Source organism: Streptomyces sp. NPDC088730, from assembly GCF_044751215.1.
In the GTDB taxonomy this organism is placed as follows: domain Bacteria; phylum Actinomycetota; class Actinomycetes; order Streptomycetales; family Streptomycetaceae; genus Streptomyces.
The window spans coordinates 111,686-169,228 of sequence record NZ_JBIVLK010000014.1; the positions used below are offsets into that span (position 1 = coordinate 111,686).

At 72.5% G+C, this 57,543-nt stretch carries 48 protein-coding genes and 1 pseudogene (2 of these 49 only partly in view); 20 read left to right on the forward strand and 29 right to left on the reverse strand.

The window, feature by feature from the left end; all coding sequences use genetic code 11:
- Positions 1-265, reverse strand: the 5' portion of a protein-coding gene (locus ACIP89_RS30895) for a hydantoinase/oxoprolinase family protein (protein WP_402117774.1). It extends 1,745 nt beyond the left edge of the window; 265 of the gene's 2,010 nt are visible here — the first part of the coding sequence; the start codon lies at positions 263-265; its stop codon lies beyond the left edge, outside the window.
- 172 nt (positions 266-437) lie between these two features.
- On the opposite strand from ACIP89_RS30895, the gene ACIP89_RS30900 reads away from it, so the two are divergent.
- On the forward strand, positions 438-2,264 hold the full coding sequence (locus ACIP89_RS30900) for an ABC transporter substrate-binding protein (protein ID WP_401930901.1): 1,827 nt from the start codon (positions 438-440) through the stop codon (positions 2,262-2,264).
- Between the two features lie 8 nt (positions 2,265-2,272).
- On the opposite strand, the gene ACIP89_RS30905 is transcribed toward ACIP89_RS30900, so the two are convergent.
- Positions 2,273-3,943, reverse strand: a complete 1,671-nt coding sequence (locus ACIP89_RS30905; RefSeq protein WP_402117776.1) for a sigma-70 family RNA polymerase sigma factor — start codon at positions 3,941-3,943, stop codon at positions 2,273-2,275.
- Positions 3,944-4,071: 128 nt separating this feature from the next.
- The gene (locus ACIP89_RS30910) at positions 4,072-4,767 is read right to left on the reverse strand and encodes a type 1 glutamine amidotransferase domain-containing protein (protein ID WP_401930897.1); all 696 of its coding nucleotides are present in this window, start codon (positions 4,765-4,767) and stop codon (positions 4,072-4,074) included.
- A gap of 142 nt (positions 4,768-4,909) precedes the next feature.
- On the opposite strand from ACIP89_RS30910, the gene ACIP89_RS30915 reads away from it, so the two are divergent.
- From ACIP89_RS30915 to ACIP89_RS30930, 4 genes are all read left to right on the forward strand, one after another.
- Positions 4,910-5,242, forward strand: coding sequence for an HAD-IA family hydrolase (locus ACIP89_RS30915; RefSeq protein WP_402117778.1), 333 nt, complete (start codon positions 4,910-4,912; stop codon positions 5,240-5,242).
- Between the two features lie 152 nt (positions 5,243-5,394).
- Entirely contained in the window at positions 5,395-6,150 is a 756-nt protein-coding gene (locus ACIP89_RS30920; RefSeq protein ID WP_401924962.1) for an MgtC/SapB family protein, read from the forward strand.
- A gap of 180 nt (positions 6,151-6,330) precedes the next feature.
- Complete coding sequence (locus tag ACIP89_RS30925; protein ID WP_402117780.1) at positions 6,331-7,407, forward strand: Dyp-type peroxidase; 1,077 nt, start codon at positions 6,331-6,333, stop codon at positions 7,405-7,407.
- The gene (locus ACIP89_RS30930; protein WP_401924967.1) at positions 7,407-8,204 is read left to right on the forward strand and encodes a family 1 encapsulin nanocompartment shell protein; all 798 of its coding nucleotides are present in this window, start codon (positions 7,407-7,409) and stop codon (positions 8,202-8,204) included. The genes ACIP89_RS30925 and ACIP89_RS30930 overlap by 1 nt, the downstream gene beginning before the upstream one ends.
- A gap of 437 nt (positions 8,205-8,641) precedes the next feature.
- Here the strand turns inward: ACIP89_RS30930 and ACIP89_RS30935 are convergent, their stop codons facing one another.
- The 5 genes from ACIP89_RS30935 to ACIP89_RS30955 form a co-directional block, all read right to left on the reverse strand.
- A complete protein-coding gene (locus ACIP89_RS30935) occupies positions 8,642-9,301 on the reverse strand; it encodes an arylsulfatase (protein WP_402117781.1) in 660 nt (219 codons plus the stop codon).
- A gap of 38 nt (positions 9,302-9,339) precedes the next feature.
- A complete protein-coding gene (locus ACIP89_RS30940) occupies positions 9,340-9,711 on the reverse strand; it encodes a GNAT family N-acetyltransferase (protein ID WP_402117783.1) in 372 nt (123 codons plus the stop codon).
- 30 nt (positions 9,712-9,741) lie between these two features.
- Entirely contained in the window at positions 9,742-10,167 is a 426-nt protein-coding gene (panD, locus tag ACIP89_RS30945) for an aspartate 1-decarboxylase (protein WP_401924973.1), read from the reverse strand.
- A gap of 116 nt (positions 10,168-10,283) precedes the next feature.
- Positions 10,284-11,150: a phosphotransferase gene (locus tag ACIP89_RS30950; RefSeq protein WP_402117784.1), complete on the reverse strand. Its 867-nt coding sequence runs from the start codon at positions 11,148-11,150 to the stop codon at positions 10,284-10,286.
- Positions 11,151-11,660: 510 nt separating this feature from the next.
- On the reverse strand, positions 11,661-12,725 hold the full coding sequence (locus tag ACIP89_RS30955) for a cobalamin-independent methionine synthase II family protein (protein WP_402117785.1): 1,065 nt from the start codon (positions 12,723-12,725) through the stop codon (positions 11,661-11,663).
- A gap of 732 nt (positions 12,726-13,457) precedes the next feature.
- Here ACIP89_RS30955 and ACIP89_RS30960 point away from each other — a divergent pair.
- Both ACIP89_RS30960 and ACIP89_RS30965 read left to right on the forward strand, forming a co-directional pair.
- Positions 13,458-15,182: a sigma-70 family RNA polymerase sigma factor gene (locus tag ACIP89_RS30960; protein ID WP_402117787.1), complete on the forward strand. Its 1,725-nt coding sequence runs from the start codon at positions 13,458-13,460 to the stop codon at positions 15,180-15,182.
- Between the two features lie 107 nt (positions 15,183-15,289).
- On the forward strand, positions 15,290-16,642 hold the full coding sequence (locus tag ACIP89_RS30965) for an LAETG motif-containing sortase-dependent surface protein (protein WP_402117788.1): 1,353 nt from the start codon (positions 15,290-15,292) through the stop codon (positions 16,640-16,642).
- Positions 16,643-17,109: 467 nt separating this feature from the next.
- On the opposite strand, the gene ACIP89_RS30970 is transcribed toward ACIP89_RS30965, so the two are convergent.
- On the reverse strand, positions 17,110-20,088 hold the full coding sequence (locus ACIP89_RS30970) for an AAA family ATPase (RefSeq protein WP_402117790.1): 2,979 nt from the start codon (positions 20,086-20,088) through the stop codon (positions 17,110-17,112).
- Positions 20,089-20,395: 307 nt separating this feature from the next.
- Between ACIP89_RS30970 and ACIP89_RS30975 the strand changes: the two are divergent.
- Positions 20,396-21,298: pseudogene (locus ACIP89_RS30975) on the forward strand (short-chain dehydrogenase/reductase); the annotation flags it as partial.
- 56 nt (positions 21,299-21,354) lie between these two features.
- Here the strand turns inward: ACIP89_RS30975 and ACIP89_RS30980 are convergent.
- From ACIP89_RS30980 to ACIP89_RS30990, 3 genes are all read right to left on the reverse strand, one after another.
- A complete protein-coding gene (locus tag ACIP89_RS30980) occupies positions 21,355-22,935 on the reverse strand; it encodes a phytoene desaturase family protein (RefSeq protein ID WP_402117824.1) in 1,581 nt (526 codons plus the stop codon).
- Between the two features lie 87 nt (positions 22,936-23,022).
- Positions 23,023-23,475 carry an SRPBCC family protein gene (locus ACIP89_RS30985; RefSeq protein WP_402117792.1) on the reverse strand — a complete coding sequence of 151 codons (453 nt, stop codon included), beginning with the start codon at positions 23,473-23,475 and terminating at the stop codon, positions 23,023-23,025.
- 60 nt (positions 23,476-23,535) lie between these two features.
- On the reverse strand, positions 23,536-24,720 hold the full coding sequence (locus ACIP89_RS30990) for a zinc-dependent alcohol dehydrogenase (protein WP_402117793.1): 1,185 nt from the start codon (positions 24,718-24,720) through the stop codon (positions 23,536-23,538).
- Positions 24,721-24,884: 164 nt separating this feature from the next.
- On the opposite strand from ACIP89_RS30990, the gene ACIP89_RS30995 reads away from it, so the two are divergent.
- The 5 genes from ACIP89_RS30995 (at position 24,885) to ACIP89_RS31015 (ending at position 28,866) form a co-directional block, all read left to right on the forward strand.
- Positions 24,885-25,349 carry a hypothetical protein gene (locus ACIP89_RS30995; protein WP_402117794.1) on the forward strand — a complete coding sequence of 155 codons (465 nt, stop codon included), beginning with the start codon at positions 24,885-24,887 and terminating at the stop codon, positions 25,347-25,349.
- A gap of 314 nt (positions 25,350-25,663) precedes the next feature.
- Positions 25,664-26,308: a HemK2/MTQ2 family protein methyltransferase gene (locus ACIP89_RS31000; protein ID WP_402117795.1), complete on the forward strand. Its 645-nt coding sequence runs from the start codon at positions 25,664-25,666 to the stop codon at positions 26,306-26,308.
- Positions 26,292-26,540: a CDGSH iron-sulfur domain-containing protein gene (locus ACIP89_RS31005; protein WP_401925004.1), complete on the forward strand. Its 249-nt coding sequence runs from the start codon at positions 26,292-26,294 to the stop codon at positions 26,538-26,540. The genes ACIP89_RS31000 and ACIP89_RS31005 overlap by 17 nt, the downstream gene beginning before the upstream one ends.
- Complete coding sequence (locus ACIP89_RS31010; RefSeq protein ID WP_402117797.1) at positions 26,537-27,592, forward strand: iron-containing redox enzyme family protein; 1,056 nt, start codon at positions 26,537-26,539, stop codon at positions 27,590-27,592. Before ACIP89_RS31005 ends, ACIP89_RS31010 begins: the two co-directional genes overlap by 4 nt.
- Entirely contained in the window at positions 27,589-28,866 is a 1,278-nt protein-coding gene (locus ACIP89_RS31015; protein WP_402117799.1) for a peptide ligase PGM1-related protein, read from the forward strand. The genes ACIP89_RS31010 and ACIP89_RS31015 overlap by 4 nt, the downstream gene beginning before the upstream one ends.
- A 54-nt stretch (positions 28,867-28,920) precedes the next feature.
- On the opposite strand, the gene ACIP89_RS31020 is transcribed toward ACIP89_RS31015, so the two are convergent.
- The 12 genes from ACIP89_RS31020 to ACIP89_RS31075 all read right to left on the reverse strand — a co-directional run bounded on the left by ACIP89_RS31020 (position 28,921) and on the right by ACIP89_RS31075 (position 36,402).
- Positions 28,921-29,388 (reverse strand): Asp23/Gls24 family envelope stress response protein, encoded by a 468-nt coding sequence (locus ACIP89_RS31020; protein ID WP_401925009.1) that lies wholly within the window; start codon positions 29,386-29,388, stop codon positions 28,921-28,923.
- A gap of 158 nt (positions 29,389-29,546) precedes the next feature.
- Entirely contained in the window at positions 29,547-29,825 is a 279-nt protein-coding gene (locus tag ACIP89_RS31025; protein ID WP_371774910.1) for a gas vesicle protein K, read from the reverse strand.
- On the reverse strand, positions 29,822-30,049 hold the full coding sequence (locus ACIP89_RS31030; RefSeq protein WP_024489246.1) for a gas vesicle protein: 228 nt from the start codon (positions 30,047-30,049) through the stop codon (positions 29,822-29,824). Before ACIP89_RS31030 ends, ACIP89_RS31025 begins: the two co-directional genes overlap by 4 nt.
- Positions 30,050-30,052: 3 nt before the next feature.
- Complete coding sequence (locus ACIP89_RS31035; RefSeq protein WP_402117800.1) at positions 30,053-30,898, reverse strand: GvpL/GvpF family gas vesicle protein; 846 nt, start codon at positions 30,896-30,898, stop codon at positions 30,053-30,055.
- Positions 30,895-31,236: a gas vesicle protein gene (locus ACIP89_RS31040; RefSeq protein ID WP_401925014.1), complete on the reverse strand. Its 342-nt coding sequence runs from the start codon at positions 31,234-31,236 to the stop codon at positions 30,895-30,897. The genes ACIP89_RS31035 and ACIP89_RS31040 overlap by 4 nt, the downstream gene beginning before the upstream one ends.
- Entirely contained in the window at positions 31,229-32,365 is a 1,137-nt protein-coding gene (locus tag ACIP89_RS31045; RefSeq protein WP_401930850.1) for an SRPBCC family protein, read from the reverse strand. The genes ACIP89_RS31040 and ACIP89_RS31045 overlap by 8 nt, the downstream gene beginning before the upstream one ends.
- A 6-nt stretch (positions 32,366-32,371) precedes the next feature.
- Positions 32,372-33,379, reverse strand: coding sequence for a histone protein (locus ACIP89_RS31050; RefSeq protein WP_402117801.1), 1,008 nt, complete (start codon positions 33,377-33,379; stop codon positions 32,372-32,374).
- Between the two features lie 7 nt (positions 33,380-33,386).
- Complete coding sequence (locus ACIP89_RS31055; RefSeq protein ID WP_401925022.1) at positions 33,387-33,641, reverse strand: gas vesicle protein GvpG; 255 nt, start codon at positions 33,639-33,641, stop codon at positions 33,387-33,389.
- Between the two features lies 1 nt (position 33,642).
- On the reverse strand, positions 33,643-34,404 hold the full coding sequence (locus tag ACIP89_RS31060; RefSeq protein WP_401925025.1) for a GvpL/GvpF family gas vesicle protein: 762 nt from the start codon (positions 34,402-34,404) through the stop codon (positions 33,643-33,645).
- Positions 34,401-34,856, reverse strand: coding sequence for a gas vesicle structural protein GvpA (locus ACIP89_RS31065; RefSeq protein WP_401925027.1), 456 nt, complete (start codon positions 34,854-34,856; stop codon positions 34,401-34,403). The genes ACIP89_RS31060 and ACIP89_RS31065 overlap by 4 nt, the downstream gene beginning before the upstream one ends.
- 33 nt (positions 34,857-34,889) lie before the next feature.
- Positions 34,890-35,213: a gas vesicle protein gene (locus ACIP89_RS31070; protein ID WP_401925030.1), complete on the reverse strand. Its 324-nt coding sequence runs from the start codon at positions 35,211-35,213 to the stop codon at positions 34,890-34,892.
- Between the two features lie 220 nt (positions 35,214-35,433).
- Positions 35,434-36,402 carry a hypothetical protein gene (locus tag ACIP89_RS31075; RefSeq protein ID WP_402117802.1) on the reverse strand — a complete coding sequence of 323 codons (969 nt, stop codon included), beginning with the start codon at positions 36,400-36,402 and terminating at the stop codon, positions 35,434-35,436.
- A 224-nt stretch (positions 36,403-36,626) separates the two neighbouring features.
- Here ACIP89_RS31075 and ACIP89_RS31080 point away from each other — a divergent pair, with 224 nt between their 5' ends.
- Positions 36,627-37,757, forward strand: a complete 1,131-nt coding sequence (locus tag ACIP89_RS31080; protein WP_401931046.1) for a glutathione-independent formaldehyde dehydrogenase — start codon at positions 36,627-36,629, stop codon at positions 37,755-37,757.
- An 81-nt stretch (positions 37,758-37,838) separates the two neighbouring features.
- Here the strand turns inward: ACIP89_RS31080 and ACIP89_RS31085 are convergent, their stop codons facing one another.
- A complete protein-coding gene (locus tag ACIP89_RS31085) occupies positions 37,839-38,633 on the reverse strand; it encodes an SDR family NAD(P)-dependent oxidoreductase (protein ID WP_401925033.1) in 795 nt (264 codons plus the stop codon).
- Positions 38,634-38,902: 269 nt separating this feature from the next.
- On the opposite strand from ACIP89_RS31085, the gene ACIP89_RS31090 reads away from it, so the two are divergent.
- Positions 38,903-39,172: a hypothetical protein gene (locus ACIP89_RS31090; RefSeq protein WP_401925035.1), complete on the forward strand. Its 270-nt coding sequence runs from the start codon at positions 38,903-38,905 to the stop codon at positions 39,170-39,172.
- A gap of 103 nt (positions 39,173-39,275) precedes the next feature.
- Here the strand turns inward: ACIP89_RS31090 and ACIP89_RS31095 are convergent, their stop codons facing one another.
- The 3 genes from ACIP89_RS31095 to ACIP89_RS31105 all read right to left on the reverse strand — a co-directional run bounded on the left by ACIP89_RS31095 (position 39,276) and on the right by ACIP89_RS31105 (position 41,505).
- The gene (locus ACIP89_RS31095; RefSeq protein ID WP_401930838.1) at positions 39,276-39,839 is read right to left on the reverse strand and encodes a hypothetical protein; all 564 of its coding nucleotides are present in this window, start codon (positions 39,837-39,839) and stop codon (positions 39,276-39,278) included.
- A 179-nt stretch (positions 39,840-40,018) separates the two neighbouring features.
- A complete protein-coding gene (locus ACIP89_RS31100; RefSeq protein ID WP_402117804.1) occupies positions 40,019-40,894 on the reverse strand; it encodes an ABC transporter permease in 876 nt (291 codons plus the stop codon).
- A complete protein-coding gene (locus ACIP89_RS31105; RefSeq protein ID WP_401925040.1) occupies positions 40,891-41,505 on the reverse strand; it encodes an ABC transporter ATP-binding protein in 615 nt (204 codons plus the stop codon). Before ACIP89_RS31105 ends, ACIP89_RS31100 begins: the two co-directional genes overlap by 4 nt.
- Before the next feature lie 318 nt (positions 41,506-41,823).
- Between ACIP89_RS31105 and ACIP89_RS31110 the strand changes: the two genes are divergently transcribed.
- Positions 41,824-43,197, forward strand: coding sequence for a flavin-containing monooxygenase (locus tag ACIP89_RS31110; RefSeq protein ID WP_402117806.1), 1,374 nt, complete (start codon positions 41,824-41,826; stop codon positions 43,195-43,197).
- 41 nt (positions 43,198-43,238) lie between these two features.
- On the opposite strand, the gene ACIP89_RS31115 is transcribed toward ACIP89_RS31110, so the two are convergent.
- On the reverse strand, positions 43,239-44,471 hold the full coding sequence (locus ACIP89_RS31115; RefSeq protein WP_402117807.1) for a wax ester/triacylglycerol synthase domain-containing protein: 1,233 nt from the start codon (positions 44,469-44,471) through the stop codon (positions 43,239-43,241).
- Between the two features lie 1,064 nt (positions 44,472-45,535).
- On the opposite strand from ACIP89_RS31115, the gene ACIP89_RS31120 reads away from it, so the two are divergent.
- From ACIP89_RS31120 to ACIP89_RS31135, 4 genes are all read left to right on the forward strand, one after another.
- Positions 45,536-46,666, forward strand: a complete 1,131-nt coding sequence (locus ACIP89_RS31120; RefSeq protein ID WP_401925047.1) for an SDR family oxidoreductase — start codon at positions 45,536-45,538, stop codon at positions 46,664-46,666.
- A 54-nt stretch (positions 46,667-46,720) separates the two neighbouring features.
- Entirely contained in the window at positions 46,721-48,328 is a 1,608-nt protein-coding gene (locus ACIP89_RS31125; RefSeq protein WP_402117809.1) for a PfaD family polyunsaturated fatty acid/polyketide biosynthesis protein, read from the forward strand.
- Between the two features lie 56 nt (positions 48,329-48,384).
- A complete protein-coding gene (locus ACIP89_RS31130; RefSeq protein ID WP_402117811.1) occupies positions 48,385-54,504 on the forward strand; it encodes an SDR family oxidoreductase in 6,120 nt (2,039 codons plus the stop codon).
- Between the two features lie 71 nt (positions 54,505-54,575).
- Positions 54,576-57,543: the beginning of a beta-ketoacyl synthase N-terminal-like domain-containing protein gene (locus tag ACIP89_RS31135; protein ID WP_402117812.1), read on the forward strand. It continues 3,713 nt past the right edge of the window; only the first 2,968 of its 6,681 coding nucleotides appear in the window; the start codon lies at positions 54,576-54,578; its stop codon lies beyond the right edge, outside the window.

A 57,543-nucleotide genomic window follows, 5' to 3' on the forward strand; every position in this document is an offset into this window, starting at 1 on the left:
TGAGCAGGTCACGGAAACCGCGGGTGACGAGGAGGCCGAGGCGAGGGCCGCGGCGTTCGAGAAGGGCGTTGGTCGCCACCGTGCTGCCGTGCAGCAGGGCCGCGCCCTCACGCAGTTCGGCCGGCAGCTCGTCGATCGCCTCGATCACCGCACGCGACGGGTCCTGCGGAGTGGAGAAGACCTTCGAGGTCGCCCGCAGCCTGCCGTCGTCGTCGAGGACGACCAGGTCGGTGAAGGTGCCACCGCATTCGACACCAATACGCATGAGGCCCCCTTTCTATGACTCAATGTGACAACCCGAATTCAGATCCGGCCTTGAAATGTGACGTTCCCATGGCCGACGATGCGCGGTAATACGTCGTTCTCCCCATGGACGAGGGTGCGCGTCGGTGCTGGTCAGCCCCGTTGGGCGGACCGCCCGGAAGAAGGAGGTGCGCATGGCACGGGACCGGTCCGGGCTGTCCGAGAGCGTGTCCGAAAACGAGCGGCGGGTAGGCCCTGGCGTGGCCAGGCTCGACGCGTCCGGCCGCTATGAGCGCCTCGACGTGCTGGGCTGCGATCTCGTGATGGATCAGCGGGTGAGGCGCTGGGCGGAGCTGATGCCGGCCACCCGCAAGTCAGCTGTCTCCTTCGTGTGGGTCACCGAGGACGGCGTATGGGCCCACATCGATCTCGCGGTGCCGCCGACGGCCGAGGGCCGGCAGGTCACCGTCACGGTCGCGGTACGGACCGGCGAACCGCCGTACGGTCTCACCGCGCGTGAACTCGACGTGCTCACGCTGCTCGCGGGTGGTCTCACCAACACCTCCGTCGCCCGCTACCTCGGCACGAGCCCGCGCACCGTCGGCAAGCAGGTGGAAGCGCTCCTGGACAAACTGGGGCAGCCGAGCCGCGGCGCGGCGGCCGCGTTCGCCGTGGACAGCGGGCTGCTGCGGCTTCCGGTACCCGGCCACTGCGCCGAACTGTCCGCCCTGGGCGTGGGCATGCTCGACGCGCTGGAACGCGGCCGCAGCAGGCCGCCCAGATTCGCGGGCGCCCCGCGCCGCAACTCCCGGCTCTTCGCCCCCCGGCCGCTGACCGTGGGCCTGATGGCCCCGCTGCTCGGCGCCTACGGCGCCGACGGCGAGGAACTGCGCAGGGGCGCCGAACTCGCGGTGGCCGAACTGAACGCCCGCGGAGGGGTGTCGGGGCAGCCGCTGGAGCTGGCGGCCTTCCCGCTCGACAACCAGGACGCGGCCTCGGTGGACACGGCGTTCCGTGCGGCGGGCGCACGCGACCTGTCCGCCCTGGTCGGCTCGTACCTGCTCGTCGACGAGCGTTCCAGCTACGAGCGTGCCGCCGAGTACGCGATCCCGTACCTGAACGTCGGCAGCAGCGACCTCCAGGCGGCCTGGGTCGACTCGGAGCCATCCGTTTTCGGCAATGTGTTCCAGGCCGGCCCGAGGCGCAGCAACTATGTGCACGGCTTCCTGCGGTTTGCCTCCCGGACGGGCGCGGCGGGCCTGTGGCAGCCGCCGCGCCGGACCATCGGCGTGGTCGAACCCGAGGTCGCGGACGGCGAGATCCTGCCGCACCGGGGCGCGGACCTGATCGAGGCCGCGGGCTGGCGCGTGGAGTTCCGGATCAAGACCAGACCACCGTACGACGACTGGTCGGAGGTCCTGGAGCAGTTGCGGCGCACCTCCCCGGCGGCGCTGCTGCTGGGCAACCACCCGCCGACCGCGATGGCCGCGTTCCAGCGCGCCTTCGTCCGGGATCCCTCGCCGACCCTCGTCTACAACGTGTACACGCCATCCGTTCCGGCCTATCTCGGCGCGGCGGGCGGGGCTGCCGAGGGAGTCGTCTGGGCCAGTGTCACCGGCCGGTACGGCGACGCCCGGGGAGCCTCCTTCGCCCGGAACTACGCCCGCCTGCACGGCGGCATCCCCGGTCACGGCCTGGCGGGGGCCGGCTACGACCAGATACAGGTCCTCGCGCGGGCCTGGAGCGCCACCTCCAGCCCGGGGCACCCGGGTGAGACCGTGGACGCCCTGCGCAGCGTCGTGCACCGGGGGGTCAACGGCGCGTACTTCCTGGGAGCGGCGGGGCAGACCAACGCGGCCTACCCGGACGAGAACCCCGATCCGTCACTCGCCCAGGCACCGCTGGTCTACCAGGTGCAGGACGGCGCCAGCCGGGCGATCCACCCGGCGCCGTACGCCGAGGCCGCGTTCCGGCTGCCGCCCTGGCTGCGGCGGGAGTGCCCGCGCCGGGCAGCCGTGTGACCACGCGCTCACGTCTTCGCGCCGAAGTCCTGTGTCCACCACGGTCCGCCGCTTCCCTTGTGGATGCCGATGCCGATGTCCTCGAAGTCGCAGTTGAGGATGTTGGCGCGGTGGCCCGGACTGTTCATCCAGGACTCCATCACCGATTCGGGAGTCTGCTGGCCCCGGGCGATGTTCTCGCCGTACGTCGACCAGTGGTAGCCGGCGTCGGTGATGCGGCGTCCGGGGTCGGCGCCGTCGGGGTTGGTGTGCTCGAAGAAGTCGCGGGCGGCCATGTCGTCGGAGTGCCGCAGCGCCGCGTCCGTGAGCTGCGGGTCCTCCTTGACCGGTCCGCATCCGGCCGTCGCCCGCTCCTGGTTGACCAGGGCGACGACCTGGGCCGTGTCGTCCAGGGGGGCGGGTCGCGTGGCGGGGGCGCTCGACGGAGGCGGTACGGGCGTCTCCTTCGGCGCCGGGGCGACGCTCTTGTGCGGTTTGCGGGCCGGGGGCGCGGAGGCGCTCCGCTTCTTGGCCGGCGAGGGCGGGGCCGAGAGTGAGGGCGAGCCGGACCCCGGGGGCGGCGACGAGGCGGTGGCCGGGCTTCCGGACGCCGTGAGACCGGCGATGGGCTCCGCCGACGTGCTCGACGCGCTGTCTCCCCCGGTCCCCGCTCCGGGCCCGAGGGAGGCGTACCAGAGGCCGCCGCCCGTCATGCACGCCACCACCACCGCGCCCCCGACCGCCCGGCGCTGTATCCGCCGCCGGCGTCGGGCGGCGGCGCGGGAGGGGGTGCGGCCGCCCGTGTGCCGCCCGCCCCCGGAGCGGTGCCGGCCGGACCGGGCGACTGTCGTGCCGCCGCCCGGCGCGGAGCCGGAGGCGTATGCGGCGGCGACCGGTGCGGTGTCGTCCCTGCCCGGCCACAGCGCGAGGAGCGCCGCGGGCACCGCGACCAGCGCCAGTCCGGCCAGCAGCCCCTCCGCGGGCATCAGGCCGCTCCACAGCCCCGCGCACCGGAAGCAGTCACGGGCGTGCCGGGCTATTCGCTTGCGCCAGAGCGCGGAGGGGCGGCCGTCCCAGGTCGCGCAGACGGCCCGGAGTTCCTCGCACGGCGGCTGCGCGCCGAGTGCCCGCACGACGACCCGGGCCGTCTCCAGCCGCGCCTTCATCCGCTGCACCCGGACCGCCGCGTACTCCGGCGAGAGCTCCAGCGCCCCGGCCACCTCGGTCCGGGTCAGCTCCCCGGCGCACTCCAGCCACCACAGCGACAGCAGGCCCCGGTCCTCCGGCTCCAGCCACCGCGTCGCACACGCCGTCTCCCGGCGCTGTCCGGACAGCTGCAGGCGCATCATCGTCAGATCGACGAAGTCGGCTCCCGGGTCAGCGATCTCCCCGGCCTCCTCCAGCGTGCCGGGCGCGATATCGCGGTCCCGCCAGTGCGCACGTATCTGGTTCATCGCGATCGCCACCAGCCAGGAGCGGAAACTCTCCGGGGTGCGCAGACCGCCGAGGCCGTCCAGTGCGCGGAGCATGGTCTCCTGCACCACGTCGTCCACGTCCGCCGAACCGTTCAGCGCCCGGCCCACGATGTTGTAGACGAGCGGGAGGTACGCGCTGGCCAGTGCGTCCTGCGCCCCCGCGTCCCCGTTGCGCGCGGCGATCACCAGTGGCACCGGATCCACCGCGTGGTGATGACTGCTCATGAATTGGGTCCCTGTCCTGTAGGCCGCCGATGATGCCCGATGACTGGGAGACTGCCGGGGGCGGCCGGGATATCAGTTCCTCGGAGCGGAGTTTCCGGTGCGTGTCCCCGCGCGGGCGGCCCGACGGATCAGGCGAGCTTCCTGAGCAGTTCGTCCGCGAGCGGGGCGGCCGAGGCCGGGTTCTGGCCGGTGACCAGATTGCGGTCGACGACCACGTACGGGGCCCACGGCTCGCCCTCCTGGAAGTCGGTGCCGATCTCCACCAGCCGGTCCTGGAGCAGCCACGCGGCCTTGTCCGCGAACCCGGCCTGGCTCTCCTCCGTGTTGGTGAAGCCGGTGAGCCGGTAGCCGGCGAACGCGTTGGTCCCGTCGTCCTTCGTGGCGGCCAGCACGGCGGCCGGGGCGTGGCAGACGATGCCGAGGGGCAGGCCCGACTCCAGCGCGCGGACCAGCAGCCTGCCGGAGTCCGCGTTCACCGCCAGGTCCTCCATCGGGCCGTGGCCACCGGGGTAGAACACCGCCGCGTAGTCCGCCGGGTCCACGTCCGCCAGCCGCAGCGGCTGCTGGAGTTCGCTCATGGCGGCGAGGACCCCCGCCACCCGGTCGGCGTTCTCCTGGCCGTCGTTGAACTCCGGCGCCAGGCTCCCCCGGTCGACGGTCGGCACCACGCCGCCGGGGGTGGCGACGACGATCTCGTAACCGGCGGCCTTGAACCGCTCGTACGGCGCCACGGCCTCCTCGGCCCAGAAGCCGGTCGGGTGCAGGGAGCCGTCGGCGAGGGTCCAGTGGTCGGAACCGGTCATCACGAAAAGAATCTGTGCCATGTCACTTCTTCCGCAGGGCCCTGGCGTCGTCCGCCCGGGACGCTTCGCGCGATTTCGCGCCTACGGACCCGACCGTACGGTGCGCACCCGCCGGAGTCCGGCAGGGGCGCTACGGTGGGCCGCGCGAAAGCCATGGGGTGACGTGGGTGGGGCGGCGGGCGGGGGCGTGGTCTCCGACGCCACCACGCGGCCGGAGCCGGACCCCGACCGGCAGGGCCTGAGCGGGGTGGCCGACGCCGTCATCAACACCGCGCGCACCGGCGCCGCCAAACCCGATCCGAGGGTCTACCGCATCGCCGCGGAGCGCGTCGGGGCCGCGCCGGGCCGCTGTCTGTTCGTGGACGACACCGGGGCCAATGCGGCCGCCGCCCGGCGCGAGGGCATGACCGCGCTCCACTACCGCCGCCCGGAGGATCTGCGGGCCGTCCTCGCCCCGCTGCTCGATGCCGCCGGCTCCCGGGCGCGACAGAGCTGACGAGGCGTAACGCGCCCGGGGACGGGTGAGGACGGCCGGTACGGTGGGGCATCGCGCCGCCGCAACCGTCGCGCCGCCCGGCACGGCGGAGTGACGGCGTTCTCCTTCCGGCGGCCGGCTGCCCGGAAGGCCGCACGAGGATCGGAGGCTCTGTGGCAATCGACATCAACGAACCGTTCGGCCAGAACTGGACGCACGCGGCGCAGTTCGGGATCGCGTTCGGGCTCTCCTGCGCGATCGGGATCGAGCGAGAGATCCGCCAGAAGGCGGCCGGCCTGCGCACGTACACGATCGTCGGGCTCGGGGCCGCACTGTTCACCCTGGTCAGCAAGTTCGGCTTCTCGGACGTGCTGGTCACCGGGCAGGTCGAGTTGGACCCGTCCCGGGTGGCGGCGCAGATCGTCTCCGGGCTCGGGTTCATCGGCGGTGGCGTCATCTTCGTCCACCGCGGTTCGGTCAAGGGGCTGACCACGGCCGCGTCCATCTGGCTGACCGCGGCGGTCGGCTGCGCGGCCGGCGCGGGCCTGCCCGTGCTCGCCACCCTCGCCACGCTCGCCTACTTCCTGGTGTCGTACGGCGTGCGCCCGCTGGCCCACCGGCTCCCGGCGCTGCGCAACGCCTCGATCGGCTACCGGATCACCTACACGGAGGGGGTGGGCGCGCTGCGGGAGCTGGTCAGGCACTGCACGGAGGCGGGGTTCGCCATCTCCGAGCTGACCACGCTCGCCGCCGACGGCGAGGGGGTGTTCCGGCGCCGTCGCCGGTCGGAGACCGTGCCCCCGCCCGAGCGGACCGTCGAGATCGCGCTCAGCGTGCAGGGCAGGGGCGATCCGGACGCGCTGATGGCCCGGCTGTCGGGCACCACCGGGGTGCTGGCGTGCAGCCGGAGCGACCTCGCCGACGAGTGAGCGGACCGGGGCCCCGCCCGGCCGGGCGGGCGAGGGACCGGCGCGGATGTCGCCCGGTCGGACGCGCCGGAGTGCGGCGCCCCGCCGGGTGTGGGTAAGTGGCAGCGGGCCCCGCCGTCCGCACCCGCGTGGGTACCCGCCGTACCGCCTTGTCGCCCACGCACCTCATGGAGCCGCCGCATGCCCGGGACCACCGAGGAAGCGGCCGCGGCGCAGCCCGTCGCCGCACCGCTGACCAGTGCCGCGCTGATCCTGGTCGCCACGATCGAGCCGGGCGGTGAGCCCGCTGTCCGTGCGGCGCTGCCGGACCTAGCGGCCCTCGCCCGCTCCATCGGGTTCCGTTTCCCCGGCTCCGGGCTGGCCTGTGTGACCGGGTTCGGCTCCGACGCCTGGGACCGGCTGTTCGCGGGGCCGCGTCCCGCCTCGCTCCATCCCTTCGAGGAACTGCGCGGGGCCCGGCACCACGCCCCCGCCACCCCGGGCGACCTGCTGTTCCACATCCGGGCCGAGCGGATGGACGTGTGCTACGAGTGGGCCTCCCAGCTGCTCGGCCGGCTCGGCGGTGCGGTGGAGGTCGTCGACGAGACGCACGGGTTCCGCTACTTCGACCACCGGGATCTGCTGGGGTTCGTGGACGGCACCGAGAACCCGGTCGGTCCGGACGCGCTCTCGGCGGCGCTGGTCGGAGACGAGGACCCGGACTTCGCGGGCGGCAGTTATGTCGTCGTGCAGAAGTACCTGCACGATCTGACGTCGTGGAACGCGCTGAGCACCGAGGAACAGGAGCGGGTGATCGGGCGGACCAAGTTCACCGACATCGAGTTCGCCGACGACGTCAAACCCGCCGACTCCCATGTGGCGCTGAACACCATCACGGACCCGGACGGTACGGAGCGCGACATCCTGCGTGCCAACATGCCGTTCGGCAGCTTCGGGCAGGGTGAGTTCGGTACGTACTTCATCGCGTACGCCGCCGATCCCGGCGTCACCGAACAGATGCTCAGGAACATGTTCCTGGGCAGTCCCCCCGGCACCCACGACCGCATCCTCGACTTCTCGACAGCGGTCACCGGCACGCTCTTCCACGCCCCCGGCGCCGACTTCCTCGACGCCCCGCCGCCGTCGCCCGCGTCCGCAGAGGCCGGGACCGGGGACCTGCCGGCGCCGGCGTCCGCGCCCGCGGCACAGGCCCCGGTCCCGCCGGGCTCCCGTGACGGTTCGCTGCACATCGGCAGCCTGCAAGAAAGCGCCCAGTGATGAACAACCTCCACCGCGCACTCGCCCCCGTCACACAAGCCGCCTGGGACCAGATCGAAGAGGAGGCCCGGCGCACCTTCAGCCGCCATGTGGCGGGCCGTCGCGTCGTCGACGTCAGCGGGCCGGAGGGCCCGAGGCTGGCGGCCGTCGGTGACGGCCACCTCCGGGAGATCGACCCGCCCACCCCCGATGTGCTGGCCCGCGCCCGCACCTCGGTACCGGTCATCGAGTGGCGGGTGCCGTTCACGCTGAACAGGGCGGCGGTGGACGACGTCGAGCGCGGCTCCGACGACAGCGACTGGCAGCCGGTCAAGGACGCCGCCCGGACCTGTGCGTTCGCGGAGGACATGGCGCTCATCGACGGCTACGCGGCGGCCGGGATCACCGGTCTGCGGGACGGTTCCTCACACACCCCGCTGCCGCTGCCGGCGGACGCCCGGGACTATCCGGCCACCGTCAGCCAGGCGCTGACCCAGCTGCGGCTGGCCGGTGTCGACGGGCCCTACCGGCTGCTGCTGGGCGCGGACGCGTTCACGGAGGCGACCGAGACGTCCGACCACGGATACCCCGTCTCCACCCATCTGGGCCGGCTGCTGGACGACCAGATCCTGTGGGCGCCCGCCGTGGCGGGCGGGGTGCTGCTGTCCACCCGGGGCGGCGACTTCGAGCTGTGCCTGGGCGAGGATCTGTCGATCGGCTATCAGGAGCACGACGCGACGACCGTCAGCCTGTACTTCCACCAGTCGTTCACGTTCCGGATGCTGACGCCGGAGGCCGTGATCCCGATCATCGCCTGATCGCGGCTCATGCCGGAGGCTCGTAACGGTGAGCCTCCGGCATGAGCGCGGAGGGCGGCGGTGTTCGTCGAGCCGCCGGTGGTCGGGGACGGCGGCGGCCGGTCACCCGCGTGTGCCACCCGCACGGTTCAGCCCACCGGTGAGGGCTCCGGCTCCGGCGGCGGCACCGGCTCGGGGTTCGGCGCGGGCGGCTGCGGGATCGGGTCGGGCGAGGGCCCCGGCGGCGTGGGGACGGGCGGCGTCGGCCCCGGACCCGGCGGTACGGGCTCCGGCTCCGGCAGCGGCTGGGGCGGCCCCGGAATGGGCCCCGGGGTGGGCGCGGGCGGGACGGGGTCGGGAAACGGATGGGTCATCTCGGTCCTCCGAACGGTCTGGGTGGATCTCCTCCACCGTCTCCCGGGGCGGCTGCCCCCGCCCGGCGAGTCCATACGTTCGGGCTACGAAAGATCCGCCCGGCTCACCGAAGCGGCCACTGCCGCCGCGGCGGCCAGACCCGGCCCGGGGCTGGACAGCACCGGAATCCGGGTGACCGTACGGGTGACGGCACCGGCCATGGAGGCCTGGGCCAGCACGATCACATCGGCGTCCGCCACCGCGTCGACGGCTTGGGCCACCAGATCCAGGTAGCCGGCACGCCGGCCCGCCTCGAAGCGCTCCCAGGCGCCCTCGACCAGCACGGTGCGCACCGCCGCCGGACGCCGGCCCGCCGCGTCGGCCTCCTCCGCGATCAGCGCGAGGGTGGGCGCCAGGGTGGCGGCGAGCGCCGCGATGACGGTCACCCGCTCGGCACGTGCCGCGACGGCCGCCATCGGGCGGTCGACCCGCAGCACCGGGACGCCGAGCGCCGGGCCGAGCGACTCCGCGACGCCGCCGATCGTCGAGCAGGTACAGAGCACCGCGGTGGCCCCCTCGGCGACCGCGCCGGCGAGGACCGCCTCGACCTCGCCCGTCACCGCCTGCGGCCCGCGCCGCCCGGCCCGGTCGAGGAGGCCCTCGTGCACGAGGTGGCGCAGCACCAGCCCCGGATGGCCGGCATCACGCAGGGCGTCGAAGACCGGGACATGGACCGGGGAGGTGTGCAGCAGGGCGAGAGGCATGGTCCGGACGCTATCGGCCCTGCCGCCGGCCCCAGGGATCAGTACAGCTCGGGACGGGACGCGAGCTGCTCCTTCGCCCGCTCCACCAGTGCGGCCGGAGCCTGCGGTGCCTCGTCGGGATGGCGCGACGCCCACTTCGCGGCGTACGGGCAGAGCGGTACGACGGGAACTCCGTCACGGCCCGCCATCGCGTAGAACTCCCTGACCAGGGCACTCCCGATGCCCTTGCCCTCGTGCCCCGGCTCCACAACCGTGTGCACGGCGACGAGCACGGCGGGGGCCCCGTCCATCACGAAGTACACGATGACCCCGGCGGCCGCGCCGTCCTGGTACGCGAGCAGCTTGCCCGCCGCCCGGTCGTCACGGATGTCGGGTCCGTCCTGTCCGTCCTGGCCGCTCCGGTCCGCCATGTCGGGTGCTCCTTCGGTAGGTCGGTCGCTTCAACGCGCCGCTGGGACGGCGTGCGGGCTGCGCTCGGTGTCGGTGCCCGGGACGGGGGCGGAGGCGTCGCCGCCGAGCGCGACGATCCGGTTGCCCGCGTCGACGTGGACGACGCTCGGGACCAGGCTGCGCGCCTCGGCGTCGTCGACCTGCGCGTAGCTGATCAGGATGACCAGGTCGCCGGGGTGGACGAGGTGGGCGGCGGCGCCGTTGATGCCGATGACTCCGGAGCCGCGTTCGCCCTCGATGATGTACGTCTCCAGCCGGGCCCCGTTGTCGATGTCCACGATGTGCACGAGTTCGCCGGGCAGCAGATCCGCGGCCTCCATCAGCTCGGCGTCGACGGTGACGGAACCGACGTAGTGCAGGTCGGCCTGGGTCACGGTGGCCCGGTGGATCTTGGATTTGAACATGGTGCGCATCATCGGAACACTCCACTCGTAGGCTCCCTGCCTGCGTTTTTGCAGGTCAAGGGCTATTTCGCCAGCCTACAACGAGTCGCATTCCCGTGCAGCCGCCGCCCGGATTTCCCCGGCGGCTTCTACACACCGTCCAGCCGCCTGGTCACCGTGTCGAGTGTCGGCCAAGGCGGACCCTCCCGCAGCAAGCGCAGGAGTTCCGCTCCGAACCGCCTCCCCTTCGGAAACTGGTCGCCGAGCTCCCAACGCCACGCGGCGACCATCGCGATAACGAGCTGCCGGCACTCGTCCAGGAGCCCTTCGTCAACGCCCGGGTAGTGCTCGCAGACCGCCGCGGGAACATGGGCGAGATCGAACTCGACGGGTCCGCGGCAGCACGTCTCAAGGTCGATGAACAACGGGCCGTTCCTCGTGCTGAGCAGATTGCCTGGATGCGGCTCGCCGTGGAGCAGCTGCTCCACGGCGCCGCGGTCGTCGATCGCTCGTCGCAGACCTGCCAGCCTGCCGCCGAGGAACACGCGGTCCGCGCCGGTGAGCTCCGGCGAGCGTTCCGGGTCGGCGACGACTTCTTCCGCCTCCGTGATCCGGTCCGTGAACCTCGGACTCGGCATTTCGACCTGGCGCATGCCGGCGTGCAGCTGCTCCAGCGCCTTGGCGTAGCCGACCGGTGAGGTGGAAGGTGTCACGGGCTCGTAGTAGGTCCACAGCGTCACCGCGAAGCCATCGCGCGTGTACACACGCGGATCCGCCCGAGGCTCCAAGGGGCACACCGGGCATCCGGCCTGGGTGAGCCGCTGAGCGAGCTCGACTTCGAACTGTGCGACCTCTCGTCCCACAGGGGCGACCCGGGCGAAGACGTCGCAAGGCGTCAGCCGCAGTGCCAGCTTGTTCGAGTTGTGGAGAACGATCGCGTCGTTTGCCGGCAGGTCGAGCGACGCGGCGACCGAAGTCGCAGCCGCGATCGCACGCGTGACGTCGGTCATGTCCATCCTCGCATCGTGGCATGGACAAGCGAGGGCGATGCCAGCCGGCGTGGTCAGGTGCCGGCTGTCGCGGCCCGGCACAGTACAAGACGTCGACGCCCACCCGGGCAAAGGCGAACCCGGACACGGCATCAGTCGCAAGGCCCCCCTCAAGCGGTACGCCGATCCCAAGAACGAGTTCACGCGCGAGTCACGACCGAGCCCGCACAAGTCCCGGATTCAGCAGGCGACTTCGGGCAGCCACCACCAGGGGCAGGAAAGCCGTCGCCACACAGAGGGCCGAGATCGGACGCCTTACCCGCTCAGTCACCCAACGCACGCTCGCGAAAGCAGTCCTCACACAACAGAGGGACGAGACACAACGGAGGGACGAACTCCACGGGCACCGGGCCGGGTCGGACAACATCGTCCTCTCCCTCCCCCGCCCTCGGCATGACCGCGAGAGACCGCGGCAGCTGCGGCTGAGCGCTTCACCCGGCGCCCCTCGTCGAGTGAAGCGCTCAGCTTCGGGCGTGACTACAGGCCGAGGACCTGGGCGGCGAGCTCGGTGCCCCGCAAGCGGGCCTCGATCTTGGCGAAGGCCATCTCCCGCGAGGTGGAGGTGTCGTCGGCGAAGGGGGCGAAGCCGGCGTCGTCACAGGTGCCCAGCTGGTCGACCGGGATGTAGCGTGCGGCCTCCAGGACGCGGTCGCGTACTTCCTCGGGGCTCTCGACCCTGGGGTCGGTCGGGTCGATGACGCCGATGAACACACGTGTACCGGGACGCAGTTGGTCGGCGATGGCCTGCAGGACTCGCGCGGGATCGGGCTCACTGGCCAGCTGGAGATAGAAGCTGCCCACCGCGAGCTGGAACAGCCTGGGCAGCAGTCCGGTGTAGTCGACGTCGAGACTGTGGGTGGAGTCCTGGTCGGCTCCGGGGTCGGTGTGCACTCCGAGGCGGGCCCGCTCGTCTTCGGTGAACCGGTCCAGGACCTTGTTGTTGAGGGCGACGAAGTCGTTGAGGAGACCGCCGGACGGGTCGAGCTTCAACGACAGCCGGCCTTCCGTGAAGTCCAGCTGTACGCGATGCGCGCCCTCGTCGAGGCATCCGCGGATCTCGGCCTCGGCCTCGTCCGCGAGGTCGCCCAGGAACGCCTCCCGGGAGTATCCGTCGATGCCGTTGGCGGGGTAGAGCAGGCTCAGGGCCGAGGGCGCGACCACGGTCTGTTTGACGGGGCAGCTGGTGTGGGCGCGGGCGGCGCGGAGGTAGGTCTCTGCCCGGACCTGGTAGCGGAACGGCCCGCCGGTCAGGGCGGGCAGCTGCCGGGTGTGCCCGTCGGCGAAGGGGATGACGGCACCGTCGGTGGCAAGACCCGCGAGGCCGGTGAGGGGGTAGGTGAGCGAGCTGGGCTTGCCCTGGTCGCCGTCGACCAGAACCGGGCTGCCCAGTTTCTCCAGCTGGGCGAGGGTGTCGGCGACGGCCTCGCTCTGGACGCGTGCCAGCTCCGAGTCGCCCAGATTCCCTGCGGCGTGCTCGGCGAAGGCGTTTCGCAGCGCGGGCGAACGAGGAAGGCTGCCGATCGGCTCGGTAGGAATAGTCATGACGCGCACCCTAAGAAGTCTCCGAGATGCCCCCGATCGGGAGTGAAGTCCGCCTGACGGCGCCGCTCCCGCCATTCCCAGGGCGTTGAGCGGAACATCATCACCGCTCACAAACCATGAAGTTCACCTGATCGGGCTTCTGACAGAGGATCGCGGGTTGACTCCTGAAGCGTCGTCATCAACGGGAGATCGTGCATCCGTCAGCATGTCCGCCCGCTCGGACGCTCGGCCACGCCAACTCAAGCACTCAGCCTCGTCCACCACCTCGACCGTGCCGGGGACCGGCCCGGCGAACTCGTCCCCCGCATCCGGGTGGCCATCGCGAAGATCCAGAACGGGGAGCTGCACAGCGAGACGGGCCGGACCGCCCGACCGACACCCGGGGCGGCGCACACCGTCCGTCCATCGCGACCGCGGCCGGCCGGGAGAACACCCGCCTCGTGAGGGGGCGGGGGCCGCCGGCACGGGAGCCTGGCCGCCGACGCCCTGGTTTCGCCGGCCACGCAGTTCTTCGACCGCGGACGCCGGCCGGGATGCGCGCAAGGAGTGGCCGTGCCCGGCGGCCGGGTCCTGTCGCCCTAGCGGGGATCCGCCGGGCCGGGTGGAAGCGGTGGGCATTACCGTGAGCGTTGCCCGCGCCGTCGTCGTTCCGGGCGCCGCCGCGATGGGCCTGCGGTCCGGTCGAGACGGGCGCCGCCCCCATAGGAATAGCGCCCTGGACGAGGTCTCCGCATGACTGGCATACACAGGCGGCACCGCCGCGACGATCCGGCGATGTCCGCGGACCCGCGTTCGGACACCGAACTCGGGCGAGAGGTAAGAGGGTCGGGGGATCCGGCGGCGCTCGCCGAGCTCTACGAGCGCCATCACTCGGCCGTCCTCACCTATGCCCGTACCTTCGCCCGCGATCCGCACTCCGCCGAAGACCTGGCCTCGGAGGCGTTCGCCCGCGTCCTGCGCGCGGTGCGGTCGGGTGCCGGGCCCGAGGCGGCCTGGCGGCCTTACCTGCTCACCGTGGTGCGGAACACCGCCGGGGAATGGGCGGCCACCGCCCGGCGCACCGAGCTGCGCGAGGACTTCGAGCAGTGGCTCGACGTGGGGGCGCCCGCCGCGGGGCCGGGAGCCGGGGGTGTGGAATACGCGGGCGGCGACGAGCGGATGGTAGCGCTGGAGGACCAGGACATGATTGTCCGCGGCTTCCGCTCCCTGCCGGAGCGCTGGCAGGTGGCTCTGTGGCACAGCGTGGTGGAGGGCGAGTCGGCCGAACGGATCGGCGTGCTGCTGGGCCTGAGCCCGAGTGGTGTCACGTCGCTCACCGCGAGGGCCCGTGAAGGGCTGCGTGAGGCGTACTTGAGCGCGCACGCGGAGAGCGGCAGCCGCAGCGAGGAGTGCCGGCGCCACGGTTCGCTGCTCGCCGCGGCCGCGCGTCGCGGCGGCGCCCGTCGCGACAGGCGGCTGGGCCGGCATCTGCGGGACTGCGAGGACTGCCGGCGGTCGCTCACCGAACTCACCTATCTGGACGGCCGGCTGGGCGCCGTCCTGCCTGCCGGACTGCTCCTCTGGGGCGGACATGCCTATGTCACCGCCCAGCTCGGAGCGGCCGGCGGTGGCGCGGCGGCGGGATCGGCGGCCGCGTCGGCGAGCGGTGGAGGGGCGCCTGCCGCGTCCGCCGCGTCCGCCGCGGGAGGAAAGGCCGCCCTGCTGGGTGCCGCCGCAGCCACCGTGTCCGCGCTGGTGGTCGGCGGCCTGCTCCTGCTGCCCGGCGGCGGGGAGGATTCCCCGGCGGCCGGCTCCTCCCGGCCTGCCGGTGTCGTCGCGCGCCCCACGAAGGCTGTGCCCCCGACGTCGCACAGCCCCCGGGCCCGCCGCACCGCCACCGCGAGCCCCTCCCCCACCGCGAGTCCCTCGCCCTCCGTGAGCACCTCGCCGCCCCCGCGGGAATGGCTACCGGCGGCAGAGGACCGCACCAGGCTGCGGCTCGCGTCCACCGGCCGGTGCATGGAGATACCCGGGGGCAGCACGGCCGTCGGCGTCCAGGCGCGGGAGGCGCCCTGCGACGGGGGCCGGGACCAGGTGTGGGACCTGCTGCGGCCGAACGACGACGGCCGGGTGCAGATACGCAACGCCGGGACCGGCAAGTGCCTGGCCAACCAGGGCACCGAGATCGACGACGCCCCGGTCGTGCAGAGGGTCTGCGCCCCTGCCGACCCCCAGCAGTCCTGGGGGCTGTGGCAGCCGGAGGGCTCCGGTGAGGCGCGGTTCAGACAGCAGGGCGACCGCATGTACCTGGGGCTCAACGACTGGAAGAACGCAGAGGACGGCGTGCGGCACACCACCGATATCGGCACCAACCACCACTACTACGCCTCCCCCTCCTTCGGCTTCCGCTACGACGGGGCGCTGTTCGACGGCCGTCTCGCCGGGCTGCCCGCGGACGGCACCACGGGGGCCGGCTGACACCGCCACGGACAGTTTGGCAAAGGATCGGCAAAGCAGCGGGACGGGGGTGTGCGGGCGCACTCCCCACCCCCGTAAACGTTCCACCGACCCCCACAAGGACCCCCATGCATCAGCGCGCCCGTACGAGAATCGCCACCGTCGCGGCCACCACCGCCGTCCTCGCCGCCGGTGCCACGGTCACCGCGGCCCACGCCGCCGACGAGACCCCGGCCGAGAACCGGGTACTCGTGGTCGTGGTCGACTTCCAGGACGTCAAGCACTCCGACGCCGAGGCGGTCAAGGAGGACGCCAGGAAGGAGTACTTCGGCGGTTCCCAGTCGATCGCGGGCTACTACACCAAGGTCTCCCAGGGAGCCTTCACGTACGTCCCGGCCGCCAAGGACGAGGTCGTCGGACCGTACGAGCTGGACCTGCCGCAGAACCCGTGCGACGCCGGAGCCGTGCGCAAGGCGGCAGCCGAGGCCGCGGAGGCCGACGGCTACACGGCGGACGAGGACTACGACAGCATCTCCATCCTGCAGCCGAGCGCCGGAAGCGACTGCGGCTGGGCCGGGCTCGGCTCCGTACCCGGTCCGAACACCTGGCTCCAGGTCGGCGAGGACAGCAAGATCAGCAAGGCCGCCATGGTCCACGAGTTCGGACACAACCAGGGCTTCGGCCACCACGAGCGCGACGAGTGCCCGGACGGCGACCTCGCCCGCTGCACCACCGGAGAGGGATACAGCGGCAAGACCCCCATGGGCGGCGGCGGACCCGGCGTCGGCTTCGCCGCTCCCGAGCTGATCAGCCGGGGCTGGCTGCCCGGCGGCCAGGCCGTCACCGTGAAGAAGTCCGCCACCTTCACCCTCAGCGCCCTCTTCGGCGGCAAGGCGGGCGGTGTCCGAGCCCTGGACATACCGCTGGGCAAGGACCGGTTGGTCGTGGAGTACCGCCACGAGGACCCGACCTACACGGACGACGAGGACGGCAGCCTCGACGCCGCCGTCGAGGGCGTGCACGCCTACCTGGCGCCCGAGGGCGACTACAACAAGTCCCGGCTCCTGGACCCCACTCCGGGCGAGGGCAAGGGCAAGGAGGACGCCATCACCACGCTGACCGACAAGAAGAACAAGGTCGAGGTCGAGGTCGGCCGGTCCGGCGGCGGGTCGGCCACCGTGTCGGTCGGCCTCGACGGTGTGCCCGCCCCCGCGTCCGGCTCCGCCGGGCAGGGCAACACCGCCGCACCCGCGCCGCAGGCCCAGGGCGGTGAAGGCGCCCCCGTCTCGGAGAAGGGCTCCGACGTCGGCGCGCCCGCGGCGCCGCAGCGGGCGGAGAAGGACGGCGCCGGCACCACGGACCTGGCGGAGACGGGCGGCAGCTCCACGACCCCGCTGATCGCCGCCGCCGGGGCCGCGATGGCCGGCATCGGAGGCGTGTGCCTCTACACACTGCGCCGCCGTGGACGCCGTAGCGCGTAGGCAGACCCGCCGTCCGGGCTCGGCCGGGCCGGTCAACGCGACGATTGCCGCTTGACCCCGGCCGGCCCGCGACGGTGCGGCGCCGGCTGCCGCCGTGGCCGGCGGACGGCAGGGTACTTCGAGTGGTCGGGCCGTGTTCGGCGATGCCGAGGAGCACACCCCGTCGCCGCCGGGCGGGAATGGAGCACCGAGACGGTGATCGGCCGCCTGTATTCGGCCTCCTTCGCCGCCCGGCCGCCGCGCGACGAGCGGGTCGAGACTTCGAGCACCGTGCCCGCGCCCCGCTCGACGAGCACGCGGCACGCCGCCGCCGGCGGCCCGGGGGAAGTCGTGGACCTGCCCCCCGGGACCGGCTGCGCGGCTGAGTACCCCGGCGCGGGGAGAAGGCGTCACCGGATCAAGAGGTGAGCTGGTGCCGCGGCCTGCCCCGGAGGGGCGCCCGTACAACGGGCGGTGGATTGACGGGTTCAGGAGTTCACCGCGGTGCCGCCGGACGTGATCAGGCCCTCGCGGTAGGCGATGCCCACCGCCTCCGTGCGGCTCGCGGCGCCCAGCTTGGCGAGGATGTTCGAGACGTGGACGCTCGCCGTCTTGCCGCTGATGAACAGCTCCTCGCCGATCTGGCGGTTGGTGCGCCCCTGGCCGAGCAGCCGCAGCACCTCGCTCTCCCGGGCGGTCAGGGCGGCGATCCGCCCCCCGCTGGCCCGTGACTCGGTGAGGCGGCCCCGCCGGACCAGGGCGTCGAGCGCCTCGCACAGCGGCACCGCGCCGAGCCGCACGGCCGTGTCCCGGGCCGCGTACGCCTGCTCGGCGGCCTCCTCGCGGCGGCCGGCGACGAGCAGGGCCTCCGCGAGCCGCCGGCGGCACCTGGCCAGTTCGTACGGATCGCCGTAGCCGAACGCCGTCACGGCCCGCTCCCAGGCGGCGACGTCCGGCCCGGTGGCGGCGCGTACTCCTTCCGCCTCGGCGCGGGCCGACCAGGCCAGGCCCTCGGGCCCCTGCCCGGTTCCGTCGTCGCCGTGGGCCGCCGTGCTCCGGGCAAGCCCCAGCAGTTCGGCGGCGATCCCCGCCCAGCGCCCGGCGCCCGTCGCGTCGCCGGACAGTCGGGACTCGTCCGCAGCATCCGCGACCGCCGACAGGGTGAGCGAGGCGAGCCGGACCACGGCGTCGGGCCGGTCGGACCCCGAGGCCTCCGACAGTCTCCCGACGGAGGCGTGCAACTGCCGTACGCAGTCCTCTGCGTCGCCCCGCAGTGCCGCGGCGTCGATCAGCACGATGCTCGCGACGAGCGACGCCATCCAGTCCGGGGGGCCGTCGAGCAGCGCGCGGGCACCGCCGACGGCCGCGTCGTACTCGCCGCGCGCCAGGGCGACGTACAGCGCGGGTGCCGTCGCGAACCCGGACGCGGCGGTGAGGATCTGGACGTCTGCGGCGGCGGCCCGCGCGCACTCGTCCCAGCGGCCCAGCGTGTAGAGCAGCAGGGACTGCAGATAGCGCAGTTCCACGGCGTACGGGGAGGAGAGCAGACCGGCGCGGCGGGCACGGTCGAGTCCGATGTCGATCCAGTTCAGGCAAGGGTCCAGTTCGCCGCAGTCGTAGCAGCCGATCGCGAGGTTGTACAGCGCCCGCATCTCCACCGGGAGGTTCCCGGCGCTGCGGGCCAGTTCACGGGCCGTGAGGAGCCGCTCCCGCCCCTTCGGGGTCTGCCGGTCGTGCGCCTCCAGGCCGATCAGCGAGATCATCAGGTCGGCCTGGGCATCGACCAGCCGGAGCCGTTCGGCGACATCCAGCGCCTGCCGGGCGACGCGCTCGGCGTCCTCGTCCCGGCCCACGTACCGGGCGGCCATGACGTGGGTCGCGGCGGCCCACACCCAGGTGCGCGAGGGGGGCTCGGCCGGGATCAGCGCGAGCGCCTCGCTGCTGTAGGTGAACGCCGCCTCAAGATTGTCGGTCCGCATCAGGTTGCCGGCGAGGGTGTAGCGCACCCGCGCGGCGAGTTCGGAGCCGGCGTCCGAGCCGGCGCGTGCGAGCGCGGAGCGGGTGAGCTGGACAGCGCGGTGGGGCTCACCGGAGTGAGCCGCGGCGGCCGAGGCGCGAAGGGTGAGGGCGACCGGGTCGCTGTGCTCCGGGTGGGCGGACGGGTCCACCGCGGCCCACAGTTCGAGCGCGGTCTCCAGGTGGCGCAACTCCTCGGCGGGCGCGTGGACGAGCTGGGCGTGGTCCGCCGCTTCGAGGGAGGCAACCAGCGCGTCGGCCAGGTCGTGGCTCTCGCGCGAGTGGTGGGCCCGCTCCGCGGAGCTCTGGGCCGAACGGCCCTCGCCCGCGAGGAACGCGGCGAACCGGCCGTGCAGCCGGACCCGCTCGCCGGGCAGCAGATCCGCATAGAGGGCCTCGCGGGTGAGGGCGTGCCGGAAGGAGTACGCAGCGTCTTCGCCGGGCAGCAGCAGCTGGTGCCCGACCGCCTCGCGCAGCGCCGACTCCAGCTCCTCCTCGGGCAGTTGTACGGCGTCCCGCAACAGCTCGTGTCGGACCCGGCGCCCCGCCACGGCCGCCGTGCGCAGCACCTGCTGGGCGGTCTCGGTCAGCTGCTCGATCCGGATGAGCAGGACGTCGGCGAGGCCGCTGGGCAGGACGGCCGGGGCGGCACCCTCGCCGTCGGGCAGCGCGGCGAGCAACTCCTCGGCGTAGAAGGCGTTTCCCTCGGCGCGGTCGACGATGCGGCGGACCGTGCTGTCGGAGACGGCGCCGCCGCACTGTGCGGATACGAGCCTGGCTATGTCCGCGTCGGCCAGCGGGCGCATTTCCAGCCGGTCCACGGCGGGCAGTCTGACCAGCTCGGCGAGCAGGGGGCGCAGCGGGTGGCGGCGGTGCAGGTCGTCCGCACGGTACGAGGCGAAGACCGCGAGCCGGTGGGGCGGGCCGCCGGGCGCGGGCCGCTGGAGGGCGCCCCGGCTGAGCAGAAAGCGGAGCAGGTCGCGAGAGGAGTGGTCGGCCCAGTGGAGGTCTTCGAGGACCAGGAGGAGCGGTGCCAGGGCTGTCAGGTCGGCGAGGAGGCCGGCGATGCCCTCGAAGAGCTGGAGGCGGCTGCCGGCGTCGGGCACGGGGCCGGCCCCCTCGCCCGTGCCGATCAGGCGGCCCACCGCGGGGTACGCGGCGAAGACGGGGGCGAGCCGTTCGTCGGCGGCCGCCGCGCCGAGTATCTCCGTGAACGGCAGGTAGGGCAGCCCGACGTCCCCGAGGTCCACGCAGTGCCCGGTCAGGACGGTCATACCGGTGGTCGCCGCGTGCGCCGCGGCCACCGTCAGCGTGCGGGTCTTGCCGACACCGGCGTCTCCGGCCACGAGGACCGCGCGCGGGTCGCCGGCCGCGGCCCGCTCCAGCACGCCGGTGAGCCGGGCGAGTTCGTCGGCCCGGCCGACGAACGGTGTATCGAATGTCTGGGCCACTGGTCCATCCAAGCACGCCCGGCAGTTACCGCACGTAAACCCCTGGTCTCCGGTGCCGGGGGCACGGCGGCACCGGGCGGGTGCCGCGAGGAGAACGCCGGTGATCGCCGGGCGCGCGGTGTCCAGCAGGTCGGGGCAGTCCGTCCGGGAACCGGCCACGCCCCTGGAGCGCCCCGTGCGGGAGGCGGTCTCGTCGGTGAAGGCGGCCGGGCGCGGTCGGGATGCCCGTACGGACCCACCGTGCGCGTCACCTTCCGTACGGTGACATCACGAAAGAGGGGGAATGAGTGCTCTCGTCCTGATCGACATGATCAATGCGCTCGTCCTCGCCGGTACATCAGCAGGAGTTCCCGTGTCCGGACGAAAGCCCGTCCTGAGCGCCCGTACAGCCGTGGTGACCGGAGCCGCGCGTGGCCTCGGTGCGGCTGTCGCACGCGAACTGTCCGGGCGAGGCGTCCGCGTGGCCCTGCTCGGCCTGGAGGACGACGCGCTTGCCCGGACCGCCGCCGCACTGCCCACGGAGCCGGTGCACTGGCACGTGGACGTCGCCCGACGACCAGGCGATGGCCCGTGTCGCCGAAGAGGTCGGGCGTCGTCCGGGCCCCGTCTCGGTCGTCGTCGCCCGTGCCGGGGTGGCGGAGGGAGGTCCGTTCGCCGGCTCCGATCCGGAGGCCTGGCGGCGCGTGATCGAGGTCAACCTCGTGGGCAGCGCGATCACGGCACGGACGTTCCTGCCGCGGCTGCTCCGCACCCGCGGTCACTACCAGCAGATCGCCTCGCTCGCGTCCATCGGCGCGGCGCCGGTGATGAGTGCGTACTGCGCGTCCAAGGCGGGCGTGGAGTCCTTCTCCCACGCCCTGCGCGCCGAACCGGCCCCGCACCGGGTCAGCGTACGCATCGCGTATCCGGACTGGATCGACACCGGCCTGATCCGCGATGCCGGCCAGCACCGTGTGCTGCGCGAGCTCCGGGCCCGTATGCCGCCGCCAGCGCGCAGGACCTACGCCCCGGATTACGTGGCCCGGCTCGTGGTCGGCGCGCTCGAACGGCGGCACCTTCCGTATCTGTGCCGGGCCGGCTCCGGAGTGTCCAGGCGGTGCGAGGCGGTCTGCCGGGGCTGGTCCCGGTGCTGACACGCCGGGAGCTGACGCGATCGCCGTTCGAGGCCACGGGTCTGCTGGGGGCCGGCGGACGCGCGGCGGAGGGAACCGGGCCGGCGCAGGCCTGGACCCGGGCTCCCGTGTGTGGCCGGTGCTCCACCGCGGCTCACCGGCGGCGCGTGCGGCGCGCAGAACGCACGCCGCGCAGCGCGGCCCGAGCGGCGTTCGCGCCGGGCGCCCCGTGGACCCCGCCGCCGGGGTGCGCGGAGGCCGAGGCGAGGTAGAGGCCCTTCACCGGCGTTTCGGGCCGCCCGGTCCCCGGAGTCGGCCGGAACAGCAGCTGCTGGTGGGCGGCCGCGGTTCCGCCGTTGATCGCGCCGCCGTGCAGGTTGGCGTCCATGGACTCAAGGGCGGGCGGTGCGAGGATGCGGCGGGAGGCGATGAGGGAGCGGAACCCGGGGGCCCTCCGTTCCATCTCGGCCTCCATGCGGTCGGCCATGGCTTCCTGTTCACGCCGGTCCCAGCGCCCGGTCAGGTCGTCCTCGCCCGCGTCCCCCTTGATCAGGTGCGGGACATGGGTGTAGGCCCAGGCCGATTCGGTGCCGGCCGGTGAACGGGTGGCGTCTGCCGTGGTCATCTGTCCGACGAGGAGGAAGGGCCGGTCGGGAACCCGGCCCGTCGCGATCTGCGCGGCGAAGCGGGTGAGGCCGTCGACCCCGTCGGCCAGGTGGACCGTGCCCGCCGATCCGGCCCCTGCGGCGGTCCAGGGCACGCGGGCTGTCAGTGCCCAGTCGACCTTGAACGTCGCGTAGTCCCACTGGAACCCGCGCAAGTCCTTCAGCAGCCGGTCGGGGAGGTACCGCGCTTCGACCAGTTCGCCGTAGAGCGCGGGCGCGGACACATCGGCCAGCACGGCGCGGGACGCCGGTACGGACTCGCCCTCCGCTGTGCGTACGCCGACGGCTCGTCCGCCGCGCACGACGATCTCGTCGACGCGCTTCCCGCAGCGGACCACACCTCCGTGCCGCTCCAGCCTCCGCACCAGAGCGGCGGTGAGCGCACCGGCGCCTCCGACCGGCACCGGGAATCCGTAGGTCTGTCCGAGCATGGACATCAGCCACCCGAAGCCCCCGCTGCCCGCCGCTTCGGGGCCGAGGTCCGCGTGCAGCGCGTTGCCCGCGAGCAGGAGCCTGGCGGCCTCGCCGCGAAACTGTTCCTCCCCCAGACGACGGACGGGCAGCAACAGCGTCCGCGCCAGCCGGAGACCGCCGGCGGCCCGGAGACGGGCCGCCAGCCGGACACCGGACCGCACCGGCGGGAAGGGGGTGAACAGGGCGCGCAGAAGGTCCGGGCCCAGGTGGTTCCACGTGCGGTACAGGTCGAGCCAGGCGGCACCGTCGCCGGCGGCGAACATGTCCAGGCCCTCCGCCGTGTTCTCGGCTCCACGTTCGAGAAGCGCGCAGCGGCCGTCCGGCAAGGGGTGTGCCAGGACGCGCGGGGCACGGCTCCAGCCGAGCCCTTCGGCGCTCAGGTCCAGCCCCGCCAGCACCGGAGAGGCGGCCGCCAGCGGATAGAAGGCGCTGAACAGGTCGCTCACGTAGTCGGGATGGACGCCCCGGTCGCTGCGGACCGCGCCGCCCGGCTCCGGCTGTGCCTCGAACACCTCCACGGTCCATCCCGCGTCGGCCAGAAGATTCGCCGCCACGAGGCCGTTGGGCCCCGCGCCGACGACCACCGCGTCCGGCATCGATACCTCCACGTGCTCGACGTTCCGGGGCACCCGGCCGCTCTTGCCGTGCCGCTCCTGTGGCATGACAGCCGGCCGGTGCGGACTTCAGGCCCTGTGCATCCCCCGCGGGGCCGTCTCGACGGTGTCGGCCAGTCGGGCGAGCATGCTGCGGTGGCGTAGTTGGATCAGCGCGTCCACGGCTGTGTTGTGCAGCTTGCCGGCCGGGCCGCGCAGCGGGTGTTCATCGATGGTCACCAGGGCGTTGTCGCCCCACGGCCGCACTTCCAGGGCGATCCGGGCGGTGCCGAGCCACCCGCTGTCTACCTCCAGTTCCAGCACCCCGGGAGGCTCGCAGCGCCGCACGACGGTGCTTCCGGCCACCGACCACGGACCGGCCCGGACCGTGTACGTGATGCTGGAGCCGACCTGCGGCCACTCTCCGTCCTCGGGACGCGACTCCGACGTCCCCACCACCCAGTCCGCGTACCGTCTGCCGTCGGCCAGAACCGCCCAGACATCGTGCACGGGGCTTTCGATCAGTCGATGTCGTACGGCCATCGGTCCTCCACGTCTCGTTGAGCGGGCGTCCGCTTCGGCCAGGCCGGCCGGACACCGCGCTCAGGGGATCAGCAGCGTTTTGATCATCCCGTCGCGCTTGTCCTGGAAGGTCTTGTAGGCGTGCGGCCCCTCTTCGAGCGGCAGGCGGTGCGTCGCGAAGTCATCGACGCCCAACGGGTCCTCGTCCGTGAGCAGCGGGAGGATGTCGTCGACCCAGCGTCTGACGTTGGCCTGTCCCATCCGGAGCTGGATCTGCTTGTCGAACATGGTCAGCATCGGCAGGGGGTCGGCCGCGCCGCCGTACACACCGGACACCGAGACCGTGCCGCCCCTGCGCACCACGTCGACCGCCGCCCGGAGAGCGGCCAGCCGGTCCAGGCCCACCGTTTCCATGAGCCGTTCCCCAAGGGCGTCGGGCAGCACCCCCACCGCCCCGTGCGCCGCTTTCGCGACGGGTGCGCCGTGCGCCTCCATGCCGACCGCGTCGATCACCGCGTCGGTGCCCCGTCCGTCGGTGAGATCGCGGATGGCGTCGCCGAGTTCCTTGCCGTGCCGGCGCAGGTCGAGGCTGAGCACCCCGTCCGCCGCGGCGCGGGACAGCCGGTCGGGCACGAGGTCGACGCCCACCACCAGGCCCGCGCCCCGGTGCCTGGCGATACGCGCGGCCATCGCGCCGATGGGCCCGAGCCCCAGAACGGTCACCGACCCACCGGGCGGGATCGCCGCGTACTCCACGGCCTGCCAGGCGGTGGGCAGCACGTCGGACAGGTAGACGAACCGGTCGTCCGCCGGCCCGTGTGGCACCTTGACCGGCAGGGTGTCTCCGAACGGAACCCGCAACAGCTCCGCCTGGCCACCGGGCACCTGGCCGTAGAGCTTGGTGTAGCCGAAGAGGGCTGCTCCCATGCCCCGCTCGCGGACCTGCGTGGTCTCACACTGGGAGTGCAGCCCCTGATCGCACATGTAGCAGTGCCCGCACGAGATGTTGAACGGGATGACGACACGGTCCCCGGGGGCGAGCGAGGTCACCTGGGGGCCGACCGCCTCCACGATGCCCATGGGTTCGTGGCCGAGGATGTCTCCGGGGTCGAGGTAGGGGCCCAGGACTTCGTAGAGGTGCAGGTCCGAGCCGCAGATGCCGGTGGACGTGATCCTGACGATGATGTCCGTCGGGTCCTCGATCCTCGGATCGGGAACGGTCTCCACCCGGACGTCCCTCTTGCCCTGCCAGGTCAGTGCGCGCATCAGGCGAATCCTCTCGGGAGAGATCCCGGCCGCAGACAGCCGCGGACAACGGCGCTCCGCACTTCACTGTCGCGCCCTTCCCGGCCGGGCGCATTCCGGCAGACGGCCGCGGGGGCCGGTGGCCGGCAGGTAGGTGTGTACGGGCTCGGGGCATAGGTACGGGCGTGAGCGATGAGCGGAACAGCCACCCGGACACCACACACCGTCGTCCCGAAGGAGTCAGCGACAAGACCGTCGAAGCGCTGGGCGCCCTGTCGAAGGCGCTGGAGACGACCGAACGCGCCCGCGGCGCGCTGTACGAGTTCCACCAGCTGACCGGCAGCGCCGACTTCGCCGTCGGCGACGCGGTCCGGCTCCTGCGCGAGGCCGGCCACGACCGGGACGCCGATCTCGTCGAACGTGAGGTACTCGGCCGCAACGTCATCCCCGGCCACTGGACCTTCCAGCTCGTCGAGGCCTACAACCTGACCTACTACCGGCCGTTCACCGACATCGAACGGCAATTGGTCCGCAAGCTCGCCCAGGGCCGCGACCACCTGTACGAGGCCGAACTGAAACGGGCCCGCCGCCCGCGGGGCGGCACCCCCGGCGCCCCCACCGGGGAACCGGCCGCCGTGGACCCGGACTAGAGGATCCGCCGACGGCCTCTCCCGGCCGGTGACCCGCGCGTGCGCCCCTGCCGCGCGGGTTCCCGGACACGTGGGTTTCCGGACACGTGGGTTTCCGGACATGTGCCGCAGCGGTCATGCCTTGCGTTTCGGTGGGCAGGTGTGTGCCGAACCAGAAAGGCTGCGGACGAGGAGGACCGCCGGACACAGGCCGTGATCGCCAAAGTGGCGGCCGACCTGAGCGCGGCCCATCCTGGACGAACGGCGAGCAGTCCTCGCCACAACAAGGGCGAGAGGCGGCCATGGCCGTATCACTTCGCACGAGACCACGGCGCATGCTGACGGTACCGGGCGTCTACACCCCGCAGCACGACACGCACCTCCTCATGCGGGCCCTGGCCCGGGAGAACATCAGCCCCGGCACACGTGTCCTGGAGCTGGGGACCGGCAGCGGGGCCCTGGCGGTTCACGCGGCCCGGCTGGGCGCCCGGGTCACCGCCATCGACGTCTCCCACCGGGCGGTGCTGTGTGCCCGGGTGAACGCCGCGATCCACCGCAGCCGGATCACCGTCCGGTATCGCGATCTGTCCGCTCTCGACGCGGGACGGTACGACATGGTGATCAGCAACCCCCCGTACGTTCCCTCGCCGGCCGCTCTGCCGCCGTTGCGGGGCAGAGCCCGTGCCTGGGAGGGCGGTCCGGACGGCCGGGCCGTCGTCGACCGGGTCTGTGCGACCGCCGCGACCGTTCTGCGGCCCGGCGGAACCCTGCTCATGGTGCATTCGAAGATGTGCGGCGCCCAGGCCACCATCGACGTCCTCGCGCGGGCGCGCCTGGACGCGGAGGTCATTGACAGCGAACTCATCCCCCTCGGCCCCGTCCTGCGCTCCCGGCTGCCGTGGCTGCGCGATCAGGGACTGCTGGGCGACCAGGAGCAGGACAAAGAGGAACTGGTGGTCATCCGTGCCCGCACATGCTGATCCCCGCCGTATCCGTCTCGAACGGAACGGACCGCTCCTGGTGGAGGGGCCCGTGACCGTCACCGGGCATGACGGCGTGGCTGTCACCTCCGAGCGCTTCGTGGTGGCGGTGTGCACCTGCCGTCGCAGCCGCCGCTATCCCTGGTGCGACACCAGCCACCGCAGCCGCTCGACGCCCGCCGGGTCCGAGAGCGACGCCGCCACCGGCCCGGAATCAGGTGCGGCGGCATGACCGGTGGGCCCTACCTCGAATCACGTGCCGTCAGCCCGGTGCTGCCCGCTCCACGCGGTGTCGTCTCCCACGCCGTTCTGTCGGCCCTGCGGGACGGACACGTCCCGCAGGTGGATCCGCGGGCCGTGTCGGAGGCCGATCCTTACGGGGACGATCTCCAGCTCGCGCTCTACGCGCTCTACGAGTTGCACTACCAGGGATTCGACGGCGTCGGTGACGACCGTGAGTGGGATTCCGACCTGCTGCGGCTGCGCGGTGCGCTGGAACACCGCTTCCTGACCGCCCTGCGCACGGACGTGCCGGGGGACGCCGACGCGCATGGGGCCCTCGCCACGATCCTCACCGAACCGGCCGTTGACGACGGCACCGGTGTGAGTGACTTCCTGCAGAGCGAGGGCCTGCTCTGGCAGGTCCGGGAGTACGCGGCCCTGCGCTCCCTGTACCACCTGAAGGAGGCCGACCCGCACGCGTGGGTCATCCCGCGGCTGCACGGCCGGGCGAAGGCCGCGATGGTGGCGGTGGAGTACGACGAGTTCGGCGCCGGACGCGCCGAGGATGTCCACGCCCGGCTCTTCGCGGACCTGATGGACGACCTCGCCCTGGACCACGCCTACGGCCGCTATCTCGACGCGACCCCGGCGCAGGGGCTGTGCACGGTCAACGTGATGTCGCTGTTCGGACTGCACCGGGCGCTGCGCGGCGCTCTCGTGGGGCACTTCGCCGCGGTGGAGGTGACGTCCTCTCCCGGGTCCCGGCGGCTCGCGAAGGCGATGCGCCGCACCGGGGCCGGGCCGGCCGCCGCCCGCTTCTACGACGAGCACGTCGAGGCCGACGCGGTGCACGAGCAGGTCATCCGGCACGAGGTGATCGATCCCCTCCTGTCGGCAGAGCCCGGTCTGGACGCCGACGTGGCCTTCGGCGTCCAGGCCACCGGTCTGCTGGAGGACAGGCTGGGTGCGCTGTTGCTGACGGCCTGGCGGGACGGCCGCTCCGCCCTGCGCGTCCCGCTGCCGGCGGCGACGCAGCATCCCGGCAGCCCGGGTGACCGATGATCACCGGGCCTGAGGGCCGGGGCTCCCTCGTCATCCTCGCCAACTTCGTTTCCCCGCTGGCGGCGGACCTGCGTGAGGAGCAGATCCTGCGCCAGTGGTCGGAGCAGGCACCGCGCAAACTGTGGCTCACCCGGCCGGGCGACGTCTTGATCAGTCCCGTCCCGCTCAGTGATCCGTTCCGCCGGTACGTCTTTCACCGGTTGGGCATACCCGACGGCTCCGTGACCGTCGTCGTCGTGCCGGACACCCCGCACGTACCGATGCCCGAGGCGCTGGCCGGGCACGGGCTGCTGGAGCCTCTGCGGGCCCTCGTCGGTGAGCGCCCGACGGCCCGGCTGCTCCCGACCGCGCTGGACGAGGCGGCCGTCGCCCTGGCCGCGGACCTCCGCATCCCCGTACTGCCCTACGAAGCGGGCGCGCCCAGTGCCGCGACCCTGCGAGCGGTTGCCGGGATGAACACCAAGTCCGGCTTCCGCACGGTCGCCCGCTCCCTCGGCCTGCGCCTGCCCCGCGGCCGGTCCTGCACGGGCGCGGAGCTGGGCCGGGCGACCGGCGCACTGCTGGACGCCCACGAACGGGTGGTCGTCAAACCGGACCGCTCCGCCGGCGGCCACGGCCTGCGTTTCGTCACCCGGAGCGAGCGCTGCCCGGCACAACCGCCGCCGCCCCCGGACAGCCACTGGGTCGTCGAGGAGTACGTGGACCACACCGCGGCCGTCAGCGCGCAGGGGCACATCAGCGCGGGCCGGGTCGAGGTCACGTACGACGGCGAGATGCGCATGAGCGGCGGCTCCTTCGCGGGCTACCGCTCGCCCCTCGCCGGCCTGTCCGGACCGGCATGCGGGGAACTGACCGCCTGGACCCGGGCGCTCGGCCGCAAACTGGCCCTCGACGGCTACCGCGGGGCATACAGCCTGGACGCGCTGTCCGCCCACGACGGGACGCTGTACGCACTGGAATGCAACGTACGCCGCACCGCGACCACCACGGCCCACGCCCTGGTGAGCCGGCTGACCGGCGCGGGCCGGCCCATGCCCGCCTGGGCCACCGGCACGGCTGTCGCCGCCGCTCCGCTCTCCTTCGACGCGGCCGTGGCGCGGCTGACCGGGGCCGGACTCGACTTCCGGCCCGGCGACGCCGAAGGGGTACTCCTCTACACCGACCGTCCGGCCGGCGGGAGCGGTTGGCGGTACACGGCCCTGGCCACCGACCACGCCCGGCTCACCGAACTGGAAGCCGGACTGGCCGCGGCCCTCGGCCGCAAGGACCTGTGAGGGAACGCGGCCGGGGCCACCAAGGGGCCTTCCGCAGGACTCGCCGCGCCGGCCTCACTGAACGCGGCGCGACCTCTCGGGAGCAGCGTTCTCCTCGTCGTCGTCCGCGCTGTCGTCGTCCCCCGGCACGTAGACATCAAGAACCCTGATGTTGATCTCGACGACTTCCAGTCCGGTCATCGTCTCCACCGCATCGGTGACATGGATGCGGATCTTCTTGGCGGTGTCCAGAATGAGCGTCCCGTAGTCGACCACGATGTCGACGTCGACGGCGGCCTGCTTCTCGCCCACCTCGACCTTCACTCCGCGGCCCGGGTCGTTGGAGCGGGACACCTTGTCCCGCATCGCTCCCACAGCCCGGGAGGCACCCCCGCCGACGGCGTGGACCCCATCGGTCTCACGTACCGCTATCCCCGCGATCGTCGATACCACGGAATCCGCGATGACCGTCGTCCCCCTGGTTCCGCCCGACGACCCGTTCGATCCCAGTGCCGTTCCGTTTTCAGTGCCGTTCGTCGCCATGAGTACCTCGCAGCGAGAGTTCCGTGGGAGCCAGCCGGACGCGGCGGACGATTTCCGCCGCCCGCGCCCCTTTCCACGGTGCGCCAAGATCCCCACATACGCCATTCGGGTGCCCCGGCGGCGCAGCGTATTCGGGTCTGCCGCTCCTGGCTCCGCCCTCAGTCACGCGGCAGGAGGGAACCCAGGGGCCCGAGGTCGAGATTGAGGTCTTCCATCCGTACCCCGTGCTGCTCGCAGAGCTCCGCCATGCGCTGGTCGAGCATCATCAGGGTGGTGCCGATCTCATCGGTCTGATCGTCGGTCAGATCACCTTCGTCGATGCGCCGCAGGGCTTGACGCTCCATCAACTGCCGGAGCAGTTCGACCACCGTGAGTACCAGGGTGACCAGATCTCGCCCCATCTGCCCGGAATCCAGGTCCACTCGTGAGCTCGTCACAGCGGCCCGCTGTCAGACCAGGGGGCGGGAACCCGCTCGTTGACCGATGACAGCAGCGCGTGGAGTGAGACACGTACGAGCGGTACGTCGGCGATCGCGATGACCAGGTCGCCACTCACGACCACCCCGGTCGCCAGGACACGGTCCAGGAGGTCGACCAGTGGCACCCCGATCGGGCCGCTCAAGCCGCCGGGGCCGTCCCACGGAACTGCTTCGTGCGTCATGGACTACACCCCGCCCACGAAGGAGTAGGGCACCCACGGCCCGGAGACCTCGATGTGCGCACCGGTACGCTGTCGCAAGCCGTCAACCAGCAGATCCAGTTCGGCGGCCCGATCCGCCGCGACCAGATAGGTCGCGTTCAGGATCTGTACGCGACGCTCGTCAACGGCTCCGTTGCCGTGCGGGCGGAGCCGGCGGGACTCCGTGGCAAGGCGGCTGACGTCCGCGTCCACGGCATCCGCGAGCCGCAAGGAATCCGTCTGCCGCTGCTCACGCCGCGACCGCAGGTTGCGCTTGCGTTCCAGGTAGGCTCTGCCCGCTCCGGGGGCCGGGCCCGCCCCGTCCGCCGCCGCTGCCGTCAGCTCCTCAGGGGCGTCATCGGCCGCGCTCCGCGTGGCGGGTGCGTAGACTTTGATCCCCCATTCGGCGTGCCGCGCGATACGCGTCAGCGCCGTGCGGAAACGTGCCGACTCATTGGCGAGTGCGAGCGCGGCCCTCTCATCCCCGTTGTACAACGTGGCCAGCGGCAGGGGCACCGTGGGAAAACGCGCGGCGACTGCCGAGACGACCTCATGGTGGGCACGCGCGTACCGTTCGAGTTCGGCCTCGTCGGTCAGCCGTCTCTGCCAGACCTCGTCCGTGAAGTCAGCCTCGCGAACGGTCTGCACGATCGCTGTGAGCGGGCCGATGCGCAGGGAGCGCACCGGTTCGTCGGGCGCGACCCCGGTGAGACCGTCCGCGTGGGGGTTTCCCTCCGTCTGGCAGACCGCGAACACGTAGGTGGCGTTCGTCTCCGATGGCCTCGCGCCGCACTCCGTCATGAGCCCCTGTTCTTCCTCTCCCCGGCTCATCGCGGGTCCGCTGATTTCTCTTCGGAGTGCGATTCAAGTGCCTCAAGCCGCGCCCGCAGCTCGCGGTTCTCATCCTTGAGGGCGTTCCTGGCCGCGTGGGAGCTGAGTGCCGGATCGGTCTCCCACCAGTCGATCCCGGCCTTCTTCGCCGTGTCCACGGACGCGACGAAGAGCCGCAGGCGAATGGTGAGCAGCTCGATGTCGAGAAGGTCGATCTTGATGTCCCCGGCGATCACGATTCCCTTGTCGAGTACGCGCTCCAGGATGTCCGCCAAGTTGGTGTTCTGCGGTCCGGCTACGGGATAGGAAGCATCCTGTCGGAAGTCGAGATCAGTCACTTCGTGCTCTCCGTGATCGCTGCTTCGCGGACGTGGTCCGCCTTCTGCGCGGTGCCTCGTCCTCTTCTTCCTCTTCCGGCTCTTCCTCTTCCGGCTCGTCCTCTTCTTCCTCTTCCGGCTCTTCCTCCTCGTCGTCCGGCTCCTCCTCGTCGTCCTCGTCCGTCAGCGGGCCCTCGTCCTCACCGTCGTCCTCCTCGTCCCACTCGTCCTCGTCCTCGTCCTCGTATTCCTCCCCCTCCGGGTCCTCCTCGTTCTCGCCTTCCTCCTCGTTCTCCGCCTCTTCCTTCTCCATGGCCTCTTCGTGCGATACGACTACTTCTCCGTCGCGGATCTCGCCGCGCCACGCGTCCGGCTCCTCGTCCGTGAGCGTGACGTACCGCTGGAAGTGCTTGAAGTCGAGCCGGATCCGGCGTCCTTGCACACGCCACAGGTTGCCCGTCTTCTCGAAGAAGCCGGACGGGTAGTACTCGATGACCAGGACGATGCGGGTGAGGGACGGTGCCAGTTCATGGAAGCTCACCACGCCTCGGGTCGTGCCCTTGGCTCCCTCGGATGTCCAGACAATGCGGTCGTCCGGAACCTGTTCCTGGACCGTTGCCTTGAAGCTTCGGGAGGAGGGCCCCACCTTGACCTTCCAGTCGCTCGACATCTCTTCGTCCATCGAGACATCGCGCACGCCCTTGGCGAAGCTGCTGAACTGGTCGTACTGGGTCCAGTGGTCGTAGGCGGTGCGGAGCGGTACTCCCACATCGAGAACCTCGATGATGTTCATGACCTTTCCGCCGCTCGCCTTACGTTTGCTCTTTCCGCCGCCGAAGGCCTCCTTGGCCTTGTCCACCACGTTGTCCTTGACGCCCTTGGCCTTCTCCGAGACGAACGCCTTCACCGGAGAGTCGCCCTGGAGTACGCGGGAACCGATGGCCGGCAAAGAGCCTCCGTTCTCAGCGACATCGGTCAGCTGACTGGTGACATCGGTCAGCTTGTCCCCTGCCTTCTCCGCGAGCTTCTCCACCTGCGTGGTGAGGAAGTTGGACAGCTCACCGCGGAGTTTGCCCATTCCGGATTCTTCGGTCTCTTCGGTCTCGTCGGTCTCTTCCGACTCAGGCTCTGCCTTTTCCGTCCTGGCCATGACTCGCTACCTCCGACCGCTGGTGCGCTTGGATGCGGCCCGCTTCGACGATGACTTGCCTGCTGCCGTCTTCTTGGCGGCCGTCTTCTTCGCCGGGGCGGTCTTCTTGGCAGCGGCCTTCTTCGCAGAGCCGCCGGGCTTCTTGGCTGCCGCCTTCTTGGCCGGGGCGGTCTTCTTGGCAGCGGCCTTCTTCGCAGAGCCGCCGGGCTTCTTGGCTGCCGCCTTCTTGGCTGGGGCGGTCTTCTTCGCCGCGGCCTTCTTCGCCGGGGCCGCCTTCTTGGAAGCAGTCGTCTTCCTGGCCGGAGCGGTCCGCTTCGCCGCGGCCTTGTCAGTCCGGGACGTTCCGCCTCCCCCACCGCTCTTGGCCCTGTCCGACGATGTCCGGCGGGACGGGCGCCTTCTCGGCTGCTCCTCCTCCGGCTCTTCCTCCGCCTCGGGTTCTTCTTCGTCTTCTTCCTCGTCGTCGTCCTCTTCTTCGTCCTCGTCCTCGTCCTCTACTGGCTGCTCACCCTCATCGTCACCCTCCTCCGGTTCCTCTTCGTCCTCGTACTCCTCGTCCTCGTCCTCGTACGCCTCGTCCTCGTCTGCGTCTGCGTCTGCGTCTGCGAGTTCTTCGTCGCCCTCGTCCTCGTCCTCCTGGCCGTCCTCGTAGTCGTCGCTCTCGTCCTCGTCGCTCTCGTCCTCGTCCGCGTCGGTCGGGGGTTCAAGAAGACGAGCCGTGCGCTCGCTGATCGAGCCGGCCAATGTGCTCATGCTGCGGTTGGCGGCAGCCGTCACGGCCTTGCGGCCCGCGTCAAGAACTTCGCCCCTGAGCTGTTCCTGGAGTTCAGCGACCTGGGGGACCTCGCTGAGCCGGCGCATGCCCTCTGCGGCGAGTTGGCGGGGCTCCAGGCCGAAGCGCCGGCCGGCAAGATAGGTCGCGACGCTGAGCGCGACCCGTCCCTTTTTGGTCCGGCCCAGCACATAGCCGCCGACTACCGCGACCGCGAGGGTCAACTTCGTCTGATCTTCCATGAGTTCGTCACCTTCGATCACTCTGTGCCGGGCCGGCCTGTACGGCGTGCAGCCGGTCGAGCAAGCGTTCCTCTTCGCGTTCGAACTCCTCCAGACTGATGTCTCCGGATTCAAGTTCCTGGTTGAGTACCGCCAGCTGCGCACGTAGCACAGCGGGGTCGTGCAGCTCGCGCTCGCCGGCGTCATTGAGCTTCTCCGCCACCCAGACCACGCCGCGCACCGGCGCGAGCGGAAGCGTGAGCAGACCGGTGATCAGTCCCATCTCAGTTCCCGCCCACGAGCGCGGGTCGGGCCTCCGCCGAAACGAAGCTGTAGCAGGGAAGCGGGCCGACGGGCCGGACCTCCGCATGCTCCCGAAAGGCCGCCCCGAGGCTCTGGGCCCGCGAGAGGAAGGCCTCGCTCTCGGAGCGGTCGACGAGGAAGGACTCGTTCAGCACGCATCCCTGGACCTCCGGACCCGGGACGGACGCACGGGCAGCAGGTGCGAGCTCGCGCAGGATCCGCTGCCCCGCGGCGGCTGCCCGTCTGGTGAGGGCGCCGGCGATGGCCTCGCCCAGCCGAATGCTGGCCTCGTAGCCCGGTTCCCTCCGGGCGGCCGCCCGGAGCCGCCGCACGCTCGTGTCCTCGGCGACGAGTGCTTCCAGCGCGTTCTGCGCGGGAAGGACCTTCACGTTGATCTCGACGCGGCCCGCGAGCCGGTCCAGCGTGGCGGCGTACCCGGCTTCCTGGGCGGTCAGCTGCGCGATGACCGACCGCTCGTCCGCCGCGACCATGCCGAACCGCATGGGGAGCACCGGTCCTTCGTCACCCAGTCGCGTCAGAAGGTCCTGGTGTGCCAGCAGATCGCGACGCCGGGCGCGCAGTTGCGGCGGCGCGTCGCTGACGACCGCTGCAAGCGGGCCCTGACCGATGAGCCGGAGGACCGCCGGCGGGGATCCGACGCCGACCGCGTCCTTCGGCAGCGCCGTCGCGGCCCGCAGGATCGCGTAGACGTAGACACCCTCGGCCGGCGCGCTCACGCTCATGCCTCCGCGCGCCGTCGTCGGCTCTCAGTGCTGCGGGCGGGTGCACGTCGCTTCTTGGGACGCTCCTGCGGCTCGTCCTCTTCCTCGGACGAGTCGTCGCCACCGCCTACTGCTTTGCGTACGGTGTTGCCCACGGTCTCCACCGCGTTTCGCGCCTTGCGCTTTCCCACCGACTTGGCCACACCGCCGCCCAGAAGCTCGGGAATGGTGGTGCTGCCGGAATCGCGCTCAAGGTCGAGCCGGTTGCACGCCTCCGCGAAGCGCAGGTACGTATCCACACTCGCGACGACGATGCGGGCATCGATCTTCAGGATCTCGATGCCGACCAGCGAAACACGGATGAATACGTCGATGACCATGCCACGGTCAAGAATGAGCTCCAGTACGTCGTACAACGTTCCGGCGCGTGGCGGGCAGGCCACTACCTCGTCCGTGTAGGTGGTCGCGGTCATGGAAAGTCCTTCCAACAGGGGGCGGAGCGCGGGTCACTCGTCGGCTGCACCGCGTCGGTAGCGGCGGACCCTGCGGTACTGCAGGAGTTCGCCGTCCCGGTCCAGCTGCACCTCGTAGGAGGCGAGGAGGCTTGTGGTGTCGGGGATGCGTGGCACTTCGAGAACATCCACCACCACGCACCAGCCGTCTTCCTCGCGGCGCACGGCGGAGACCCCCTCCGCGGGATGACCGATCAACCCCTCCAGGCTCTTGCTGGCAGCACGAGCCGCATGCTCCGGCCCTCGCGCCGGTCGTCGGGGGCGGGAGGCGGTCGCCGTCTTCGAGCTCCCGGCGCGTGTGCGACGTTCTTCTGCCATAAGCCCAGTCTCGTCACTCCCGTCGACCGCGCATCTTGAGCGGTTCCATCGGAGTGCGCGGGAACAGGACCGGACCGCCTGCCGAGGCCTCCAGCGGCGCTCGGGGGCGGGGTCGCAGGGGCGATGCGCCGGTCTCGGCACGGGCGGCGGACGCCGCACGGAATCAGTGGGGGACGGTACCGCTCGTCGCAACTACCGATACTTCACGTGGCACTGACAGCTAACGCTGTTGTTCTTCCGCGAACGTGAGTGCCTCCCGATGCTCGTCGAGGCCGTCCCGCCCGTCCCGCGCCCTCAGGGACAGGTCCGAGCGCAGCCTCCGCGCCATCTCCCGTGCGTCGTCCTGCGGCGCCGCCGCCTCGACGTACTCCAGGAATCCCAGCACCGCCCGCAGCTCGCCACTGCGCAACGCGACCTCGACGACCTCCTGTTTCCCGGCGGTCAGTGCGCTCACCACACGCGTCTGGCAGGCATCGATCCGCAGCCGGTCGAATCGGCTGCCGTAATCCGACGATTCCGTACTCCCGCTGCCGGGATCGAACACGGCGAGCCGCCGCAGGAGTGATCTCGGGTCCGCGTGCGGAGCGCGGTAGAAGGGCCGCTCTTCGCTTCCCGAGAACTCAGCGTTCAGCTGGACCTCGGAGAGGAACGCGGCCACTCGGCCGGGGTCGGGCGTCAGACCGCCCCCCATCCACCGGGCAGAATCCATGAGCGTCCGGCCGGTGCCCTCGGGTATGCAGAAGAAGCACCACCCCGACACACCGCACCAGAGGAGTCCTGCGTCCCGGCCCTCGCCGAACACCTTTCGCCGGAAGGCATCGGTGAACTCCACGCTTCCTTCCACGTCCGCACCGAACGCGTCCTGGCTGAGGTCGTCATAGGCTCCGTACGAGGAAATGGAGGAGACCGGGAGGCCTTCGTCGAGAAGCCTGCCGGCGACAGCCACCATGTAGTGGCCTATGGCAGCTTCGAGGTCGTCCCTCGTTCGCTGCGCACGGTCTTCCTTGTACACCACCAGGTTTCTCCTGATTCGGCTCCGGCTGCGGATCCTGTCTTCAAGCCGTTTCCCAGAAAACTGCAGTTCACACGGGGTGCGGCGGACCGGACTCGGCCTCGCCGGCCCTGGTTGGACCCAGTCGGGGCCCTCTCGGAGCAGGCCCTGTCCTCGGGAGGAGTCTCCGATGGGCACCGCACGCTCCGGGGCCGCCTCTGCCGGGTCCAGCGCCCGACGGGCGGGGGGGCCGGGTGCGGGTTTGCCCCCGCCCCGTCGTCCGGCGTGGCGGTGACGCCATCGTCGGCCCGTTCTGCGTATCGCCCGGCTTGTGCGCATGCTGGATGAACGATGCAGTTCGGCTCGCCCTCGGGCCGGCACCGGTTCGAGGTGGCACACCAAGAGGCAAGGCGGTGAGCCCTGTGAAGGCACTCGTTTACCAGGGGCCGCGGGATGTTGCGATTGCCGATGTTCCCGACGCAAGGATCGAACGTCCGACAGACGTGCTCGTCAAGGTCACCTCGGCCAATATCTGCGGGTCCGACCTCCACATGTACGAGGGCCGGACCACGATGGAGACCGGGCGGATACTCGGCCACGAGAACCTCGGAGAAGTGATCGAGACCGGTGCCGGAGTGGACCGCGTGAAGGTGGGTGACCGTGTCTGCCTGCCGTTCAACGTCGGCTGTGGATTCTGCGCCAACTGTGAGCGCGGTTTCACCGGTTTCTGTCTCTCGGTCGACTCCGACACACCCGGCGGAGCCTACGGCTTCGCGGCAATGGGCACCTACGCCGGGGGCCAGGCGGAATACCTGCGGGTCCCCTGGGCCGACTTCAACTGCCTTGTCCTGCCGGACGGCGCGGCGGAGAAGGAGAACGACTACGTGATGCTGGCGGACATCTTCCCCACCGGCTACCACGCCACAGAACTGGCCGGCGTCTCGCCGGGTGAGTCCGTCGTCGTCTATGGCGGCGGCCCCGTCGGCCTCATGGCGGCCTACTCCGCGCGTCTGCGCGGCGCGAGCCAGGTTCTGGTCGTGGACCGGCAGTCCGACCGGCTTCGACTCGCCGAACAAGCCGGAGCCACCGCCATCGACGACTCCGAGGGCGACCACGTGGAGCAGATACTCGACCTGACCGACGGTGGGGCCGACAAGGGCTGCGAATGTGTCGGATACCAGGCCCACGACCCGCAGGGCGAGGAGAAGCCCGAGGCGACCATGAACGACCTGGTCGCGTCGGTGAGGGCGACCGGCGCCATCGGAGTCGTCGGTGTGTTCCTCCCCCAGGACGACGGCGCACCGACCGAGCTGACGCGAGAGGGCAAGCTGCCCTTCGATTTCGGCCAGTTCTGGTTCAAGGGTCAACGGATCGGAACCGGTCAGGCCAATGTGAAGGCGTACAACCGCTACCTCGGCCGGCTCATCCAGCACGGCAGGGCGGAGCCGTCGTTCATCGTCTCGCACGAACTGCCTCTGGACGAGGCCGCGAACGCGTATCGCCACTTCGACGACCGCGACGCGGGATGGACCAAGGTCGTCCTCAAGCCCTGACCCTCGCCACGCAGAGCCCCCGGGCCGGATCGTTCCGTACGGGCCGTTCAGCACGGCCCGTACGGCGGTGGCCGGCCGAGGTCAGGGCAGGATCGAGTCCACGTAGCCGCCGTCCACCCGCAGGGCGCCGCCCGTGGTCGCGGAGGCGAACGAGGAGGCCAGGTAGACCACCATGTGGGCGATCTCCTCGGGCTCGATGAGGCGCTGGAGCAGCGACTGCGGACGGTGCGTGCGCATGAACTCGCGCTGCGCCTCGTCCCACGGAAGGTCCTGGTCGACCAGCTCGTAGACGAAGTCCTCGACCCCGCCCGTGTGCGTCGGGCCGGCGATGACGGAGTTGACCGTGACGCCCGTGCCCGCCGCGTCCTTGGCGAAGCCGCGGGCGACGGCCAGCAGCGCCGTCTTGGACACGCCGTAGTGGATCATCTCCGCCGGGATGACCACCGCCGAGTCGCTGGCGATGTACTGCACCCGGCCCCATCCGTTCTCCTTCATCCCCGGCAGATAGGCCCGGGTCATGCGGATCGCGGCCAGCACGTTGACCTCGAAGTAGCGACGCCAGTCGTCGTCGCTGATCTCCAGCGCCGCCCTGGCGCCGAAGATACCGAGGTTGTTGACGAGGATGTCGGCGTGCGGCAGCGCGTCCCGCACCTGGCGTGCGCCGTCCTCGGTCGCGATGTCGCCCGGCGCGGCGACGAACTCCGCCTCCGGGCACTGTTCGCGCAGCCGCCCGATGGCAGCCGCCACCGAATCGGCGCTGCGGCCGTTGACCGCGACACGGGCCCCCGCCGCCGCGAGACCGGCGGCGATGGCCGCGCCGATTCCCTGCGTGGAACCGGTGACCAGAGCTGATTTTCCGGAGAGATTGACGAGCATGGAAGTCGCCTTCCCTGGATGAACCCGGATCAATCAGTCGATAATCATAGATTCCTCGCCCCACTGTCCCCTTTCGCCGCCCCCGTGACGCCCTGGCCGCCCCACGTCTCCCGCAGGCCCCAGGGGTGCACACCCAGGGCGGTGAGGCACCCGGCCGCCCATCCTCGACCGGTATCAAGTCGAGGTGTTCAAGAGGGAGTTCGGGGCAACCGAGGTTCAAGCCGGTCATCACCGGACCAGGCCTCAGGCCGATCACAGAGGAGTGGGTCATGACGACGCAGTACGGCGACCACCAGACCGGCCAGCAGCCCCACGGCGCACCGAGGCCCGCGGCGACCGGCAACGTACTGAGCATCATCGCGATCGTGCTGGGCGTGATCTCACTCGTCTTCGTGCCGATCGTCTTCGGCGTGGTCGCTCTGATCCTGGCCATAGTCGCCAAGACCGTCCGGCACGAGCGCCTCGCGGTGATCGCCATCGTGGTCAGCGCCGTGGGCCTGATCGGCGGCATCGTCCTCGGAGCCCTGCTGACCTCATGACGCCCCGGCCCCGCGCACCGGGACCGCCCCGAGCCACGCCGTCGCCGGCAAGGGGTCGCGGGCCCGGCCCTTCCGGAAGGGCCGGGCCCGCGAGCCGTGTCGGCTACCAGCCGGCCTTCACCCCGTTGTAGGCCGTGCGGCAGTCCGCGTTGGTGGCCTCCGCGGCGAGCTTCTCCATGGCGCTCTTCCAGACCTTCTTGGCCAGCGCCTCCAGGTCACGGGTCGCGGCGGGTACGTTCGGGGCGTACTTCTTGATCGACCCGATCGAGGCCTTGGCGAACTTGTTGCAGGCCGGCGCGGCCGCGTTCCGGTAGCGGGTGTCCAGGTCCGCGGCGACCGCCTGGCCGTTGTCGGTCGCCCAGGTGTTCCAGGCCGCGCATCCCGCCTCGGTGAAGGCCGCCTGGTCGGCCTCGCTCAGCCCCAGCACCTCGCCCAGCAGGGCGTTCTTGGCCTTCTCGGGGACCGTGAAGTCCACGACAGGGAACTTGTCCAGGGTTTCGAGCAGCGCCTCCTGACACGCGGGCGGCAGCGGCGCCGCCTGTGCGGCGGCCGGGGCGGCGGCGCGGGCGGCGGGCTCGGCCACGGCGCTGGAGGAGACGGTCAGCGCGGAGGCGGACAGCAGAGCCGCGGTCAGGACGGTGCGCCGGACGGTACGCGAAAGAGTCATGGAGTAGTGCTCCTTGCACGGAAGGGTCTGTCGGTCCGGGCACCGCGTCGGCGCCCGGCGGCTACTGAACGATCACCGCGTCCCGCAGGTCACGGCTCCTTTCCGCGGGCCGGACGGTGGCACAAAGAGGCGTCGGGCGTCCGTGCGACAGGGCATTCGCGGCCCGGCGGGCCCGGTGTTCAGGTGGACCGTGCGTGTTCCGCCGACGGTCCGGGCTCCGCCGGGGGCAGGGGCACGGAGGTGTCCCCGGCGGTTCCGTGCCGGCGGGAAGCCGGGACCCGTGGCCGCCTCTCCGGCGGGAGCGCGTTTCCGGTCCGCCGGCGGAAGACCAGGAACCCGGCCGACGCGGCGGCGACGAGCCAGAGGCACTGGATCACGAGGCCCTGGGCGGCCGAGGCGTCCGAGAACGCCGCCGACATGCCGGCCTGCACAGCTCCGTACGTCGGCAGGAAGCGCACCACGGCGCTGTCGGACCCTGAGCTGGAGAGGGGGTTCTGCAGTGCGACGTCGAGGATGCTGATCATCAGAATGGCGAACATGCCCTCGACCTCGCGGCGGAGTACCGATCCGAAGACCACGCCGAGCGCACCGTAGGTCAGCGCCGCGCAGAACAGCGCGGCGGCGAGCACGAGGGGCTGCCGCGGCGGCCAGGAGAATCCGACGGCGACCGTGGCGTACCCGGCGATGGCGGCACAGACCAGCGTGAGCGCGGAGAGCTTGGCGAGGACGAGGTGATACCGGGGGTAGCCGGCCATCGCGAGCCGGCGGTCGAAGGCGCCCCCGGTGAAGGTGGCCGCGAACATCATGAATCCGGCGATCAGCGTGACCGCGTTCAGCGCGCCGGTGATCTGGGTCAGGTGGTTGCCGGGCGGGGACAGCACCTCGCCGGTGGCCCGCAGCCGGAACGGCGCGGGCCGGTCGGGGATCGTCACATAGGCGAGGGCGATCCATACGGGGATGTACACGACCACCAGCAGCATCGCGAACCGGTTGCGGGTGTGCCCGATCAAGGCGTACCGCGAAGCCGTGGTGAACAGGGCCCAGTGCCGCCTCATGCGACCGCCTCCGCACGCGGCTCCTGGCAGCGCAGGCGCCCGTTCTCCAGGCGCCAGAGCACGTCGAGCCGGTTGATGTCGTACGCGAGGTGGGAGACGACCAGCACCGAGCGCCCGGCGTCGCGCAGCCTGGTCGCCAGCTCCCAGAAACGCAGATACGTCTCCCAGTCGAAGCCCTGGTAGGGCTCGTCCAGCAGCAGGACGTCCGGATCGTGCATGAGCGCGAGGGTCAGGTTCAGCTTCTGCCGGGAGCCTCCGCTGAGCAGGCCCGCACGCTGGTCGAGGTACTCGGTGAAGGCGAGGACCTCCATCACCTCCTCGGCCAGCCTCAGGTCCGGGAGCCCGAACGCGCTCTTGAAGAAGTCGAGGTGCTGGCGGACGGTGAAGGAGTCGTCCAGCACCACGGACTGCGGGCAGTAGCCGAACCTGCCCCGGTGGCGCACCGAGCCTCGGTCCGGACCGAGTTCACCGGCGACGATCTTCAGCAGGGTCGTCTTGCCCGAGCCGTTCTCCCCGACGATGCCGGCGAGGGTGCCGGGCCGTAGCCGGAGGTCGACGCCCCGGAGAACGGCGTGCCGGCGGTAGGAGTGGTGCACATCCGTGACGTCCATGGTCTCGCTCCGTCGTGCCGGGTCCGGCTGTTGGCCGCGTGAGCAGTCCGCGTCCCGCCGGTGTACGGGAATGCGTCGGCCGGGCGTTTCGGTGGCGCGTCCGGTCCGCCCGTGCCCAACGAGCAGGCCGGGCAGCGGAAACGGTGCCGGAGAGAGCGCCCGTCCCGCTGTCGTCAACTCCGTGCACGACGTGTTCATCCGCGCGACGGGTCCACCGCGGAAGACCGGTCGCCGGGGCGGTGGGCGGATAGCGTGGCGCGCTCCGGAGCACCGTGCTCGGTGTGGGCGAAGGGGCGGTCAGCCATGCGGAGAACGTGTGTGATCGGAGCGGGCCCGTCCGGTCTGGCCGCGAGCAAGGTCCTCGCCTCGCGCGGTGTTCCGTTCGACTGCTTCGAGGCCGGTTCGGGCATCGGCGGGCTCTGGCGGTACGGCAACGACAACGGCATGTCGGGGGTGTACGCGTCGCTGCACGCGAACATCTCGAAGGAGAGCATGTCCTTCTCCTCGCTGCCGATGCCGGAGACCTATCCGGTCTTCCCGCACCACAGCAGAGTCCTCGCCTACTTGGAGGACTACGCCGCGAGATTCGGTCTGCACCGCCACATCACGTTCGGGACCGAGGTCACCTCGGTGCGGCCCCTGGGCGACGGCGGCTGGGAGGTCGGCCGCCGCCGCCGCGGAGCCCCGGCGGCGGAGGCGACGACGCAGCGGTACACCGAAGTGGTGGTGGCCAACGGGCACCACTGGGACCCGCGCCTGCCCGCACCCGCCGTGCCGGGGGCCGAGGAGTTCGAGGGGTCCGCCCTCCACTCGCACGCCTACCGCTCCCCCGAGCCGTACGCCGGCCGGCGGGTCCTGGTGATCGGCATGGGCAACTCCGCCTGCGAGATCGCGGCGGAGATCTCGCGAACGGCGGCCCGGACCTTCCTCTCCGCCCGCACCGCGACGCACGTGTTCCCCAAGATGCTGCTCGGCCGGCCGGCGGACCACCTGGTGCGGAGTCCGCTGTCCCGTATCCCGCGATTCCTCAAGGGCCCGGCGATGGCGCTCCTGCTGCGCCTGAGCCGGGGCGCCCCGGCTCAGTACGGGCTGGCCGAACCGGCCCTGGGGCCCCTCGCCGCCCACCCGTCCACCTCGGACGAGCTCCTCGTCCAGCTGGCCCGGGGCGCGGTGACGCCCAAGCCCGGCGTCAGCTCCTTCGGCCGGGACACGGCTTCCTTCACGGACGGCAGCCGCGAACCCGTGGACGCCGTGGTGTACGCCACCGGATACTCCCTCTCCTTCCCCTTCCTCGACCCCGCCGTCTTCGCGGCCCGGGACGGCCGCACGGAGCTCTATCTGCGTACCGTGCCGCCGGGGCTCCCGGGTCTCTACTTCATGGGGCTGGCCCAACCCGCGGGCGCGGCCTTCCCGTTGCTCGAACCACAGGCGGAATGGGTCGCCGGCCTGATCACGGGAGCGGTCGCCCTGCCGTCGCCGCAGGACATGACGCGGGCGATCGGCCGCGAGCGGCGGTCGCACGAACGCGCCTACGCGCCCAGCTACCGCCACGGGATCGAGATCGACGTCCGCTCCTACGAGCGGGCCCTTCGCCGGGAGCTCCGGGCGGGCCGGCGCCGAGCACGCGGTGGCCTCCCTCCCGTGCCCGCGGTGGCCGTCGCCCGTCCCGGTCCGGCGGTCGAGGTCCCGTGAACCGATCCGGTCGACGACCGGCCGCGCCCGCCCGGCCGGGCTCAGACCTGCGCCGTGCCCTCTTCCAGCTCGCCCACGGCCCGCTCCCACAGCTCCGGCAGCGACTCCCCGTGCGGAAGGGCGCCATCGGCCACGAACGACACCTCGGCCCAGTCCCCGAAGAACGACAGCCCCACCCCGAAGAGGTGTCCGGGCACGACCAGGGGCAACAGGGCGGTGCCCGTCACCTGCGTCTCGCCCAGGCTCCCCTTCTCGGCCAGCGGCATGGAGGTGGCCATGACGTTGGTGACGCGCGGGGAGAGTACCCGTCGCAGGTACCACTCGGTGGGGCGGCCCGGCATGAACCGGACCAGGTCCTGCATGGCCTGCCGCCATGTCTGGCCGCGCAGCTTCCGGGTCGCCGCCATGACATGGTCCAGCCGCCGCAGCGAGGCGTCACCGGCGCCGGTCCCGTCCGGGTCCTCGCGGCCGGTCCGCACCGGCAGCTCCAGCGGCACGGCGAAGCAGCGGTTCCCCCACGTCTGGTCCTCGTCGGGACGGCGTGCGTCGATGGGCAGCAGGGCCGTCACCCGGGGCAACGGCACGCCGGAGCGGGCCGACCAGACGGACAACGCACCGGCCAGCGCGGCCAGATGCACGTCATGGGCCGAGCCGCCGCGTGCGGCGCCGATCCGGCGCAGAGTGTCCGCCGGTACCCGCCCGCGCCACAGCCGCCGCTCCCCCGAGGGGGTGAAGACGGCATCCGGGCGGTGCCCGCGGACGGCGAGGGTGCCGGCGACGAACTTCGTGGCCAGCCCGACGGCCACGCCCACCCGCCGGGGCACCCCGGCCCGACGGCTCCGGTCCGAGACCGGGCGGGCCGACGGCTCCCCCTCGCCCAGCATGGCGCGGAAGGTCATGGCGGCGGCCGAACCGTCCTGGCAGGCGTGACGGAAGCGGTAGCACACGGCGTACGCGTCGGGTTCGTGCCCGTGGACCAGCCAGACCCCCCACAGGGCACCGGGCGCGAACGGCGCGTTGAGCGCGGTGTGCAGCGCGGAGTCCCAGCCGGCGGGGCCGTCGGCGACCACCTCGTGGACATGCTGGTCGATGTCGAACTCCGCGTCCGGCTGCCACCGGGACCGCCGCCCGCCCGCGACCCGGCTCGTGTGCAGGGGCAGCCCGCCCAGGCGGAAGCCCACGTACGCGCGAAGGTCCGACAGGGCCGGGGCCGGACCACTGAGGTACGCGACACCACCGGCGTCCCAGCGGACATCGGGCCGCCGCCGCTCCATGCGGAGGAACGCGCGATCGACCGAGTGCGTCGGATGGCGGGGCGAGGGAATGAACGGAGCGGGACGCCCGGCGGACGCGGGCCGACCGGGCGGCTCGGGCCGAACCGGCTCGGGCCGAACCGGCTCGGCGGACTCGGCGGACTCGGCGGGCTCAGCCGACTCAGCCGGCTCGGCGGACTCAGCGGACTCAGCGGACTGTTCAAGATCAGGCATGGGGATTCGGGGCTCCGATTCTGGCCGAGGCCATGGCAGGGCAACCGCGGGGCCGCGGTCGGGTGACAGCGGCGGCGGCAGGCGGGACGGGTCGGGAGGGACGGGCAGACGGCAGGAGGTCACCGACGCCGGGTCGTCCGCCCCGGCCGACCGCGGCGCAACGCCTCGCCCCGGACCGGCCGCACAACAGAATGGCCACCGGACGGAGCCGGCCCGTCCGGCGCCCGTACGCCGCAACGCCCTCGACGAGCCGGTCCGGCTCGGAGTCCGGAGTTGCCGGCCGCAGCCGCCTCGCAGGCGCCGGCGGCCCGTATGCCCGTGCCGCGGCTGGTCTGCCGCCCCGCGCGGCCGGCCGCCGCGAAGGACGCCACGGGCCTCGGCGGGACCGTCCAGGGCCCCCGGCCGGTCCAGGGCCCTCACCGGCAGGTTCCCCCGAAAGGAGGACGGCGCCCGTACGGCTCCGCCCGTATCCCGCCGCCGTGTTCGCCGGGCGGCCCGTCCCGGGGCGGAGTCCCACCGGACCGGGCCGCGCGCACCCTCCGCGGTGCGCCGTACTTCGTTCGGGTGAGCAGGGGGAATCGGGGCTCTCGGCCCGCCCGCCGTCTGACATTGTGTGCCGTGCGCCGGAGGTCACCGGCCTGGGGCAGGCCCGGGGAACCCCTGCCGGACGGGGGCACCGGAACACCCGCGAGCACCGAACCGCACCGCGCGATGCGACCTCCAGTGGCACTCGGCCCGCAGGACGGCCAGTGTCATCCCGCTCCGCACGCACCCGGTCGCCGCAACGGCGGCACCCCCGCCTCCGCACCCGGTCCCGGGAACGCCCTCTCACCGCCCTTGGAGCCACACCCGTGCACGTCGCCCTCACCGGCGCCACCGGATTTCTCGGACTGCGCCTGTTACGCCGCCTGCTCGGCACGCACCCGTCCGTGACGGTTCTGGCGCACGCGGGATCGGCCGACGCGCTGCACCGCATCACCCGGTTCTTCGAACTGACCGGCTCACCCGAGGCGTTCACCGCCGAGCTCCCCGGCCGGCTGCGGGTGGTGGAGACCGATCTGGCACAGCCCCTGCTGGGCCTGTCCGGGCGGCACTTCCAGAAGCTGGCCGACGGTCTGGGCGCGATCTGGCACAGCGCGGGCAGCATCAACCTGGAGGGGGATCTCCCCGAGATGCGCCGGATCAACGTCGAGGGCACCCGGCAGGTGCTGGAGCTGGCGGCCGCGGGCCGCCGGGCGCCCCTGGTCCGCCACGTGAGCACCGCCTTCGTCGCCGGGGCGCGGCGGGAAGGAGTGGCGTACGAGGACGAGCTGGACGACGCCTGCGGCTTCGAGAACGCCTACGAGCGGTCCAAGTTCGAGGCGGAGCTGCTGGTACACGCGTGGTCCCGGAAGCACGGCCGCCCGGCCCTGGTCCTGCGGCCGAGCATCCTCGTCACGGATCTTCCGCCACACCCCGAACTGCCCTCGCACCCACTGCAAGTGATCGAACGGATCCTGCGGGACGCCCGGTGTACCGCAGGCCCCGGAGTATCCGGCCGGCCGCTCGTCCGGACGGTGGGGCATCAGCGCGGGCGGCTGAATCTGCTGCAGGTGGAGCACGCGGCCGAGGTCATGGTGCGGCTGGCCGGCCTGGCGCCCTCCGGCGGCGTCGACACCTACCACGTCGTCCACGACCGCGATGTGCCCGTTCCCACGGTCGTGACCCTGCTGGAGCGGCTGGTCCCGCTCGCGATCGACCTGGTCGCCGCAAAGCCGGACACCCCGTCGGCGCTGGAGGCCCTGCTGGAGTTCTATCCGGGTATGACGGCCTACCTCGCCCACCGGCGGCGGTTCGACGACACCCGGGTCAGGACCAGGCTGGGGGCGTCGGCGGCCTCCGCCCCGGTGGGCCTCGACTACCTCTGGTCCGGTCTGGCCCCGAGAGGCCGGCCCCTCGCCCCGGCGCCGGGCGGTTCCCCGGCCGTCCTTCCACGCGCCTGACCAGCAGCCCCGTACGCCTGACCAGCTCAGGTCCTCTCCCGTTGGAGCCCTCGCGTGTCCGTCCTCAGCGTTCCCGGCGCCCCCGCCGCGTCCCCACCGGTCTTCCCGCCCGTCCTCGCGCCCGTCTTCTCGCCGGAGGAGATCACGGCCCGTGCCCGGCAGATCCGCAGACCCGTCCACGTGGTCGGTGGGCCGGACGGCCGTGAGCTGGGGATCGCGACCGGCCCGGTACCCGACGGTCCGGTGCTCGGCACGCTGCCGCCGCTCTACCCAGAGTGGCTCGGCGGCCGCACCTTCTGCGAGGCACACGGCGTCCGCTTCCCCTATGTCGCGGGGGAGATGGCGAACGGCATCGCGACCACCCGGATGGTCGCGGCGATGGCACGGGCGGAGATGCTCGGCTTCTTCGGGGCAGGGGGGCTGGCCTACCCCGAGGTGGAGCGAGCCGTGCACACCCTCGCGCGGGAGCTGGACACCCGCGCCAACTGGGGCGTCAACCTCATCCACTCACCGGCCGAACCGGAACTGGAGTTCCGCGTCGCCGAGTTTCTGGTGGGCGCCGGAGTCCCCCGGATCTCCGCTTCGGCCTTCATGGAGCTGACCCCGGCCGTCGTGCTGTGCGCCGCGCACGGGCTGCGCCGGGACCCGGACGGCTCCGTCGTCCGGGGCACCCGCCTGCTCGCCAAGGTCTCCCGGCCCGAGGTGGCCGAGAGGTTCCTCTCCCCCGCCCCGGCCGTGCTGCTGGACCAACTCGTCGCGCGGGGGAAGCTGACCCGGCAGGAGGCGGAGCTGGCGGCTCTGGTGCCGGTGGCGGAGGACATCACCGTGGAGGCGGACAGCGGCGGGCACACCGACAACCGGCCGCTGCAGGCACTGCTGCCGAGGATCGCGGCCCTGCGCGACACCCTGTGCCGCCGGTTCGGCTACCCCCGGCCGGTCCGGCTCGGCGCGGCCGGCGGCCTCGGCACACCGGACGCGGTGGCCGCCGCCTTCGCCCTCGGCGCGTCCTACGTGGTCATCGGCTCCGTGAACCAGACGGCCGCAGAGGCGGGCCTGTCCGACGAGGCCAAGACGATGCTCTGCGACGCGGACGTCTCCGATGTGGCCATGGCACCGGCGGCCGACATGTTCGAACTGGGCGTGAAGCTGCAAGTGCTGTCCCGGGGAACGATGTTCGCCCAGCGGGCCGGGCGGCTCCATTCCGCGTACCGGGCCCACGGTTCGCTGGAGGAGATCCCGGCCGCGCTGCGGGCCTCGATCGAACGGGACGTGCTGCGCGCCCCGTTCGACGAGGTCTGGCAGCGCACGCGTGCGTTCTGGGCCCGGCGCGATCCTGCGGAGATCATCCGTGCGGAGGCAGACCCGAAGCACCGGATGGCCCTGGTCTTCCGCTGGTACCTGGGGAGTTCCAGCCAGTGGGCGATCACCGGCGAGGCGTCGCGGCGGGCCGACTACCAGATCTGGTGCGGTCCGGCGATGGGCGCGTTCAACCGGTGGGTGGCGGGCACCTTCCTGGCCGCCCCGGCGAACCGGTCCGTGGTGCAGATCGCGCTCAACCTGCTCGAAGGGGCCGCGGTGGTCACTCGCGCCCATCAACTGCGCACCTACGGCGTCCCCTTGACGGCCGAGGCGTTCAGCTTCCCGCCGCGTGAGCTGGCGTGAGCGGGACCGGCGCCGCCCCGGCGTCAGCAACGACAGCCCGATCCGGAGGAGAGACCGTGCCCGACCCACCCCACCGCCAGGTTCCCGTCGCCGTGGTCGGCGTCGGGGCCCTGGTGCCCGGCGCGACGGACGCGGCCGGCTACTGGCGGATCGTGACCACAGGCCGCGATCTGATGACCGAGGTGCCCGCCTCGCGGTGGAGCGTGGCGGACCACTACGACCCGGACCCGGCCGCTCCCGACAAGACGTACGCCCGGCGGGGGGCGTTCCTGCCGGAGGTGGACTTCGACCCGATGGCCTACGGGGTGCCGCCCGCCACCCTGCCGACGACGGACACCTCACAGCTGCTCGCCCTGATGGTCGCCGACCAGGTGCTGAAGGACGCGAGCGGGCCGGCCCTGGTGGACCGGGACCGGACCGGTGTGGTCCTCGGCGCCGCCGCCCTGGAACTGCTGCCGCACATGTACGGGCGCGCCCACCGCCCCGTGTGGCTCGCGGCACTGCGGGAGAGCGGGCTCGGTGAGACCGAGGCACAGGCCGTGTGCGACCGCATCTCGGCCCGGTTCGCACCGTGGCGGGAATCGACCTTCCCCGGACTGCTCGGCAACGTCGTCGCGGGCCGGGTCGCCAACCGGTTCGACCTGCACGGCATCAACCACACCACCGACGCCGCCTGCGCCAGTTCGCTGGCGGCCCTGTCGACCTCGGTCGGTGAACTGTCCCTCGGCCGGGCGGACCTGGTGATCAGCGGAGGCGTGGACACCGGGAACGACATCGGCATGTTCCTGTGCTTCTCCAAGACGCCCGCCCTGTCTCCCAGCGGCGACTGCCGGCCGTTCTCCGCCTCGGCCGACGGCACCATGCTGGGTGAAGCGGTGGTCATGTACGCCTTGAAGCGGCTGGCCGACGCGGAGCGGGACGGCGACCGGATCCACGCCGTCATCCGGGGCATCGGCACATCGTCGGACGGCAGGAGCACGGCGATCTACGCCCCGCTCCCCGACGGCCAGGCGCGGGCCCTGCGCCGCGCCTACGAGGAGGCGGGCTACGGGCCGGAGACCGTGGAGCTGGTGGAGGCGCACGGGACCGGCACGAAGGCCGGGGACACCGCGGAACTGGCCGCTCTCAGCGAGGTGTTCGGCGCGACGGGCCGTACGGACGGCCAGTGGTGCGCCATCGGCTCGGTCAAGTCACAGATCGGCCACACCAAGTGCGCGGCGGGCGCGGCGGGGCTGCTGAAGGCGGTCATGGCCCTGCACCACAAGGTGCTGCCGCCGACCGTGAAGGTCGACCGGCCGAACCCGGCGGCCGCCGCCGCGGACGGCCCGTTCTACGTCAACACCGAGACCCGCCCCTGGGTGCGGCCCGCCGGGCATCCGCGCCGGGCCTCGGTGTCGAGCTTCGGCTTCGGCGGCAGCAACTTCCACGTCACGCTTGAGGAGTACGCGCCCCGCGGCGCCGAGGGCCGTACGGCGCTGCGTCACCGCGTCGCCCCGAGCGAGCTCGTCCTGTTCAGCGGCGATTCCCCGTCGGACCTCGTGGCGCCGAGGGCCGACGGTATCCGTCCGCTGGCCGCGCTGGCACGGGAGAGCCACGGCTCGTACTCGCCGGCCGCCCGGATGCGGCTGGCCGTCGTCGCCACCGATGCGGAGGACCTGCGGGAGAAGCACGCGCAGGCCCTGGCGCTGATCCGGCGGCGTCCCGGCGACGCGTTCTCCACCCCCGCCGGTGTCCGGTACGCGTGCGGTGACGCCGAACCCGGACGGATCGGCTTCCTGTTCCCCGGACAGGGGTCCCAGTACGTCGGGATGGGCGCCGGGCTCGCGATGCTGGCACCGGCCGCCCAGGCCGTGTGGGACCGGCTGGGCGGTACCCGCTTCGACGGACGCCCCCTGCACCGGGCCGTGTTCCCGCCGCCCGCCTTCACCGACGGGGAGCGGGCCGCCCGGCGGGACCTGCTGGACGCCACCGAGTGGGCGCAGCCCGCGTTGGCGGTGCACGCGCTCGCGCTGCTGGCGGTGGTGGGCGAGCTGGGGCTGCGGCCGGACTGCGTGGCGGGGCACAGCTTCGGTGAACTGGTGGCGCTGCACTGCGCGGGAGTTCTGGACGCCGACTGGCTGGTGGATCTGGCCCGCCGCCGCGGTGAGCTGATGCGCGACGCGGCACTCGCCCCGGGCGGGATGCTGGCGGTGGCGGCGGACCGGGTTCACGTGGCCCGGGTGCTGGCCGGTGGCGGGTTCGGTGACATCTGGCCGGCCAACCACAACTCCCCGCTCCAGGTGGTGCTTTCCGGCTCCTCGGAGGCGGTCGCACGGGCCGAGAAGGCGTTCTCGGCCGACGGGACCGGCACCCGGCGGCTGGCGGTGTCGACCGCCTTCCACAGCCCGCTGGTCCGGCCGGCCGTCGAGCCGCTCACCGGGTACCTGCGCACGGTGCCTCTCACCGGGCCCCGGATCGACGTCTACGGCAACGCGGACGGGGCTCCGTACCCGTCGTCGCCCGAGGAGGTACGCCGCCGGATCGCCGACCATCTCGCCTCCCCGGTGCTCTTCCAGGACCAGATCGAGGCCATGTACGCGGCCGGGGTACGGACCTTCGTCGAGGTCGGCGCGGGCGCCGCGCTGACGGGCCTGGTCGGACAGATCCTCGGTGACCGCGAGCACGCGGCCGTCCCCCTGGACCGGCAGGGCCGGCCCGGCACCGACACCCTGCACGCCGCGCTCGGGGAACTCGCCGTACGCGGAATCCCCCTCGATCTCGACACTCTCTGGGCGCCGTACGCCCACGAGGGACCAGCGAAGGAGCACGAACCCCGAATGACCGTGAAGATCAGCGGAGCCAACTGCGGTCAGTTCCCGGCGCCCCGCACCGCGCCCGCAGAGCCACCACCCGCTCCGGAACAGGAGCCCGAGCACCGGCCCCGGCCCGCCCCCGTACCCGTACCCGTATCCGTATCCGCGTTCGCGTCCGACACCCCGGCGGTTCCCATGCCCGCGTACGTCCCCTCACCGGTCCACCCCCCGCAACCGTCGGAGTACGGACCCGCTTCCGCACCGTGGCAGCCGGAGCTCGAACGGGTGCCCGGAGTCGAGGCCGCCGCCGACGGCAGCTGGTACGCCGCCGTCGAGAGTGTCCAACGGCAGACGGCGCAGGCCCACGCGGCGTGCCAACGCATGCTGACGGACAGCCACATCGCCTTCCTGCGGATGACCGAGACGACCCTGGCGGCCATGCTCGGGCAGCCGCACCCGGGCGGGGCCGCCGAAGTACCCGCAGCCGGGGCTCCGGAGGCGTACGCCGGCGGAGAGCTGGACGTGTCCGGCGCCGCGCCGCCGCTGCCGCTCCCCCGCTCCTCCTCGCCGCGCCCCGCACCGGCACCCGGACCCGGACCCGGACCCGGACCGGCCCCGGTGGCTCCGTCGGCTCCCTCGGCTCCGGTCATGGACGCTGTGCCGGCAGCGGTGCCCCCGCCCACGTCCGCACCGGCAACCGCCCCTGCCCCTGCCTCCGCCCCCGACGATGGCGATGGCGATGGCGCGATGCCCCTGTCGCCCCCGGAGCTGGAGGAGTTGCTCCTGTCGGTGGTGGCCCGGCTGACCGGCTATCCCACCGCCATGCTCAACATGGACATGGAGCTGGAGGCGGACCTGGGCGTCGACTCGATCAAGCGCGTCGAGATCCTTTCTGTCATGCGCCGAGAGGTGCGCGACGTGGGAGCGGGCGACATCGGCCGGCTCGGCAAGCTCCGTACCCTGCGCGAGATCGCCGACGCGCTGACCGACGGCGCCCCGTCTCCCGGGACCACGGTGCAGGAGGCCGTCCAGCCCCCCGCGTCCTCCGGAAGCACCGAGGTCACCGCCGCCGCGGCATCCGCACCGCCCGCACCGCCCGCCCGGCCCCGCGAGCGGACGCCGCTGACCAGGCTGGTCCCCCGCGCCGTGGAGTCGCCACCGTCCGGACTGGCCACGGCGGGGCTGCTGGACGGACCCGTCGTGGTGACCGGCGGCGGGTCGGCCCGGTCCGCGATGGCCGGCCTCGTCGCGCGGAAACTGGCGGACCACGGCGTGGACGCCACCGCGCTGACGGACGTGCCCTCGGACGCGCACGCGGTCGTCCACCTCGGCGCGCTCACCTCTGACGCCGCACCGGAGGAGGCACGGGAGGTCCACCGCTCCGCCCTGCGCGCGGCGCGTGCGGTGGCCGCGGCACGGACCGCCGGGGGCGGCGGGCTGTTCGTGACCGTCCAGGACACCGGGGGCGACTTCGGACTCGGAGGCGGCGAACCCGGCCGTGCGTGGCTGGGCGGAGTCGCCGGTCTGGCCAGGACGGCGGCGAAGGAGTGGCCGGACGCCTCGGTCAGGGTCATCGACTGCCGGCGCGGCGGCCGGGGCGACGAGGAGGTCGCGGCCGCGATCGTGCGGGAACTGCTGGAAGGCGGAACGGATCCGGAGGTGGGCCTGCGCGCGGACGGCACCCGCACCCTCGTGCGGCTCGTCCCCGGACAGGTGACGCCCGGCGGCGCACCGCGGATCTCGTCCGATTCGGTGATCGTGGCCACCGGAGGGGCCCGCGGGGTGACCGCCGCGGCCCTGCTCGACCTGGCCAGGGCCCACCGGCCGCGGATCGTGCTGCTCGGCCGGACCGAGCCTGCCGCCGAGCCGCCGGACCTGGCCTCAGCCACCGAGGAGCCGGCCCTCACCCGGCTGCTCGCGGAACGCTCCGGCCCGGACGCGGCGGGCACGTCGCCCGCCCGGATCGCGGAGCGGGCCCGGGAGATCCTGGCCGCGCGAGAGGTGCGGGCGACGGTGGCGGGGCTGGAGGCGGCAGGGTCGCCCGTCCGGTACATCCGGGTGGACGCCCGCGACGGTGACGCCCTCGCCGCCGCCCTGTGCGACGTACGCGAGGCCTGGGGGCCGGTCACCGGCATCGTGCACGGCGCGGGGGTACTGGCCGACAGCCGGATCGCCGACAAGACCGACGAGCAGGCCGAGCTGGTGATGTCCACCAAGGTGGACAGTCTGCGGGCACTGCTGGCAGCGACGGCGGACGACCCCCTGGACACGATCTGCCTCTTCTCCTCGGTGGCCGCCGTGTTCGGCAATCCGGGCCAGGGCGACTACGCGATGGCCAATGAGGTGCTCCAGCAGGTCGCGTCGGCCGAGCAGTCCGCCCGGCCCGGCTGTCTGGTGCGGTGCGTGGCCTGGGGCCCCTGGCAGGGCGGCATGGTCACCCCGGCCCTGGCCGCGCACTTCGACCGGTCCGGAATCCCGCTCATCCCCCTGGACGAGGGCGCCGAGGCCTTCACCGCCGAGCTGGACGGCGCCGCCGGAGAGGCCCGCGTCGTGCTGTCCGCCGGGGACGATCCGGCCGCCCTGTCCCCGGCGGATGACCGGCGTCGCGCACAGGTGCTGCTCCGCTCCGACACCCTTCCGCAGCTGGCCGATCACGCGCCCGCCGGGGTTCCCGTGCTGCCCGTGGCCATGGTGCTGAACTGGTTCGCCGCCGCGGCCACGGCCTGGCTGCCGGATGCCGGACAGCTGGTTCTGCGCGATCTTCGGGTGTACAGGACGTACACCCTTCCCGAACTGCGGGACGCGGGCCACCGGATCACCGTGGCCGGCGGCCGGGCGCCCGGTTCGTTCCCGGAGCTGGAGGCGGAGCTGCTGGGCGAGGACGGCTCGGCGCACTTCCGGGCGGTACTGGACAGCGGGGACGGCAGCCCCGATGCGGCCGGCTGGGGCACCCCGGACGGCCTGGAGCCGCTCGCGCGGGCCGAGTCGTACGACGGGAAGGTCCTCTTCCACGGCCCCCGCTTCCAGGCACTGCGCTCGGTGCGCGGCGTCTCGGAGCACGGCGCGGAGGCGACCGTAGCGGGACTGCGCGCCCTGGACTGGCCGGGTGGACACTGCTGGCCGCTCGATCCGGCCGCTGTGGACGGCGCGCTGCAACTCGCCCTGCTCTGGGGCGAGGAGGTGCTCGGCGCGGCGACGCTGCCGATGGCGGTCGCCGAGTGCAGGGTGCACCGGCGCGGTCCGGTGGACGGCACCGTGCGGTGTGTGGTGCGGGGACGGAAGGCCCATGACACGGGGGCGCGCTGCGACGCGGCGCTGATCGACGCCGACGGGTCCGTCCGGCTGGAACTGATCGGAGTCGAACTCGTCCGCCGCCCCTCCTGACCCCGCCCCTCCTGATCCCGCCCCTCCTGATCCCGCCCCCGGCCTCCGCCCTGCCGTGAAGTGAGACCCGCATGCCTGTCGAACCCATCGCCGTCGTCGGCCGGGGCTGCGTGCTGCCCGGCGCGCTCGACCCGGACACGTTCTGGGAGAACATCGCCGCCGGGCGGCTGAGCCTGTCGGCCGCCCCCGCCGACCGGTGGCGGCTGCCGCGCCACTGGGCCATGGGTTCGGTGGACGACCACCTCGACCGCACCTGGACCGACGTCGGCGGGTACGTCCACGGGTTCGAGTCCGTCTTCGATCCGAGCGGCTTCCAAATCGCCCCGGAGCGGATCGCGTCGCTGGACCCGCTCTTCCACTGGGTCCTGTACGGGGTGCGGCAGGCGCTCACGGAGGCGGGCCGCACCGGCCCGCTGCCGCGCGGTGGCCTGGTGCTGGGGAACCTGTCGTATCCCACACCGTCCGGAGCGGCCTTCGCCGAGCACGTCTGGCTGTCCGCGCAGCAACCGCCGCTCCGCGAGGCCCTGCTGACGGGTGAGCGCGGTGCACGCCCCGACGCCCGCAACCGCTTCTCGTCCGGGCTGCCCGCCCGGCTCGCGGCCGACGCGCTCGGCCTCGGTGCGGGGGCGTGGTCGCTCGACGCCGCCTGCGCGTCCTCCTTGTACGCGATCAAGCTGGCGTGCGACCGGCTGCACGACGGCACGGCGGAGCTGATGGTCGCGGGCGCGGTGAGCCGCCCCGATCCCCTCTACCTCCACGTGGGGTTCTGCGGGCTGTCCGCGACCAGCCGCACCGGGCGCAGCCGCCCGTTCCACCGGGAAGCGGACGGGCTGGTGCACGGTGAGGGCGCCGGGTTCGTCGCCCTGATGCGGCTGTCCGAGGCGCGCGCCGCCGGTCTGCCGGTGTTCGGCGTGATCCGCGGGGTGGGACTGTCCAACGACGGTCGCGGCTCCGGGCTGATCAGCCCCTCGCAGGAGGGCCAGGTACGGGCCATGCGGCTGGCGTACGACGTGGCGGGGGTACCGCCGGAGTCGGTGTCGCTCGTCGAGTGCCATGCGACGGGGACACCGGTCGGTGACGCGGTGGAGGCGCGCGGCATGGCCCGGGTCTTCGGGGCGGCGGACGACGTGCCCATCGGTTCGGCCAAGTCGAACGTCGGGCACCTGCTGGCCGCCGCGGGCGTGGCGGGGCTGCTGAAGGTGCTCGGTGCGATGCGGGCGGGGGTCCGCCCGGCGACGCTCGGCGCACAGCGGCCGCTGGACGCGCTGACGGGCACCCCGTTGCGGGTGCTGTCCGCCGCGGAGGAGTGGACGGGGCCGCGGCGGGCGGCGGTGAGCGCGTTCGGGTTCGGCGGCACCAACGCCCACCTGATCGTCGACCCGCCGGACGCCGTTCCCGTGTGCGCCGTGCGACGCGGCGGACCGGCCGCCCCCGCAACGGCTCCGGCTCAGGCTCAGGTGGCGATCGTGGCCATCGGAGCCAGGGTCGGCGACGGTACGTCCACCGAGGACCTGCGCCGGGCCGTACTGGGCGGTGAACGGTGCGGTCCGGTCACGGAGATCGCCGTGCGGCTGACGGACCTGTGCTTCCCGCCGCTGGCCCTGGCGCGGGTCGTGCCGCACCAGCTCCTGGTGCTGGAGGCGGCCCGGGAGGCCGTACGGAAGGTGAGCCTGCCCCGCGAGCGCACCATGGTGGTCATCGGAACCGGGGTGGACCCCCAGGTGGCCCGCGCGGGGGCCCGCTGGCGGGTGCCGTTCTGGCTGGAGCAGTCGGAGACGCCCGTCACGCCTTCTTCGGCGGACGCCGCGCGGGAGGCGTTCACCCCTCCGATGACGGCGGAAGGGGTGGTGGGCAGCATGCCGAACCTCGCGGCGAACCGCATCAGCACCCAACTGGACCTGGCGGGGCCCGGATTCACGGTCTCCGCAGAGGAGGCGTCCGGTCTGGTCGCGCTGGAACTCGCGGTCCGGGCCATCCGCTCCGGGGAGGCCGACGCCGCTCTCGTCGGTGCCACCGACCTGTCCCGCGAGGCGGTCCACCGGGCCGCTCTGCGGGAGCTCGGCCGTGAGGACGAGCCCGGTGACGCGGCCGTCGTCCTGGTCCTCAAACCCCTGGAGACGGCGCGCAGGGACGGCGACACGGTCGTGGCCCTGCTGGACGAGGAAGCCGCCGGGGAACCCGACATGGTCATCGGGGACGGGCCGGACGCGGTGTTCGATCCGTCCTCGGTGTTCGGGCGCGCCCATGCCGCGTCCGGGCTGGTCTCCGTCGCGGTCGCGGCGCTCTCGCTCCAGCACCGCGCGGTGCCCCGTCCCGGCGGGCCCGCGGACGCCGCGGCCGTCGCCCACACGGCGCGGGCCGTGGCCGTCCCCCTGGAGGGGCCGGCCGCGAGCGTACGGCTGCGCGCGGGGGACGCCCTGCCGTGGCTGCGGGATACGGCCCCGCGCCTGCACGTCTTCTCCGGGGCGGACCGTCAGGAGGTGCTGGCCGCGCTGGACTCCGGTACCCGGTCTTCCGTCGGTCCGGCCCGTCTGGTGCTCGTGGCCGACGGGGACACCGTGCCGGCCGACCGCGGGGAAGCCGCCCGCCGCTGGCTGACGGAGGGCGGGGTACGCCCCGCCGACCTGCTGTACCGGGACGGGCCGGTCACCGGGCAGACCGCCTTCGTGTACACGAACGGCTCGGCCGCCTACCCGGGGATGGGCCATGAGCTGATGGTCGCCCTGCCCTCGCTCGGCGAGGCAGTACGGGAGAGGCACCGCGAGATGACGGCCCGGCTGCGGTCGCGGCCGGAGCCGGGAGTCCTCGGCCAGATCTGGGCCGCCGCCGAACTGGCCGTCTTCCACACCGTTCTCAGCCGCGAACTGCTCGGGCTGCGTCCGGACGCCGCGCTCGGGTACTCCTCGGGCGAGTCGACGGCGCTGGTCGCGCTGGGGGCCTGGCCGGACGCCTGCGGGCTGTTCGAGGCCGTCCGGGACAGTGGTCTGTTCACCACCGAACTCACCGGTGAGCTGCGGGCGGTCCGGCGCTACTGGCGGC

Coding starts and splice junctions, on each gene's coding strand:
- ACIP89_RS31070 (WP_401925030.1), bottom strand. CDS start 35,213: ATGGCAGAAGAACGTCGCACACGCGCCGGGAGCTCGAAGACGGCGACC.
- ACIP89_RS31060 (WP_401925025.1), bottom strand. CDS start 34,404: ATGAGCGTGAGCGCGCCGGCCGAGGGTGTCTACGTCTACGCGATCCTG.
- ACIP89_RS31010 (WP_402117797.1), top strand. CDS start 26,537: ATGACCGGTGGGCCCTACCTCGAATCACGTGCCGTCAGCCCGGTGCTG.
- ACIP89_RS30985 (WP_402117792.1), bottom strand. CDS start 23,475: ATGGCCGTACGACATCGACTGATCGAAAGCCCCGTGCACGATGTCTGG.
- ACIP89_RS30910 (WP_401930897.1), bottom strand. CDS start 4,767: ATGGCACAGATTCTTTTCGTGATGACCGGTTCCGACCACTGGACCCTC.
- ACIP89_RS31105 (WP_401925040.1), bottom strand. CDS start 41,505: ATGGACGTCACGGATGTGCACCACTCCTACCGCCGGCACGCCGTTCTC.
- ACIP89_RS30965 (WP_402117788.1), top strand. CDS start 15,290: ATGCATCAGCGCGCCCGTACGAGAATCGCCACCGTCGCGGCCACCACC.
- ACIP89_RS31090 (WP_401925035.1), top strand. CDS start 38,903: ATGACGACGCAGTACGGCGACCACCAGACCGGCCAGCAGCCCCACGGC.
- ACIP89_RS31000 (WP_402117795.1), top strand. CDS start 25,664: ATGCTGACGGTACCGGGCGTCTACACCCCGCAGCACGACACGCACCTC.
- ACIP89_RS31020 (WP_401925009.1), bottom strand. CDS start 29,388: ATGGCGACGAACGGCACTGAAAACGGAACGGCACTGGGATCGAACGGG.
- ACIP89_RS30935 (WP_402117781.1), bottom strand. CDS start 9,301: ATGCCTCTCGCCCTGCTGCACACCTCCCCGGTCCATGTCCCGGTCTTC.
- ACIP89_RS31100 (WP_402117804.1), bottom strand. CDS start 40,894: ATGAGGCGGCACTGGGCCCTGTTCACCACGGCTTCGCGGTACGCCTTG.
- ACIP89_RS31045 (WP_401930850.1), bottom strand. CDS start 32,365: ATGGCCAGGACGGAAAAGGCAGAGCCTGAGTCGGAAGAGACCGACGAG.
- ACIP89_RS30900 (WP_401930901.1), top strand. CDS start 438: ATGGCACGGGACCGGTCCGGGCTGTCCGAGAGCGTGTCCGAAAACGAG.
- ACIP89_RS30955 (WP_402117785.1), bottom strand. CDS start 12,725: ATGACTATTCCTACCGAGCCGATCGGCAGCCTTCCTCGTTCGCCCGCG.
- ACIP89_RS31055 (WP_401925022.1), bottom strand. CDS start 33,641: ATGGGACTGATCACCGGTCTGCTCACGCTTCCGCTCGCGCCGGTGCGC.
- ACIP89_RS31085 (WP_401925033.1), bottom strand. CDS start 38,633: ATGCTCGTCAATCTCTCCGGAAAATCAGCTCTGGTCACCGGTTCCACG.
- panD (WP_401924973.1), bottom strand. CDS start 10,167: ATGATGCGCACCATGTTCAAATCCAAGATCCACCGGGCCACCGTGACC.
- ACIP89_RS30930 (WP_401924967.1), top strand. CDS start 7,407: ATGAACAACCTCCACCGCGCACTCGCCCCCGTCACACAAGCCGCCTGG.
- ACIP89_RS30905 (WP_402117776.1), bottom strand. CDS start 3,943: ATGAGCAGTCATCACCACGCGGTGGATCCGGTGCCACTGGTGATCGCC.
- ACIP89_RS30940 (WP_402117783.1), bottom strand. CDS start 9,711: ATGGCGGACCGGAGCGGCCAGGACGGACAGGACGGACCCGACATCCGT.
- ACIP89_RS30990 (WP_402117793.1), bottom strand. CDS start 24,720: ATGCGCGCACTGACCTGGCAGGGCAAGAGGGACGTCCGGGTGGAGACC.
- ACIP89_RS30980 (WP_402117824.1), bottom strand. CDS start 22,935: ATGCCGGACGCGGTGGTCGTCGGCGCGGGGCCCAACGGCCTCGTGGCG.
- ACIP89_RS31050 (WP_402117801.1), bottom strand. CDS start 33,379: ATGGAAGATCAGACGAAGTTGACCCTCGCGGTCGCGGTAGTCGGCGGC.
- ACIP89_RS31030 (WP_024489246.1), bottom strand. CDS start 30,049: ATGACGCACGAAGCAGTTCCGTGGGACGGCCCCGGCGGCTTGAGCGGC.
- ACIP89_RS31065 (WP_401925027.1), bottom strand. CDS start 34,856: ATGACCGCGACCACCTACACGGACGAGGTAGTGGCCTGCCCGCCACGC.
- ACIP89_RS30950 (WP_402117784.1), bottom strand. CDS start 11,150: ATGGACATGACCGACGTCACGCGTGCGATCGCGGCTGCGACTTCGGTC.
- ACIP89_RS30925 (WP_402117780.1), top strand. CDS start 6,331: ATGCCCGGGACCACCGAGGAAGCGGCCGCGGCGCAGCCCGTCGCCGCA.
- ACIP89_RS31035 (WP_402117800.1), bottom strand. CDS start 30,898: ATGAGCCGGGGAGAGGAAGAACAGGGGCTCATGACGGAGTGCGGCGCG.
- ACIP89_RS30960 (WP_402117787.1), top strand. CDS start 13,458: ATGACTGGCATACACAGGCGGCACCGCCGCGACGATCCGGCGATGTCC.
- ACIP89_RS31015 (WP_402117799.1), top strand. CDS start 27,589: ATGATCACCGGGCCTGAGGGCCGGGGCTCCCTCGTCATCCTCGCCAAC.
- ACIP89_RS31095 (WP_401930838.1), bottom strand. CDS start 39,839: ATGACTCTTTCGCGTACCGTCCGGCGCACCGTCCTGACCGCGGCTCTG.
- ACIP89_RS31115 (WP_402117807.1), bottom strand. CDS start 44,471: ATGGAGCGGCGGCGGCCCGATGTCCGCTGGGACGCCGGTGGTGTCGCG.